The sequence below is a fragment of the Micromonospora sp. NPDC050795 genome (genome assembly GCF_044456785.1).
GTDB lineage: Bacteria > Actinomycetota > Actinomycetes > Mycobacteriales > Micromonosporaceae > Micromonospora.
Window position 1 is genome coordinate 115,344 of sequence record NZ_JBITGE010000015.1, and the last position, 43,368, is coordinate 158,711.

General features: G+C 72.3%; 40 protein-coding genes and 1 pseudogene (1 of these 41 cut by a window edge). 19 read left to right on the forward strand and 22 right to left on the reverse strand.

Features of this window, described 5'->3' with window-relative positions:
• A protein-coding gene (metF, locus tag ACIBEF_RS15815; protein ID WP_396794016.1) for a methylenetetrahydrofolate reductase [NAD(P)H] crosses the window boundary here: on the reverse strand, positions 1-61 show its beginning. 857 nt of this gene lie to the left of the window's left edge; 61 of the gene's 918 nt are visible here — the first part of the coding sequence; its start codon is at positions 59-61; the stop codon falls past the left edge of the window.
• A gap of 351 nt (positions 62-412) precedes the next feature.
• Here metF and ACIBEF_RS15820 point away from each other — a divergent pair, with 351 nt between their 5' ends.
• Positions 413-811: a helix-turn-helix domain-containing protein gene (locus ACIBEF_RS15820; RefSeq protein ID WP_396794017.1), complete on the forward strand. Its 399-nt coding sequence runs from the start codon at positions 413-415 to the stop codon at positions 809-811.
• Positions 812-820: 9 nt separating this feature from the next.
• A complete protein-coding gene (locus ACIBEF_RS15825; protein WP_396794018.1) occupies positions 821-1,903 on the forward strand; it encodes a polyprenyl synthetase family protein in 1,083 nt (360 codons plus the stop codon).
• A 202-nt stretch (positions 1,904-2,105) separates the two neighbouring features.
• On the opposite strand, the gene ACIBEF_RS15830 is transcribed toward ACIBEF_RS15825, so the two are convergent.
• Positions 2,106-2,495: an Rv2175c family DNA-binding protein gene (locus ACIBEF_RS15830; RefSeq protein ID WP_396794019.1), complete on the reverse strand. Its 390-nt coding sequence runs from the start codon at positions 2,493-2,495 to the stop codon at positions 2,106-2,108.
• A 188-nt stretch (positions 2,496-2,683) separates the two neighbouring features.
• On the opposite strand from ACIBEF_RS15830, the gene pknB reads away from it, so the two are divergent.
• On the forward strand, positions 2,684-4,672 hold the full coding sequence (pknB, locus tag ACIBEF_RS15835; RefSeq protein ID WP_396794020.1) for a Stk1 family PASTA domain-containing Ser/Thr kinase: 1,989 nt from the start codon (positions 2,684-2,686) through the stop codon (positions 4,670-4,672).
• 5 nt (positions 4,673-4,677) lie between these two features.
• A complete protein-coding gene (locus tag ACIBEF_RS15840; protein WP_396794050.1) occupies positions 4,678-5,541 on the forward strand; it encodes a deoxyribonuclease IV in 864 nt (287 codons plus the stop codon).
• A gap of 202 nt (positions 5,542-5,743) precedes the next feature.
• Here ACIBEF_RS15840 and ACIBEF_RS15845 read toward each other — a convergent pair whose 3' ends face one another.
• From ACIBEF_RS15845 to ACIBEF_RS15860, 4 genes are all read right to left on the reverse strand, one after another.
• Entirely contained in the window at positions 5,744-6,784 is a 1,041-nt protein-coding gene (locus tag ACIBEF_RS15845; protein WP_396794021.1) for a threonine aldolase family protein, read from the reverse strand.
• A gap of 88 nt (positions 6,785-6,872) precedes the next feature.
• Positions 6,873-8,279, reverse strand: coding sequence for a class II 3-deoxy-7-phosphoheptulonate synthase (locus ACIBEF_RS15850; RefSeq protein ID WP_091407607.1), 1,407 nt, complete (start codon positions 8,277-8,279; stop codon positions 6,873-6,875).
• A gap of 87 nt (positions 8,280-8,366) precedes the next feature.
• Entirely contained in the window at positions 8,367-8,879 is a 513-nt protein-coding gene (locus ACIBEF_RS15855; protein ID WP_396794022.1) for a hypothetical protein, read from the reverse strand.
• Between the two features lie 187 nt (positions 8,880-9,066).
• On the reverse strand, positions 9,067-10,692 hold the full coding sequence (locus tag ACIBEF_RS15860) for a glycosyl hydrolase family 18 protein (RefSeq protein WP_396794023.1): 1,626 nt from the start codon (positions 10,690-10,692) through the stop codon (positions 9,067-9,069).
• A 167-nt stretch (positions 10,693-10,859) separates the two neighbouring features.
• Between ACIBEF_RS15860 and ACIBEF_RS15865 the strand changes: the two genes are divergently transcribed.
• Positions 10,860-11,351 (forward strand): glutathione peroxidase, encoded by a 492-nt coding sequence (locus ACIBEF_RS15865; RefSeq protein ID WP_396794024.1) that lies wholly within the window; start codon positions 10,860-10,862, stop codon positions 11,349-11,351.
• A 227-nt stretch (positions 11,352-11,578) separates the two neighbouring features.
• On the forward strand, positions 11,579-12,253 hold the full coding sequence (locus ACIBEF_RS15870) for an NADPH-dependent F420 reductase (RefSeq protein ID WP_396794025.1): 675 nt from the start codon (positions 11,579-11,581) through the stop codon (positions 12,251-12,253).
• A 32-nt stretch (positions 12,254-12,285) separates the two neighbouring features.
• Here the strand turns inward: ACIBEF_RS15870 and ACIBEF_RS15875 are convergent, their stop codons facing one another.
• Positions 12,286-13,887: a glycosyltransferase 87 family protein gene (locus tag ACIBEF_RS15875; protein WP_396794026.1), complete on the reverse strand. Its 1,602-nt coding sequence runs from the start codon at positions 13,885-13,887 to the stop codon at positions 12,286-12,288.
• Positions 13,888-13,956: 69 nt separating this feature from the next.
• Positions 13,957-14,316, reverse strand: coding sequence for a hypothetical protein (locus ACIBEF_RS15880; protein WP_396794027.1), 360 nt, complete (start codon positions 14,314-14,316; stop codon positions 13,957-13,959).
• Positions 14,317-14,394: 78 nt separating this feature from the next.
• Here ACIBEF_RS15880 and ACIBEF_RS15885 point away from each other — a divergent pair.
• From ACIBEF_RS15885 to ACIBEF_RS15895, 3 genes and pseudogenes are all read left to right on the forward strand, one after another.
• Positions 14,395-14,904: pseudogene (locus ACIBEF_RS15885) on the forward strand (class I SAM-dependent methyltransferase); the annotation flags it as partial.
• Between the two features lie 130 nt (positions 14,905-15,034).
• Entirely contained in the window at positions 15,035-15,898 is an 864-nt protein-coding gene (locus tag ACIBEF_RS15890; RefSeq protein WP_396794028.1) for a DUF4397 domain-containing protein, read from the forward strand.
• Positions 15,895-16,572 carry a class F sortase gene (locus ACIBEF_RS15895; protein WP_396794029.1) on the forward strand — a complete coding sequence of 226 codons (678 nt, stop codon included), beginning with the start codon at positions 15,895-15,897 and terminating at the stop codon, positions 16,570-16,572. The genes ACIBEF_RS15890 and ACIBEF_RS15895 overlap by 4 nt, the downstream gene beginning before the upstream one ends.
• A gap of 111 nt (positions 16,573-16,683) precedes the next feature.
• Here the strand turns inward: ACIBEF_RS15895 and ACIBEF_RS15900 are convergent, their stop codons facing one another.
• The 5 genes from ACIBEF_RS15900 to ACIBEF_RS15920 all read right to left on the reverse strand — a co-directional run bounded on the left by ACIBEF_RS15900 (position 16,684) and on the right by ACIBEF_RS15920 (position 20,241).
• Positions 16,684-17,034 (reverse strand): DUF2203 domain-containing protein, encoded by a 351-nt coding sequence (locus tag ACIBEF_RS15900; RefSeq protein ID WP_238680104.1) that lies wholly within the window; start codon positions 17,032-17,034, stop codon positions 16,684-16,686.
• A 46-nt stretch (positions 17,035-17,080) separates the two neighbouring features.
• Positions 17,081-17,899, reverse strand: a complete 819-nt coding sequence (gene proC, locus ACIBEF_RS15905; protein ID WP_396794030.1) for a pyrroline-5-carboxylate reductase — start codon at positions 17,897-17,899, stop codon at positions 17,081-17,083.
• 71 nt (positions 17,900-17,970) lie between these two features.
• Positions 17,971-18,999 (reverse strand): 6-phosphofructokinase, encoded by a 1,029-nt coding sequence (locus ACIBEF_RS15910; RefSeq protein ID WP_091408060.1) that lies wholly within the window; start codon positions 18,997-18,999, stop codon positions 17,971-17,973.
• 162 nt (positions 19,000-19,161) lie between these two features.
• Complete coding sequence (locus ACIBEF_RS15915; protein ID WP_396794031.1) at positions 19,162-19,665, reverse strand: pyridoxamine 5'-phosphate oxidase family protein; 504 nt, start codon at positions 19,663-19,665, stop codon at positions 19,162-19,164.
• 78 nt (positions 19,666-19,743) lie between these two features.
• A complete protein-coding gene (locus ACIBEF_RS15920; protein ID WP_091407578.1) occupies positions 19,744-20,241 on the reverse strand; it encodes a polyadenylate-specific 3'-exoribonuclease AS in 498 nt (165 codons plus the stop codon).
• A 269-nt stretch (positions 20,242-20,510) separates the two neighbouring features.
• Here ACIBEF_RS15920 and ACIBEF_RS15925 point away from each other — a divergent pair, with 269 nt between their 5' ends.
• Complete coding sequence (locus tag ACIBEF_RS15925) at positions 20,511-21,203, forward strand: Crp/Fnr family transcriptional regulator (RefSeq protein WP_091407574.1); 693 nt, start codon at positions 20,511-20,513, stop codon at positions 21,201-21,203.
• Positions 21,204-21,339: 136 nt separating this feature from the next.
• Here the strand turns inward: ACIBEF_RS15925 and ACIBEF_RS15930 are convergent, their stop codons facing one another.
• A complete protein-coding gene (locus tag ACIBEF_RS15930) occupies positions 21,340-21,492 on the reverse strand; it encodes a hypothetical protein (protein ID WP_396794032.1) in 153 nt (50 codons plus the stop codon).
• Positions 21,493-21,703: 211 nt separating this feature from the next.
• On the opposite strand from ACIBEF_RS15930, the gene ACIBEF_RS15935 reads away from it, so the two are divergent.
• Positions 21,704-22,924 (forward strand): MFS transporter, encoded by a 1,221-nt coding sequence (locus ACIBEF_RS15935; RefSeq protein ID WP_396794033.1) that lies wholly within the window; start codon positions 21,704-21,706, stop codon positions 22,922-22,924.
• Positions 22,925-22,980: 56 nt separating this feature from the next.
• Here the strand turns inward: ACIBEF_RS15935 and ACIBEF_RS15940 are convergent, their stop codons facing one another.
• Positions 22,981-23,376 (reverse strand): hypothetical protein, encoded by a 396-nt coding sequence (locus ACIBEF_RS15940; RefSeq protein WP_396794034.1) that lies wholly within the window; start codon positions 23,374-23,376, stop codon positions 22,981-22,983.
• Here ACIBEF_RS15940 and ACIBEF_RS15945 point away from each other — a divergent pair.
• A complete protein-coding gene (locus tag ACIBEF_RS15945) occupies positions 23,375-26,866 on the forward strand; it encodes an adenylate/guanylate cyclase domain-containing protein (RefSeq protein ID WP_396794051.1) in 3,492 nt (1,163 codons plus the stop codon). The two genes, ACIBEF_RS15940 and ACIBEF_RS15945, sit on opposite strands and share 2 nt — an antisense overlap.
• 27 nt (positions 26,867-26,893) lie before the next feature.
• Here ACIBEF_RS15945 and ACIBEF_RS15950 read toward each other — a convergent pair whose 3' ends face one another.
• Positions 26,894-27,586, reverse strand: a complete 693-nt coding sequence (locus ACIBEF_RS15950) for a lysophospholipid acyltransferase family protein (RefSeq protein WP_396794035.1) — start codon at positions 27,584-27,586, stop codon at positions 26,894-26,896.
• 628 nt (positions 27,587-28,214) lie between these two features.
• On the opposite strand from ACIBEF_RS15950, the gene ACIBEF_RS15955 reads away from it, so the two are divergent.
• On the forward strand, positions 28,215-29,066 hold the full coding sequence (locus ACIBEF_RS15955; RefSeq protein ID WP_396794036.1) for a DUF308 domain-containing protein: 852 nt from the start codon (positions 28,215-28,217) through the stop codon (positions 29,064-29,066).
• A gap of 159 nt (positions 29,067-29,225) precedes the next feature.
• On the forward strand, positions 29,226-30,716 hold the full coding sequence (locus tag ACIBEF_RS15960; protein ID WP_396794037.1) for a trehalose-6-phosphate synthase: 1,491 nt from the start codon (positions 29,226-29,228) through the stop codon (positions 30,714-30,716).
• A 20-nt stretch (positions 30,717-30,736) separates the two neighbouring features.
• Here the strand turns inward: ACIBEF_RS15960 and ACIBEF_RS15965 are convergent, their stop codons facing one another.
• From ACIBEF_RS15965 to ACIBEF_RS15990, 6 genes are all read right to left on the reverse strand, one after another.
• Positions 30,737-31,531 (reverse strand): alpha/beta hydrolase, encoded by a 795-nt coding sequence (locus ACIBEF_RS15965; RefSeq protein WP_396794052.1) that lies wholly within the window; start codon positions 31,529-31,531, stop codon positions 30,737-30,739.
• A 79-nt stretch (positions 31,532-31,610) separates the two neighbouring features.
• On the reverse strand, positions 31,611-33,017 hold the full coding sequence (locus ACIBEF_RS15970) for a flavin-containing monooxygenase (protein ID WP_396794038.1): 1,407 nt from the start codon (positions 33,015-33,017) through the stop codon (positions 31,611-31,613).
• 117 nt (positions 33,018-33,134) lie between these two features.
• A complete protein-coding gene (locus ACIBEF_RS15975; protein WP_396794039.1) occupies positions 33,135-33,827 on the reverse strand; it encodes an endonuclease/exonuclease/phosphatase family protein in 693 nt (230 codons plus the stop codon).
• Between the two features lie 11 nt (positions 33,828-33,838).
• Positions 33,839-34,786, reverse strand: a complete 948-nt coding sequence (locus ACIBEF_RS15980; RefSeq protein WP_366608819.1) for an ROK family glucokinase — start codon at positions 34,784-34,786, stop codon at positions 33,839-33,841.
• Positions 34,787-34,862: 76 nt separating this feature from the next.
• Entirely contained in the window at positions 34,863-35,567 is a 705-nt protein-coding gene (locus ACIBEF_RS15985) for a hypothetical protein (RefSeq protein WP_396794040.1), read from the reverse strand.
• A gap of 31 nt (positions 35,568-35,598) precedes the next feature.
• Positions 35,599-36,054 (reverse strand): SRPBCC family protein, encoded by a 456-nt coding sequence (locus ACIBEF_RS15990; RefSeq protein ID WP_396794041.1) that lies wholly within the window; start codon positions 36,052-36,054, stop codon positions 35,599-35,601.
• A 118-nt stretch (positions 36,055-36,172) separates the two neighbouring features.
• On the opposite strand from ACIBEF_RS15990, the gene ACIBEF_RS15995 reads away from it, so the two are divergent.
• The 5 genes from ACIBEF_RS15995 (at position 36,173) to ACIBEF_RS16015 (ending at position 43,106) form a co-directional block, all read left to right on the forward strand.
• Positions 36,173-37,987 carry an AMP-dependent synthetase/ligase gene (locus tag ACIBEF_RS15995; RefSeq protein ID WP_396794042.1) on the forward strand — a complete coding sequence of 605 codons (1,815 nt, stop codon included), beginning with the start codon at positions 36,173-36,175 and terminating at the stop codon, positions 37,985-37,987.
• 14 nt (positions 37,988-38,001) lie between these two features.
• Positions 38,002-39,693, forward strand: a complete 1,692-nt coding sequence (locus ACIBEF_RS16000; protein ID WP_396794043.1) for a GAF domain-containing sensor histidine kinase — start codon at positions 38,002-38,004, stop codon at positions 39,691-39,693.
• Between the two features lie 7 nt (positions 39,694-39,700).
• The gene (locus ACIBEF_RS16005) at positions 39,701-40,369 is read left to right on the forward strand and encodes a response regulator transcription factor (protein ID WP_030337723.1); all 669 of its coding nucleotides are present in this window, start codon (positions 39,701-39,703) and stop codon (positions 40,367-40,369) included.
• Positions 40,370-40,558: 189 nt separating this feature from the next.
• Complete coding sequence (locus ACIBEF_RS16010) at positions 40,559-41,368, forward strand: SAM-dependent methyltransferase (protein ID WP_357229564.1); 810 nt, start codon at positions 40,559-40,561, stop codon at positions 41,366-41,368.
• A gap of 79 nt (positions 41,369-41,447) precedes the next feature.
• Positions 41,448-43,106, forward strand: coding sequence for a bifunctional diguanylate cyclase/phosphodiesterase (locus ACIBEF_RS16015; protein ID WP_357259781.1), 1,659 nt, complete (start codon positions 41,448-41,450; stop codon positions 43,104-43,106).
• Positions 43,107-43,368: the final 262 nt, after the last annotated feature.

Below are 43,368 nucleotides of genomic sequence, written 5' to 3' on the forward strand. Positions count from 1 at the left end.
GGATGAGCTCCCCGATCGCCGGCTGCGGATTGGGGAGTGTCGAGGGAAGACCGAGCGCCACGACCCGACTCTAGCGGTCGATGGCACCAGGACCCAGGCCCTTCCCACCCAGCGGCCCGTGCCACCCGGCCCGGTGGGTGGCGTCGCCCGGCCCGGTGGGCTGCGTCGTCCGGTCTGCCGGGGGTCTGTGCGCGGTGTCGCCGAGTCCGCCGTGAGCCGGTGGATGGTGTCGCACCGCGCGCCCCGACCTGATGGCGGAAAGGCGTCGTACCTGCGGGGTAGAAAGGGACGGTGCGGGAGGGGCGGCGGGGGTGGCCAGGTCTCGCGCGGGGGTCAGCAACCGAGTGGTGACGCCGGTCCGTCCGGTCAGACGGGTGGGTCGTCGCCGCACCGACGCCCGCCAGGAGGACCCATGATCCCGCTCGCATCGCCGCGTCCCGCGCAGCTCGGGCCGCTGCTGGCCCGGTGCCGACTGGCCCGTGGCTGGAGCCAGCAGCGAGCCGCCGCCGAGTTGTGTGCCGCCGCCGGGGTGCCGACATTGAGTCGGCACGAGGTTTCCCGATGGGAACGACAGCGGCGCGTGCCGGGCGGGTTCTGGCTCGGCTGGCTCGCCGTCGTCCTGGACGTGCCGCTGGTGGTGCTCGCGGAGGCCGCCGCGGCCACCCGTCGGGCCGGCTCGACGCGGGCCACCGGGCCGGGCCGCACCGCGGCGGCCGGCGCGCGTCCGGCCGAGCGGACGGGTCCCGGCCGCACCGGCCGCACCGGCGGGACCACGCGTGGCGGTGGAGCACGAGCATGGACGACCGGCTAGCGTCGGGGCGTGAACCACGCTGCTCCCGTGTCCCCCGTCGACCGCGCCGGCCTGCGGCAGCGGGTCGACAAGGCTCTCACCGAGTTCCTGGCCGGCCAACGGGTCCGGCTCGCCGCCGTGGACGAGGCGTTGGATCCGGTGGCCGAGGCGATCGAGGCGTTCGTGCTCGGCGGCGGCAAGCGACTGCGTCCCGCATTCGCCTACTGGGGGTTCCGGGGGGCCGGCGGGCTGGACGGCGACCAGGTGCTGACCGCCCTGGCCGCGCTGGAGTTCGTCCAGGCCAGCGCCCTGATCCACGACGACCTGATGGACCGCTCCGACACCCGACGCGGCGAGCCCGCGGTGCACCGACAGTTCGCCACCCGGCACCGGGAGGCCGGCTGGGGCGGTGACCCGGACGGTTTCGGCGACTCCGCGGCCATCCTGCTCGGTGACCTGTGTCTGGTCTGGTCCGACGAACTGCTGCACTCCGCCGGCCTGGACCTGTGGTCGTTGGCCCGGGCCCGGCCGGTCTTCGACGAGATGCGCACCGAGGTCACCGTCGGGCAGTACCTCGACGTGCTGACCCAGGTCACCGGGGACACCTCGGTGGAGCGGGCCAGCAAGGTCGCCCGGTACAAGTCCGCGAAGTACACCGTCGAGCGTCCGATGCTGCTCGGCGCCGCACTGGCCGACGCGCCGGAGGACCTGCGGACGGCCTATTCGGCGTACGGGCTGCCGCTGGGCGAGGCGTTCCAGCTCCGCGACGACGTGCTCGGGGTCTTTGGCGACCCGGCGTTGACCGGCAAGCCGGCCGGGGACGATCTGCGCGAGGGCAAGCGCACCTATCTGGTGGCGGCGGCGGTGGAGGCCACCGACGACGCGGGCCGCGAGCTGCTGCTCGGCCGGCTCGGCGACCCGGAGTTAGACGAGCACGGGGTGGCCCGGCTCCGCGAGGTGATCTCGGGGAGCGGCGCGCTGGCCCGTACCGAACAGCGGATCGCCACACTCACCGACGCCGCCCTGGCCGCCCTGACCGCCGTCGACCTCGACACCGAGGCCCGCCAGGCCCTGGTCGACCTGGCCATAGCCGCAACCCGCCGAGCCGACTGACCCCACCCGGCCTCCACCCCACCGGGCTGCCCCACCGGGCTGCCCCGCCCCGCCCACCGGGCCCCGCCCCGCCCCGCCCCGCCGGGTTGATCATGAGGTTGGCGACCTTCGCCTCGGCGTGTCGCGCCGCCAACCTCATGATCAACGCCGGAAAGCGCGAGGCGCACGGCGCGGAAAGGGGGTGGGGGGTGGGGGGTGGGGGTTAGAAGGCTTGGGCTTGGGCTCGGCGCTTCACCTCGCGGGCCTGGTCGCCGGAGAGGGCGGCGGCCGGGGTGGCGCCGGGGAGGGTGTCGTCCGGCTCGTAGAGCCAGCGCAGGACGGCCTCGTCGTCGTAGCCGTTGTCGGAGAGCAGATTGAGCACGCCGGGCAGGTGCTTGAGCACGGTCTGGTTGGCAACCAGGTCCGCTGGGATCCGGCGGACGCCGTCGCGGCGGACCGCCAACAGCTCCCGGTCACGGATCATCTGGTGCACCTTGCTGATCGACACGTCGAGGCGTTCGGCGACGTCGGGCAGGGTCAACCAGCCGGCCGGGTCGGTGGGGCCGGCGAGCTCCAGGCCGGGCGCGGCCTGGTCGGGTACGGGTTCGGTCACCCGACCACCCTGCCACGCCGCCGCCGCGACGAGCCACCGGCACCCCGGGCGGCCCCTCCGCGTCCTCTTGCCTGATCGCCGCTGACCAGCGAACAAGGGGCGGGGAACGCGGCGGGACGGACCGGTTCGGCGTACGGCTGTAGCATCCTGTTCATCCTTCACCCTCTGGACACATAGACTGCCTGCCGATGGACACTCAGGTCGCCGACACGTTGCTGGGCTCGCTGATCGACGGGCGCTACCGCATTCGCGGTCGCGTGGCCCGTGGTGGCATGGCGACCGTGTACACCGCCACCGACGAGCGCCTAGAGCGCACCGTCGCTGTCAAGATCATTCACCCGACCCAGGCGAGCGAGGCACGGGCCCGGATCGCCAACTTCGTGGCCCGGTTCACCGACGAGGCGAAGACCATCGCCCGGCTGACCCACCCGAACGTCGTGGCGGTCTACGACCAGGGCACGCACGCCGGCCTCCCGTACCTGGTGATGGAGTACGTCCGTGGCCGCACGCTGCGGGACGTGCTGGCCGAGCGACGCCGGCTCAACCCGGACGAGGCGCTGGCCATCGCCGAGCAGATGCTCGCCGCGATCGCCGCCGCGCACCGAGCCGGTCTCGTGCACCGCGACGTCAAGCCGGAGAACGTGCTGGTCGCGGAGGCGCCTACCGGTGGCGTCGCCAACCTGGTCGACAGCGTCGTGAAGGTGGCCGACTTCGGGCTGGCCCGGGCGGTCGAGGCGAGCGCCGACGAGGAGCAGGGCAACCAGCTGATGGCCACCGTGGCGTACGTCGCCCCGGAGCTCGTCACCGAGGGCCGCGCCGATCCGCGCACCGACGTCTACTCGGCCGGCATCGTGCTCTTCGAGATGCTCACCGGTCGGGTGCCGTACGACGGGGACCGCCCGGTGGACGTCGCCTGGCAGCACGTCGACCGGGACGTGCCGGCGCCCTCGACGTTGGTGCCGGGCCTGCCGTCGGTCCTCGACGACCTGGTGCAGCGGGCCACCCGCCGCGACCCGGGAGCACGGCCCGCGGACGCCGGCGCGTTGTTGACCGAGGTGCAGGTGGCCCGGGACCGTCTGGGCGACGCCAACAGCCACACCGCGGTACTCAGCCCGGTCAGTGACGCACCGTCGCTCTCCCAGCCGACCATGATGGTCGCGACGCTCCAGCCGCCCAACCGCCCGTCGTGGGCGCGCCTGCCCGAGGGCGCCAGCAGCCAGGGGCCGGGGCGGCGTCGGGCCGCACCGGAGCCGGCGGAGGGCCTGGGCGCCCGGCTCGCCGAGCTGCGCAGCACGCTGCTGAGCAACCCCCGTGGCCGGCTGGCCGTCGCGGCCGTGGTCGTGACGCTGGGCCTGGTGGCCGCGCTCGGGGGTTGGTGGTTCGGCGTCGGCCGCTACACGGACGCTCCGCAGCTGGTGAGCCTGAGCAAGGCCGATGCGCAGGCGCGGGCCGACCGCGCCGGGCTTCTTGTCACGTACGCTGAGCCGCGCTTCGACGAGAAGGCCCCGAAGGACAGCGTGCTGGAGCAGAGCCCGGCCTCCGCCGCCGAGATCCTCAAGGGTGGCACGATCACCCTGACCCTCTCCCTCGGTCCGGAGCGTTTCCCCGTACCGGACGTGATCGGCAAGGAGTTCGAGCTCGCCGAGGCGGACCTGGTCAACGTGAAGCTGGTGGTGGCCAAGGGCACCCCCCGCTACGACGACAGCCTGCCGGCCGGGGTCGTGGTGGACAGCTCCCCCAAGGTCGGCACCGAGGTCAAACCCGGTGCGAAGGTTACCCTCATTCTGAGCCGGGGCAGGGCGCCGGTGACGGTGCCGAACCTGGTCGGCAAGAGCCTGACCGACGCCCGGACGACCCTGGCCCAGCTCAACCTGGTGCTGAAGGAGACCTACAAGGAATCCGACAAGCCGAGGGACGAGATCCTCGGCCAGAGCCCGGCCGATGGCGCCGGCGTGGAGAAGGGCACCGAGGTCAAGCTGGACGTCAGCAAGGGGCCGCCGCTGCTCGCCATGCCCCGGGTGATCGACCTGCCGTGCCAGCAGGCCAAGCAGGCGTTGGAGGGCCAGGGCTTCCCGGTGACGATGGCGATCAACCCGAACGCCGTGGTCCGGATCCAGATCCCGGGCGAGAATTCGCAGGTGGCGCCCGGCACCCCGGTCACCCTGACGTGCTTCTGATGCCGATGATCTCCACGCGGCCGGTGGGCACGCACACTCCGACCTCGGGTGGGCTGGCGAAGGCTGCCCTGCCGTACGCCGAAGCGACCGGCGCGCAGGTGGTGCAGGTCTACGTCTCCAACTCGCGAGGCTGGGCACTGCCCGACGGCGACCCGGTGCAGGACACGCTGTTCCGCGACGGTTTCGCCGAGCGGGGCATTCCCGCGTTCATCCACGCCGCTCTGCTGGTCAACCTCGGCTCGCCCACCCCGGCCACTGTCGAGAAGTCGGGCCAGACGCTGGCGCACGCGCTTCGTCGGGGTGTGGCGATCGGTGCGCGCGGGGTGGTGTTCCACGCGGGCAGTTCGGTGGACGAGGGGCACGCCGAGGCGGCGATGGGACAGGTCCGCGAGGTGCTGCTGCCGCTGCTCGACTGGGCTGCCGACGCCGGCGGGCCGATGTTGCTGGTCGAGCCGAGCGCCGGCGGTGGCCGCTCACTGGCCTCCCGGGTGGAGCAGCTCGGGCCCTACCTGGACGCGGTGGACGGGCACCCCATGCTCGGGGTCTGCTTCGACACCTGCCACGCCTGGGCGGCCGGCCACGACCTGGCGGCCGAGGGCGGCATGACGGCGACCCTGGACACCCTGGTGGCCACTGTCGGCGCGGACCGGCTGCGGCTGATTCACGCCAACGACTCGAAGGATCTGTGCGGCTCCACCCGGGATCGGCACGAGAACATCGGCAAGGGCAGCATCGGCGAGCCAGCCTTCGCCGAGCTGATGGCGCACCCGGCGACCGCTGGCGTCCCGATCGTCGTGGAAACCCCCAGCGAGAAGCACGTCGGCCACGCCGCCGACATCGCCACCCTCACCCGCCTGTCCCACCCCTGACCCACCTGCCCCCACCCCACCCCCTCCCCACCCCTCCCCACCCCACCCCACCCCACCCCAGGGTGATCATGAAGTTATTGCCACGACACGCCGATCCAAGTGGCAACAACTTCATGATCACCGGGGTGGGCGGGGCCGGGTGAGAGGCCCGCGGGGCCGGGGGGGTGGGTGGGGTGGGGTGGGGTGGGGTGGGGTGGGGGTTTTAGGCTGCGGCGAGGATGCGGGGTAGGGCTGCCAGGGCGCGGTCGATGTCCGCGTCGCTGACGCCCAGGTGGGTGACCAGGCGGGCGGTACGGGGGCCGAGCACCGAGATCAGTACGCCCTCGGCCCGCGCCGCGGCGGCCAGGGCCCGGGCGTCCAGGGTGTGCTTGGTGAGGTCCAGCGCGACCAGGTTGGTACGGACAGTGGTGGCCAGCACACCGAACGGCGCGACCGCCTCGGCGAGCCGGGCCGCCTTCGCGTGGTCGTCGGCCAGCCGGTCGATGTGCTGCGCGAGCGCGTAGCGACCGGCGGCGGCGAGGATGCCGGCCTGGCGCATGCCCCCGCCCATCCGCTTACGGATCAGCCGGCCACGTTCGATCTTGTCCGCGCTGCCCACCAGCAGGGAACCGACCGGCGCGCCGAGGCCCTTGGACAGGCACACCGACAGCGTGTCGAAGAGCCGGCCGTACTCGATCAGCGGCACCCGGTCGGCGACGTGCGCGTGCCAGATCCGGGCGCCGTCACAGTGCAGCGCGACGCCCGCCTCGTCAGCCACCCCGCGCAGATCCCGCAGGGTCGCCAGCGGAATCACCCCGCCGCCGCCGCGATTGTGGGTCTGCTCGACGGCGATCGCCCGGGTGGGGACGGCGAAGTAACCGTCCGGCCGGATCATCCCGGCCACCACCTCCGGGTCGATGTCCGCGCCCACCGAGGGCCAGGTCCGCGAGGAGATCCCGCCGTACGCGGCCGCGGCGCCGATCTCGTACGTGACCACGTGCGCGTCGGCGTCACAGAGCAACTCGTCGCCGGGCGGGACCAGCAGTTGCAGGGCGATCTGGTTCGCCATCGAGCCACTCGGGGCGAACAGCGCCGCCTCGTGCCCGAACAACGCGGCGACCTCGGCCTCCAGCGCGTTGACGCTCGGGTCCTCGCCGTAGACGTCGTCACCGACCTCAGCGGCGGCCATCGCCTCCCGCATCCCGACGGTGGGTCGGGTCACCGTGTCGGACCGCAGGTCCACGAACAGATCAGGCACTGTCATCCCTTTCAACTGCCGACTGCCGGCCCGCAAGCTCACTGCTCGCGTCAGCCATGGTCATCCTCCGACTGCCGACGGCGGGCTCGCAAGCTCAGCCACGCAGCATTTCCGCCACGAGGAAGGCCAGCTCCAACGACTGCTGGGTGTTCAGTCGTGGGTCGCAGGCGGTCTCGTACCGGTCGGGCAGGTCGAGATCCTCGATCCCCTGGGCGCCGCCGAGGCACTCGGTGACGTCCTCGCCGGTCAACTCGACGTGCAGGCCGCCGGGGTGGGTGTCCAGCCCCCGGTGCACCTCGAAGTAGCCGAGCACCTCGTCGACGATGCGGTCGAAGTGGCGGGTCTTGTAGCCGTTGGACGACTCGTGCGTGTTGCCGTGCATCGGGTCGCACTGCCATACCACCTTGGCCCCGGCGGCGGTGACCTTGGCGACGATCGGCGGCAGCGCGTCGCGTACCCGGTGGTTGCCCATCCGACTGATCAGGGTGAGCCGACCGGGGATGTTGTCCGGGTTGAGCTTCTCGCACAACTCGATCGCCTCGTCCGGGGAGGTCGTCGGGCCGAGCTTGACCCCGATCGGGTTGGCGATCCGGGAGATGAAGTCGATGTGCGCCCCGCTGATCTGCCGGGTGCGCTCGCCGATCCACAGGAAGTGCCCGGAGAGCCCGTACGCCCGACGGTCGGAGACCCGGGTGAGCGCTCGGTCGTACTCCAGGGCCAGGGCCTCGTGGGAGCAGTAGAGCGTGACGGTGCGCAGCGCCTCGTCGTCGGTCATGCCGCAGGCCCGGATGAAGGCCAGCGCCCGGTCGATCTCCCGGGCGATCGCCTCGTAACGCTCCCCCGCCGGGGAGTTCTTCACGAAGCCCTTGTTCCAGTCGTGCACGGCGTGCAGGTCGGCGAGCCCGCCGGCGAGGTACGCCCGGAGCATGTTCATCGCCGCCGCCGAGTTCGCGTACGCGCGGATCATGCGCTGCGGGTCGGCGACCCGGGCGGCCGGGTCGGCCTCCAGCGAATTGATCATGTCGCCGCGGTACGCGGGCAGGCCGCGGGCGTCGGTCGGCAGCGACCGGGGCTTCGTGTACTGCCCGGCGACCCGGGCGACCTTGACCACCGGCAGCGACGCGCCGTAGGTGAGCACGATCGCCATCTGGAGCAGGGTGCGGGCGTTGGCCAGCAGGTGGCTCTCGGTGTTGTCCACGAACGTCTCGGCGCAGTCACCACCCTGCAGCAGGAACGCCTTGCCCTCGCAGACCAGGGCGAGCTTCTGCCGGAGCTGGTCCACCTCGTAGGGCGCGACGACCGACGGCACTGTGTCGAGGACCTTGCAGACGGCGGCCACGGCGGCCGGGTCGGACCACGGCGGGACCTGCTCGCGGGGCAGCTCCCGCCATCGGTCCAGACCGAGCGCGGCGTCCTCGGCGGAGTCGATCGTCGGTCGGCTGGTCTGCAGGCCCGGGCTGCCCACCGCGGGATGGCTCAGCTGATGCCACTCATGGCGCATGACAGAAAGCGTACGGCGACGCCCGGGGTGGCCGGGCGGCGAGGGGGACGGTTCCGGCAGATGGGAGATCAATCTGCCGGGCGCTGGTCAGGACGCGGGCGAGGGGACCACACCGGTCGGCGTCGGGCTGGCGACCGTGGTTTTGTCTGGTGCCTCACCGGCGATGCACCAGTCGCTGCCGTCGCGGGTGACGGTGAACACCAGCGGCCGGACGACTGTGCGCTTGCCGACCGCGACCGAGACCGAGACGCGGACCTCCTGCCCGAGCGGACCGGACCGGATGTCCGTGATGGCCGCCTCCGGCACCTGGAAGTGGTCGGCGAAGTCACCGTTGGGGCCGGTGGCACCACGGTCGAAGCCGTCGTGCAGCAGAGCGCAGAGCTGACTGCGGCCGGCGGCGACGTCCTTGGCCGCCATCGCGTCGAGGTACGCCTGCACGCGCTCGCGGGAGCGGGTGGCGGCCTCCTCGGCGGGGACCCGGGCAGCCTTGGGGGCCGCCTCGTCCTCGTCCTTGTCGCCGATCCCGCAGCCGACCAGGGCAACCGGCAGCAGCATCAGCCCGGCGGCGGTCGCCGCCAGCCTGCTATGCGTCGGTCGCATGATCACCTCCGTCGGCGGTGAGATCGAGACGTGCCGAGCCGCGAGTCTGCCACATCCGGCTGTACGAGCCCAACGGCGGCGGCCCGGTCGACGCGCTGGGCGTCGGCCGGGCCGCTGTGTCACGGGCGGGAAGGGACGGTGCGGGCCGGCCCCTTCCCGCCGTGTGGGTGGTGCGTCGGCCCTCGGCTCAGCCGAGACCGCCCTTGATGGCGCCGATGAGCTCGCCGTTGCTCGTGTCACCGGAGAGCTCCCAGAAGAACGCGCCACCGAGGCCCTGGTTGTTCGCGTACGTCATCTTGCCGTTGATGGTCGACGGGGTGTCGTAGCTCCACCAGTTGCTGCCGCACTTGGCGTACGCGGTGCCGGCGATCGTGCCGGTGGCCGGGCAGGTGTTCTTGAGGACCTTGTAGTCCTCGATGCCGGCCTCGTAGGTGCCCGGCGCCGCGCCGGTGGCGCTGCCACCCGGAGCGGCCTGGGTGACACCGGTCCAGCCCCGACCGTAGAAGCCGATGCCGAGCAGCAGCTTGTTGGCCGGGACGCCCTTGCTCTTGAGCTTCTGGATCGCCGCGTCGGAGTTGAAGCCCTGCTGCGGGATGCCGGTGTACGACGTCAGCGGCGAGTGCGGGGCGGTGGGGCCCTGGGCGTTGAAGGCGCCGAAGTAGTCGTAGGTCATCGGCATCAGCCAGTTAAGGTTGCCGATGGCGCCGGCGTAGTCGGTGGCGTCGATCTTGCCGCCGTTGCTGCCGTCCGCGGTGATGGCGGCGGTGACCAGGGCGCTGGACCCGAACTTCGACCGCAGCGCGCTGATCACGTTCTTGAACGCGTTCGGGCCGCTGCTGTCACAGCTCAGACCGCAGGCGTTGGGGTACTCCCAGTCGACGTCGATGCCGTCGAAGACGTCCGCCCAGCGCGGGTCCTCGACCAGGTTGTAGCAGCTCTCGGCGAACGCGGCCGGGTTCTGCGCGGCCTGGGTGAAGCCGCCGGACCAGGTCCAGCCACCGAACGACCAGATCACCTTGAGGTGCGGGTTGAGCTGCTTGAGCTTGCGCAGCTGGTTGAAGCTGCCGCGCAGCGGCTGGTCCCACGTGTCGGCGACGCCGTCCACGCTCTCCGCCGCGGTGTACGCCTTGTCGTAGTCGGCGTAGCTGTCACCGATGGTGCAGCGACCGCCCGTGGTGTTGCCGAAGGCGTACAGGATGTGGGTCAGCTTGGCGGCCGACCCGCTGGTCTGGATGTTCTTGACGTGGTAGTTGCGCCCGTAGACGCCCCACTCGGCGAAGTAGCCGACGACCTTCTTGCCGCCCGTGTTCGGCGGGGTGGTGGTCGGCGGCGTCGTGGTCGGCGGCGTCGTGGTGGGCGGCGTCGTCGTCGGTGGGGTGGTGGTCGGCGGCGTGGTGGTCGGCGGGGTCGTTCCGCCGCCGCACGCGGCACCGTTGATGGTGCAGTTCAGCGGTGCCTTGTAGGCGCCGCTGCCGTTGTAGCCCCAGCTGAACGAGGCCCCGGGGGCGATGCCGCCGGCCCAGCTCTTCTTGACCGCGACATAGTGGTTGCCGCTGCTGGTGACGTCGGCGTCCCACGCGCTGCTGATGGTCGTGCCCGAGGGCAGGTCGAACTCGATGCGCCAGGTGGTGACAGTGGCGCTGGAGCCGTTGGTGACCGTCACCTTCGTCTCGTGACCGGTCCCCCAGTCCTGCGCCTTGGTGAAGGTGGTGGTGACCGTGCCGGCGCCGAACGCGGTGGTCACCGGCACCGCTGCGACGGTCACGGCGACCACGGCACCGGCCCAGAGGGCCCGGCGGAGCGATCTTTTCATGCGGCGTCTCCCGAACTGTTAGGAAACTTTCCAAAAGAGATGGTGAGACAGTACTCACGCCGTCATCAGTTCGTCAAGATGCGTATACTTCGATTTCTCCTGGTGCACGGAGTGCGTACGCTGCGCCCACCCCGGGTCGACGCGCGGCCGACGCGTAACCTCGGCCCATGACCGTCTTCGACATCCCGATCGACGCCCTCAACGGCGGCCCCGCCGACCTGGCCCGCCACCGCGGCAAGGCGATGCTGGTCGTCAACGTGGCCTCCCGCTGCGGCCTCACCCCGCAGTACGCCGGCCTCCAGACGCTCGCCGACACCTATGCCGACCGGGGCCTCGTGGTACTCGGTGTGCCGTGCAACCAGTTCGCCGGGCAGGAGCCGGGCAGTGCCGCCGAGATCAGCGACTTCTGCCAGGTCAACTACGGGGTCACCTTCCCGTTGACCGAGAAGGTCGACGTCAACGGCCCGGACCGGCACCCGCTCTACGCCGCGCTCGTGAACACGCCGGACGCCGACGGGCACACCGGCGACGTGCGCTGGAACTTCGAGAAGTTCCTGGTGGCCCCGGACGGCTCGGTCGCCGCCCGCTTCGCCCCCACTGTCGCGCCCGACTCCGACGACCTGCGCGTAGCCATCGAGAAGACCGTCCCCACCCCCTGAGCAGGGCCCCCGACTCCGGGCCGCACCGGAGGGTGGCAGGTCTTCGGAGAGCCGGTTCGCGGTCGGCGTGAGCGGTACGTTGGGCCGGCGGGCCCGCAGCGCGACCAGGCATCCGCCGGGCCGGCGACGATCGCGAGCGGCCTGCGTAGCTACCGACAGCGGGTGACCATAATAACCCACCAGTCTGGTCGGGAATGCGTCGTGGGTGGACGGAGTTGGGAACGAGCATGACAACTGTGGGACTGATCGGCAGTGGCAACATCGGCGGCACCGTCGCACGGCTGGCCGTCGACGCCGGCTACGACGTGGTGCTGAGCAACTCGCGGGGCCCGGAGACCCTCACCGACCTGGTGGAGACCCTGGGCGAGCACGCCAGCGCCGGCACCGCGCAGGACGCCGCGCAGGTGGGCGACCTGGTGGTCGTCAGCGTCCCGTTGAAGGCGTACCGTGCCGTGCCCGTCGAACCGCTGGCCGGCAAGGTCGTCATCGACACCAACAACTACTACCCGCAGCGCGATGGCACCTTCCCGGAGCTGGACTCCGGCGAGACCACCAGCAGCGAGTTGCTCCAGCGACACCTGCCGGACTCGCGAGTGGTCAAGGTCTTCAACAACATCTACTTCAAGGGCCTGGCCGTGCTCGCCCGGCCGACCGGCGCTGGCGACCGCAGCGCCCTCGCGATCGCCGGTGACGACGCCGCCGCGAAGGCCGAAGTGACCGCCTTCCTGGACCAGATCGGCTACGACGCGGTGGACGTCGGCCCGCTGGCCGAGGGGTGGCGCTACCAGCCGGACACCCCGGCGTACGGCACGCTCTACTCCGCGAGCCCGACCGACTGGGACCACCCGGCCCCGGGCGACGCCGCGAAGGTACGCGCCGCCGTGGCCGCCGCCATCCGCTGAGCAGGGCCAGCCGCCGCCCTGCCCGCGAGCGCCTACCTGGGCGTCGTGCGGAGGGCGGCGGCCAGCTCGTCGTCGTAGCTGGCGATCGGCTGTCCATCCGCGGCGTACGCGACGAGGCGACCGTGGGCCATCGTCGCCGAGCGGAACGAGAAGGTACGCGGACCCGGGTACGCGGCGAGCAGCGGAATGGCCCGGGGCGCTCCACCCGGTGCTGAGTAGTATTCCAGGCGGGTCACCTGCGGGGAGACCACGCCGTTGACCCGCACCTTGGTCTTCTCGGCGCGGGTCCCGAAGGTGACCGGCACGTCGGTGGCGTAGGCGGCGCATTCGGCCGGACCACGGCAGACGAAGAAGTATCGCGGGTTGACGACGTCGTCGAGGTTGTACGCCTTGAAGGTGGGGTCGGCCCCGGCCGGCAGCGGCTGCACGGCGAAGAACGCGACCGCCGCGGCTGCCGTGACGCCCACCCTCAGCCAGGCACTGCCGGCGGCCGGTCGTCCGCTCGTGCGCTGGGCGGCGACGGCGACACCGCCGAAGCCGACGAGGCACAGGACGCACACCCCGAGGGCATGGGCGTTCTCGAAGAGGAACTGCACCCCCGGCCGCGTCGAGATCGGGCTGAGCACCGCGCCCAACGAGACGACCACGGCGGCGAGCAGCGCCGCGCCGGCGACCCGCTGGGTGACGCCGGACGCGCCGATCAGCAGCATCGCGGCGAGCACCGGCCACACCTGGTGGTGGGTCCAGGACACCGGGGACGCGGCCACTGTGGCGCAGCCGACGAGCACCGCGGCGTGCCCGGGGCAGCCCTGCCGCGTCAGCTGCCGGGCCCGCAGCAGCGCCGCCACGCAGATCAGTGCCACCATGCCGGCCCAGAGCAGAGGCAGCGCCGTCTCGTCGACGCCGACGCGCAGCAGCATTCCGTGCAGGGACTGATTGCCCAACGAGGACAGATTGCCGATGCGGGAGGTCTGTCGCACGGTCTCGGTCCAGTAGGACCAGCTCTCCCGGGGCAGCACGATCGCGGCGACCCCCGCGCAGGCCACGAACGCCACCACCGACCGGCCGGCGTCACGGTAGCGCCCGACGGCCAGGAAGTAGACCACGAACAGCAACGGGGTGAGCTTGATAGCCGCGGCCACCCCGACCAGCGTCCCGCGCAGTCGGGGTGGGACGACGCCCAGCCCGTCGAGCAGGGCCATCAACACGATGAAGATGCTGACCTGCCCGAAGCGGAGGTTGCTCTGCACCGGCGCGGAGAGCATCAGCACCGTGGCCGCCAGCGCCACGACGAGCGGGCGTCGGGAACGTCGGGTGGTCAGCGCGACCCCCACCGACCCGGCGATGGCGACGACCGCCGCACACGTCGCCACCAGCCAGATCCCCTGGAGTACGCCCTCGCTGAGGGCGGTGATCGGCCACAGCACGAGAGCGGCGAACGGCGGATAGGTGAACGGACCGCCGTTCTCCGCCACATACCCGTACAGCGGCTCGCCGGCCTGCAGGTCGGACAGCGCACCGTAGTAGATGTGCAGGTCGGAGAGGCGATCCGGACGGCCCAGAACGAGCACACAGGACACCAGCGCGACGACGACGAAGGCCGCCCACGCCAGCGCCACCCGGCGATCCCGCATCGCCCGAGAATAGGCGACCGCCGTGGTCCCGGTGGGCCCGGCAACGGCCGGCGCGGGGCTTGGGCGGAGTCAGGTCGTGGGGTCGGGCGACGGCTCTTTCGCAACGCCGGCCGCCCGGTGCGCCAGTTCGGTGCGCAACCGGTGGAGGTTCGGCGTGACGGCAACCACTGACAGGTGGACCTCCTGCGAGTTCCGCCCGCGCGCCCGGTTCCACACGCCCACCCGACCCCAGTCCCAGCGGTCCAGCACCGGCCGGGTCCGATCCCGATCAGCGATGTCGACGATCAGGGTCGGGCTGATCCGGCCGCGTACCTCGGCTCGGGTCAGGTCGGCCCAGTCGACCTGCACCGTCCCGCCGGCAGGCAGGGTCAGTTCGAGGAAGTCGCGGGTCAGCCGAAGTGGCAGCCCGCCCTGACGCCGTAGCCACACGGGAGCAGACGCAAACGCCCCACTTCTGCCTCCGGAAGAACGGGTTTCGCGGGTGGGCGCCGACTCGGCACCGGCGCGCACGCCCCGGTGCCGGCTGCTCTGGGCTGGAGACCGGTGGGCGTGGACCTGTCCGGCGGGCAGTTGCGGCACGCGCGAGGGCGACTGCCGGTGGTCCGGGGTGACGCGGGCGCCCTGCCGGTCGCCGACGCGTCGCTGCCGGCCGCGATGTGCGTGCTGGCCAGCACCGACCTGCCCGACTACCCGGCCGTGCTGCGCGAGGTCGCCCGGGTGCTGCGTCCCGGCGGACGCTTCGTCCACGTTGGTGTGCACCCGTGTTTCGTGGACGCGTTCGCCGACTGGAGTCACCATCCGCGTGTCGTCGTCGACGCGCGGTACGCCGACCCCTCACACAGCTTCGACAGTTGGAACGTCACCGGCGTGCGGGTACGGGTGGGAGCCTGGCACGTGCCCCTCGCCGATCTGGTGAACACGACAGTGGACGCCGGCCTTCGGCTGGTCCGGGTCGTCGAGGCGGGCCAGGGCGGAGTCCCCGACCTGTTCGGCCTCCTCGCCATCCGCGATCGGTAGCGACAGCGACAGCGACAGCGACAGCGACAGCGACAAAAAGATCGTGTGGCAACTTGCGTCACAGTCCTGTTCACGGGACCCTGTTCTCTGGGTTGCCGCCCGCTCACCGAACGTGCCCCCCGGAGGCGACATGCACACGCTCCGTACCGTGCCCCGCCGGCTGCTGGCCGGCTCCGGCGCGCTCCTGCTCGGCACCGCCCTCGCGACCGCCGCCATTCCGGTTCCGGCCAGCGCCGGCGCGGACACCGTCGGATACGTCCGGCTCGCGCACCTGTCCCCGGACACCCCGGCGGTGGACGTCTACCTTGCCGCGCCGGACGCGGCGAAGCCGCAGGTCTTCCCCGGGGTCGGTTACGGCGTGGTCTCCGACTACCTCGAACTCGCGCCGGGCCGGTACGCGGTGGCCATGCGCGAGGCCGGCGCGCCCGCCAGCGACCCCCCGGTGCTCACCACCGAGGTCGCGGTGACCAGCGGGGATGCCTTCACCGTGGCTGGTGTCGGGCGGCACGCCGACCTCGGCCTGCGGGTGCTCAACGACGATCTCAGCGCCCCCACCGACGGCCGCGCCAAGGTGCGGGTCGTACAGGCCTCGGTGCGGACCCCGGTGCTCGACGTGGCCGCCGCCAACGGTCCGATGATCGCCGACGGGGTGCAGTTCGCCACCACGACCGACTACCAGCAGGTCGAGCCGGGCAGTTGGCGGCTGAAGCTGACGGGCGCCGGCGGGCCGAGCACCGACGCCGAGGTGCGGCTCACCGGCGGCGCTGTCTACTCGCTGCTGGTGCTCGACGCGAAACAGGGCGGGCTCACCGCCGAGCTGCGCCGCGACGCCGAGGGCGGCACCGTCGTCCCGGCCGGCGGGGTGGACACCGGCGCCGGTGGCACCGCCGGGGCCGGGCTCGACGCGTACCCCCTGGTGGCCGGCGGTCTGGCCGCGGCGGCCGGCGCGGTGGCCCTGCTGCTCTGGCGTCGGCGGCGGCGCACCACCTGGTGAGCGCCGGGCCGGACCCGTCGATCCGGCGGCACCGTGAGCGCCGGACACCGCTGGCCGCGCTGGTCGCGGCCGGCGCGGCGGTCTGCCTGGCCGCCGGCACCGGGGTCGGGCTGGCCACCACCGGCCCGCCACCACCGGCGGCGAGCTGGCACCCCGGCTGCGGCGACGACTGCCCGTCGGTGGCCGCCGCGCCCACGCCACACGGTCCACCCACGCGGGTACGCGTACCGCGCATCGACGTCGACTCACCGCTCACCGTGCTCGGTCTGGACCGCGCCGGCGTGCTGATTCCGCCGACCGACTTCCACACCGCTGGCTGGTACGGCGGCGGCCCGGCCCCGGGCGACACCGGTCCGGCCGTCCTCGCCGGGCACCTGGACTCCCGACGCGGCCCGGCGGTCTTCGCCCGGCTCGGCGAGCTACGACCCGGCGACCTGGTGGAGGTGTGGCGCGGCGGGCAGCGGTTGGCGTTCCGGGTGACCGGGTCGCTGCGTACCCGCAAGGACCAGTTTCCGACAGCGGTTGTCTACGGCCCGACGCCCGGGGCGGAGCTGCGCCTGGTCACCTGTGGGGGCGACTTCGACCGGCGGAGGGGCCACTACGTCGACAACGTCGTGGTGTTCGCCGTGACCGATGCCCCCGACCCGGCCCTGCCGACGTCTGCCGCAGGCTGAGTCGCGCACCCGCTTGATCCACTCGCGTTCACGGAAGTCGGGGCGTCCGCCGCGCTCGAATACCGCGATTCCCATGAACCCGAGTGGATCAAGCGGGTGCGGCGCGAGGAGTCAGAGGGGGCGGCGGCCGGCGAAGCCGCACTCGGCCCGGTGGTACCAGCGCACGTCGGAGTCGCCCTCCAGCCAGCACCAGAGCACGGCGCGGCCGGCCCGCTCGCCGGGGAAGTCGAGCAGCACCGGGGCGATGCCCTTGACCTGGATGTCGTGCTGGTGCAGCTCGTCGACGACGGCGTGCAACCGAGCTTCCAGTGCCTTGACCTCGGCCAGACCGCCGAGCGCGCTCATGCCGTGGTCGGCCAGGTCGGCGCGCAACTCGGCCAGGTCGGCCCGGACCCGGATCAACTCGTCGACGCGCGGCTGCAGGGTGGCCACCAGGTGCCGGGCCTGGGCAAGTGTGAACACCGGGCCAGTATGCGGCACGAACAGCCTCGTCACGCGCCCCGATCGCTCAGTCGGCCTGTGCCGCCAGCTCGCGGGCGCGGTCCCGGGCGGCCTCCAGCGCGGCGAGCAGCGCCGCGCGTACGCCGTGCTTCTCCAGCTCACGGATCGCGGAGATGGTGGTGCCGGCCGGCGAGGTGACCGCCTCGCGCAGCTTGACCGGGTGCTCGCCGGAGTCGCGCAGCATCACCGCCGACCCGATCGCGGTCTGCACGATCAACTCGTGCGCCACCTGACGGGGCAGCCCGAGCAGGATCCCCGCGTCGATCATGGCTTCGACCAGCAGGTAGAAGTAGGCCGGGCCGGAGCCGGAGAGCGCGGTGACGGCGTCCTGCTGCGATTCGGGCACCCGGATCGTCTGGCCGAGCGGCTTGAACATCTCCTCGGCCAGCGTGAGGTGCGCCCCGGTGGCGTGCTCGCCGGCCGAGATCGCGGTCATCGCCTCGTCCACCAGCGCCGGGGTGTTGGTCATCACCCGCACCACCGGGGTGCCGTCGGGCAACCGGCGGCTGAAGAAGCTGGTGGGCAGACCGGCGCAGAGCGAGATGACGAGCTTGTCGGCCGGCACCTTGGGGCCGATCTCGTCGAGGAGCGCGGCGGCGTCCTGCGGCTTGACCGAGACCGCGAGCACAGCGGCCTCGTCCACCGCGGTCAGGTTGTCGACCACCCGTACGCCGTACCGGGCGGTCAGCTCCTCCGCGCGAGCGGGTCGGCGGGCGGTGGCCAGCAGCCGGTCCACAGGCCATCCCGAGCGCAGCAGCCCGGAGAGCATCAGCTCACCGATCTTGCCCGCGCCGATCACCGCGACCGTGTGCACTCCGGCTGACATGTCGGCCCGTACCCCTCGCATTGGGTCGCGGCGCGGCGGACCCGCAGGCCCGCCGCGCCGCCGACGATCGATCAGCTGCCGAAGAAGACCTCGGCCTCGGCGTACCGCTCCAGCGGCACGGTCTTCAGCTCGCGGGTGGCCTCGGCGAGGGGCACCCGGACGATGTCGGTGCTCTGCATCGCGACCATCTTGCCCCAGTCGCCGTCGTTGACGGCGTCGATGGCCTGCAGGCCCAGGCGGGTGGCGAGCACCCGGTCGAAGGCCGTCGGGGTGCCACCGCGCTGGATGTGGCCCAGCACCACGGTGCGGGCCTCCTTGCCGGTCTTGGCCTCCAGCTGCTCGGCGAGCCACTGGCCGATGCCGCCGAGGCGGACGTGGCCGAACGAGTCGAGCTCCTGGTTGGCGAGCACCATCTGGCCGTCGAGCGGCTGGGCGCCCTCGGCGACCACGACGATCGGGGCGTACTGGTGCTGGAAGCGCTTCTCCACGTAGCCGGCCACCTGGTCGACGTCGAACTGACGCTCGGGCAGCAGGATCACGTTGGCGCCACCGGCCAGGCCGGCGTGCAGGGCGATCCAGCCGGCGTGCCGGCCCATCACCTCGACGACCAGGGTGCGGTGGTGGCTCTCCGCCGTGGTGTGCAGCCGGTCGATGGCCTCCATCGCGATGTTGACCGCGGTGTCGAAGCCGAAGGTGTAGTCGGTGGCGCCGAGGTCGTTGTCGATCGTCTTCGGCACGCCGACGACGTGCACGCCCAGCTCGTAGAGCTTGGTGGCCACACCGAGGGTGTCCTCGCCGCCGATCGCGATCAGCGCGTCCACGCCCTGGGCGGCGAGGTTGTCCTTGATCCGCTCGACGCCGTTCTCGATCTTGAACGGGTTGGTCCGGGACGAGCCGAGGATGGTGCCGCCGCGGGGCAGAATGCCGCGAACGTCGGCGATGTCCAAGGGGCGGGACAGACCCTCGAGCGGGCCCTTCCAGCCGTCCCGGAAGCCCACGAACTCGTGACCGTAAGTGGCGACGCCCTTGCGGACCACCGCCCGGATGACCGCGTTGAGACCGGGGCAGTCGCCGCCGCCGGTGAGCACGCCGATACGCATGATCCGCTCATCCTCCTGGAGCATCAGGTAAAGCCCGATATGCCCCAGGGTATGTGTCAGGTCAGACCATCGGCGCCGTTGCCGGCCCGGGGCGGGCCGTCACTGCGAACTGTAGTCGGCCCGCCGGTACGACGACAGCGCGCCCCGGGCACCCGCCCCCGGTCAGTAGGTCACCTCATGGTTCTCGCCGGCCTTCGGCGGCCGGCCGGTGACCGCGGCCCTGGCGTAGTCGAGCAGGTTCACCACGGTGCTGTTCGGCGAGTCCCAGTACTCGGCGGAGCTGGCGTGCACCTTGATCAGCGTGAGACCAGAGGTGTCCAGCCCGTCGGGGAACCACGCCTTGAGCAGCGGGTTCCACAGCCGCTCGGCCCGGGCCCGGTCGAACCCCTCGGTGGCGGTGCCGGAGATCGACACCCACGCGTTGTGCTTCTGGTCGGAAAAGGCGACGTTGACCTCCGGGTTCACCCGGAGCTGGCGGACCTTGGCCGAGTCGGCGTAGGCGAAGAACCACAGCTCGCCGTCGAACTCGACCTCCTGGAGCCCCATCGGACGACTCACCTGCCGCCCGTCCAGAGCAGTCGTGGTGAGCATGCAGATCCGCGCGGCCCGGGCCAGGGCGGTGACACGGGCGCGTGCCTCCGCGGCGCTGCTCGGCTGGTGGCTCATGGCAATCTCCCTCGGCTCGGCTGGTCGAACCGTTGCCCGGGACAGAACCGGTCAAACCTACGGCGGCGCGGCCACCACTCAACGGGCGGTCATCGCCCGCCAGCGGGCCAGATTGTGCCGGGCATCGACCAGAGCGTCGTGCCGGGCCGCGTCCGCGTCCGGCAGGGGCGGCCGACCCCGGTCGTCCCAGAGCTGCCGCAGCTCCTTGGTGTAGCGGGGGATCTCCCGGGGCAGCGCCGGCATCGCGCCCCAGAGCTGAGCGAGCACGACGTGGTCGTACGCGGCGAACCAGGCCCACAGCTCCAGCTGCTCCCCCGGCCGGTCCCGGATCGGCTCCATCAGGAAGTCGTACAGGTCGTCGCGGATGCGCTCACGCGAGCGCCAGGCCCGGTCCGCCGGGGAGGGCAGCTTGTCGAGCACGTTGCGTCGCACCCAGGGCACGGCGCGAGAGTCGTCGAACTCGGTGGAGACCGCGTAGAACTCGCGGCCGTACTCGTCGACGACACCGATCGAGACGAGGTCGACGGTCGTGCCGTCCTCGATGAACTCGCAGTCGTAGAAGTAGCGGTAGACCATTCCGGGCATCCTCGCCCACCGCCGCCCGGCCGCGTCCGGCGGGGGCCGTCCGACGGTGGAGCGCACCGCCGCGACACCTCGCGTACGGCGCGTCGCGGACCGTGACGGTCACGGAAGTGCTTCGAGGGGTGTACAGCAAGCGACCGGACCGTCATGATCTGATGTGTACCGCTACCGGACGCCGAATCGGTGTCAGTTCACCTTGTCGGGGCCCATCAGGTTCGCCCGGTGAGCGAATTGTGGTCCATGACCGGGGGAGGGGTTGGGCCGTGGAGGTTCGCCTGCCGGAGCCGGGTGACGCGCTCACGGGTGTCGAGATGTTCGCTGGGCTGGAGCCCGAGGTGCGCCAGCGCGTGATCGCTGCCGCCGTCCCGCGCACCTACCGCAAGGGCCAACTGCTCTTCGTGGAGAACGATCCCGGCGAGTCCCTGATCGTGCTGCGCCGCGGCGCGGTGGCGGTCTTTCGCACCGCACCCACCGGCGAACGGGCCGTGCTGTCGGTTATCCGTCCACCGGACGTGCTCGGTGAGGTCTCCCTGCTCGACGCGTCCACCCGGTCCGCCTCGGCGGAGGCCATCGAGGACTGCGCGGCGCTCGCGCTCTCCCGGGGCGCGTTCATGGAGCTGGTGCACTCCAACCCCCGCATCCTGGACGCGGTGATGCGCTCACTGGGCGGGCTGATCCGCCGGCTCACCGAGCAGAACGCCGACCACGTCTTCCTCGACCTGCCCGGTCGGGTGGCGAAGACGCTGGTGCGGCTGGCGGGCGAGAGCCAGGCACCGATGATCACGATCGAGCTCAACCAGAGCCAACTGGCCGAGATGGCCGGTGGTTCCCGGCAGAGCGTCAACCAGGCGATCGGCTCGTTCGCCAGCCGTGGCTGGCTGCGCACCGAGGGCCGCCGGATCGTGGTGACCGACGTGGCCGCGCTGCGCCGCCGCGCCGGCATGGCCGACCGCTGACCGACCGGCACGTCGCTCGGGCATCCGATCTGGACGGGCCCCATCCGTCGCCGCCCGCTCTCCTACCCGTACGCACGGCTGCGCCGGCTGCCAGTGGCAGCCGGCGTCACCGTGCTCGCGGTTCAGCGGGTGGGGTTCAGCGGGTCGGGCCGATCCAGGTGGTCGCGACCGGCTGGTAGCCGGGGCCCGCCCAGAAGCCCGGCCCGGCCCAGAAGCCCGGTCCGACCCAGAAGCCCGGTCCGGCCCAGCCGCTCGCGGTGGTGGTCGTGGTCGTCGTCGTGGTCGCCATGTCGTCCTCCTGGTCGGTGTTGGTGCTTGTTGCGCTTGTCTTGCCGAGGACGCTACGGCGTGGAGCGGTGGGACAAAATAGGACAAATCGACATCAATCACTGGCTGAAGAGCGGTTGTTGGCCCCCACACCGCGCTGACAAGGTTGCCGCGCCCGCCCCCTGTTCCAGGGCCCGTGCCGACATACCCGCAGCAGTGAGGAGCCACCGGTCATGTCATTACTCCGCGGCAATGTCGCATTTCGTCGGTACTGGTCGGCACGCCTGGTGTCGTACACCGGTGACCAGCTCGCCCGGACGGCGCTGCTGATCGCCGTCTACGACCGGCACGGCGGCGGCGCGGTCGCCCTGCTGCTGCTGGCCTCGACGGTGCCCCGGCTGCTCGGACCGTTGCTCGGCGCCCTGGCCGACCGCTTCGACCAACGCCGGCTGATGATCGGTTGCGACACCGCCCAGGCGTTGACGTACGTCGCCGTCGCGCTGCTCGCGCCACCCCTGCCCGTCCTGTTGGCGCTGATCACCGCGGCCACCACGGCCGCCACCGCGTTCACTCCCGCCGGGCGCAGCCTGCTCCCCCGCCTGGTCGAACGCGAGCAGCTACCGGCGGCGAACGCGCAACTCGCGACGGGCGTCAACATCGGGCTCGCCGCCGGGCCAGCCGTTGGCGGCCTCCTGCTGGCGACCGTCGGGCTGACCGCCACGCTGCTCGTGGACGCGGCGACATTCGTCCTCTCCGCGTTGCTGATCGGCGGAGTCCGGGCGCTCTCGACGACCGGCGCGACCCGCCGGCCCGAGCCGTTGCAGACGGTGCTGCGCGAAGGGCTGCGGGTGGTCCGGGGGCACCGCGTCGTCCGCGCGGTATCGGTCGGGTTCCTGGTGATGGTGATGTTCGCCGCGCTGGACAACCTCGCCATCGTCCCCCTCGGACGCGCCGAACTGGGCGCCACCGAGGTCACGATCGGTCTGCTGGGCACCGCCTACGGCGTCGGCATGGTGCTCGGTCCGATGTGCCTGGCGAGAACCGGCGTACGCATCCGGATGGACCTGGTCCTCTACGGTGCGCTGCTCGCGCTCGGCGCCGGAACGCTCGTCACCGGCCTCAGCCCGGTGATCGCGCTCGCCATCGCCGGTCAGGCGGTGGCCGGCGTCGGCGCGGGCTGGCACAACGTCGCCGCCGACACCCTCATCCAGCAGAACGTGCCGGCCGAGCGGCTCGGCGTGGTGTTCGGGACCGTCTACATGTTCCCGTACGCGGCGGAGGCACTGGCCTACGCCGTCGGCGCACCGCTGTTGGCGATGGTCGGGCCACGATGGGTGCTGGTCATCTCGGGGTTGGGTGTGCTGGCCACCCTGGCGCTGATCGCTCCCCTGCTCACCCGGGCCCTCGGGCTACGCCTGCCGACACCGGGCAGGTTCGCAGCGGCCAACGGGTGAGATCGCCCGAGGGGTGCGGCCGGTGGACCAAAGGCCCGCCGACCGCACCCGGGCGATCAGTTCTCGGTGCTGTCGGCCGGCGGCGCGCCCGGCCCCGGCCCGATCTTCTTCGGATCGGTCGGCTTACCAGCCGTGGACGTGCTCGACGAGGTGGTCGTGGTCTCCCCCGACCCGCCCGACTGACCCTCAGGCTCTTCCACCATGCCCTGCTCCTCCAGTTCGGCGAGAGTGACCGCATCGACGTCGATCGTGTCGCCCGGCGCCCAAAGCGTGCCACCCGGATCGGTCCACGAGGCGGACAGTCGTACCTGCACGGGACTCTCCCTGACATGAAACTTCCTGGTACGGAACACTAACCCCGACCGATCGATGCCGTTGCCCGTCCGCACGTCGGGTACCCGACTGGCCGCCCGGCCGCGATACTGACCTCTTTCGCCCACGGAGCTGAACATCGACCTCAAGTGTGGACACTGCGCACGCGCGGCCGGGCCGGACGACCGCTTCTGCGGCGGGTGCGGCCAGCCGCTGGGGGTCACCTGTGCGCACTGCGGGCACGCCAACAGCACCGAGGTCAACTTCTGCACCAGTTGTGGTCAACCGCTGCGCGACCATGCCGTCGCGGTGCAGGAGGACCGGCGTCAGGTCAGCGTGCTCTTCGTCGACATCGTGGACTTCACCAGCTACGCGGAGCGGGCCGACCCGGAGCAGGCCCGCGGTCTGCAGCAGACCTACTTCGCCACGGTGCGCCGGATCGTGCACCAGTACGGCGGGGTGGTCGAGAAGTACATCGGCGACGCCGCGATGGCGTTGTTCGGCGCGCCGGTGGCCACCGACAACGACGCGTTGCGGTGCGTCCGCGCCGGCCTGGAGCTGCAACGGAACCTGGCCCGCCAGCCCGCCGGTCCGCAGCCCCCGCTGAGCTTCCGGGTCGGCATCGCGACCGGTGAGGCCCTGGTCGACCTCTCCGCCACCCGCGACGGTGGGCAGGCCTTCGTGACCGGAGACGTGGTCAACACGGCCTCCCGCCTGCAGGGGTTCGCCCCGCCGGGCGGTGTCGTGGTCGACGAGAGCACCTGGTCGGCCACCCGACACGAGATGGAGTACGCGGACCAACCACCGGTCACCCTGCGCGGCCGGTCCGCGGTGAGCCGGATCTGGCTGGCCGTCCAGGTGCGACCACACCGTGACCCGCGCGGCGCCGAGCTGACCCCGATGGTGGACCGGGAGCACGAGCGCGGCCTGCTGGTCAACGCGCTGCACCGGATGGTGACCGAGCGGACGTCCCAGTTGGTGACGGTGTTCGGCCCGGCGGGAGTGGGCAAGAGCCGGCTGTTGCGCGAGCTGGCCCGGCACGCCGGCAGCCTGCCCGGCCCGCCGATCACCTGGCTCGTCGGGCAGTGCCCGCCGTTCGGCGAGAACGTCACCTGGGCCGCCCTGTCGGACATCGTGAAGACCTGGGTGGGCGTGCCGGAGGTCGACGGCCCGACCGCGCTGCGCGAACGGCTACGGTCCCGGCTGGGACAGCTCGCCGACCCGCACGCGACCCGGCTGGCCGAGGCGCTCGGCCCGCTGATCGGCGTACCCGGTGAACGGCTCACCCCCGGTGAGACCGAGGCCGCCTGGCGGCGGTTCCTGATCACCCTGGCGACGACCGGCCCGACCGTGCTGGTCTTCGAGGACATGCACTGGGCGGACCAGCAGATGCTCGCCTTCGTCGAGCAGTTGGGCGCGTCAGCCCGCGGCGTACCGCTGCTGGTCGTGGCGACCGCCCGCCCGGAGCTGCGGGAACGGCACCCGGCCTGGACCGGCACGATCAGTGGCGCGATGTCCATCTCGGTGCCGCCGATGCACGACACAGACATCGACACGCTCTACTCGCTGCTCCTCGGGCAGGCGACGCTGCCGTCCAGCTCGCGTACCCCGCTGATCGAGTTCGCCGACGGCAACCCGCTCTACGCCCAGGAGTATGCCCGGATGCTGCTGGACGGCGGCTTGCTCGACGCGGTCGGTGCGACCGCCCACCCCGACCTCGACGGCGGCGCGGAGATGCCCCGCACCGTGCAGGCGGTCATCGCCAACCGGCTCGACCTGCTGGACCCGGCCGACCGGGCGGTGCTCCAGGCCGCCGCCGTGGTCGGCGTGGTGTTCTGGGCCGCGCCGGTGGCCATGGCGTTGGGACGGCCGGTGGAGTGGGTGGAGCGCGCGCTGGACCGCCTGCAACGTCGCGACCTGGTGTACGAGCAGAGCACGTCGACGATGCCCGGAAAGTCCGAGTACCGGTTCCGGCACATCCTGGTCCGCGACGTCTGCTACCAGCGACTGCCCAGGGCCGAACGGGTGCTGCGCCACCAACGCACCGCCGACTGGATGGCACAGCTCACCGACGGCCGGCAGTACGACCTGGCCGAGGTGCTGGCCAACCATCGCTGGGCGGCCCACGAGATCGCCCGGACGGTCGGGCTGGACACCGCTCCCTACGCCCCGTCGGCGCGGGCCGCGCTGCATCGGGCGGCCCGCCGCGCGTACGAGCTGCACGCGCTGGACACCGCCGCCGCGCTGGTCGGCCGGGCGCTGGCCCTGGACGTCGGGCCGGACCCGGCGCTGGAGCTGTTCGACGCCCAGCTGGCGTTCTATCGGGACGGGGACGCCTTCCTGGTGGCGGGAGGCACGGACGTCCTCTCCCGGCTGGCCGCGCGGCTCACCACGAGCGGCGACCGGACGGGGGCGGCGCGCGCCTGGACGCTGCTCGCCACCGCCGCCTGGAGTCGGGCCGACCGGTCGGCGACCCTGCACTGCCTGGACCAGGCGATCGGCATCTACAGCGACCTGCCGGACAGTCAGGAGAAGGCGGGCGCGCTGCTGGAGCTGGCCCGGGTGCACATGCTCAACGCGGAGACCGAGCCGGCGTGCACCGCGGCGCGGGCGGCGGCGTCCCTCGCCGAGCGGCTCCAGCTGCGCGAGGTCCAGGCCAACGCGCGGATCACCCTGGCCGTGGCGCGCTACCTGGCCGGCTCCGCCGAGGCGTTCCCGGAGCTGGCGGAGGTGACCGAGCACTGCCGGGTGGAGCGGCTGACCAGTCGCCGCCGGGCGGTGCAGAACCTGGCCTGGGCGTTGCAGGAGGAGGGCGACCTGGCCGGCTCGGCCCGGCTCGTCGACGAGCAGCTCACCCTCGACCTGGGCGGCGAGCACAGCCTGGCCACGAGTTTTGCCGACCAGTGGGCGCGGTCGTACTACGCGGGTGACTGGACGGCGGCGCTGGCGATGGCGGCGGAGTCGACCCGGCGACCGACAGCGGAGTGGGATCTGCACATCGTGGCGGTGTCGGGTTGGATGCGCGGTCTGGCCGGAGCCGAGTTGGTCGTACCCGACGGGCCTGACGACACCGCGGGGTCGGACGCACCGGGTGGGGATCTGGTCGAGCAGGCGCTGGTCGCGGCGCGGCGTACCGGATTCCACCGGGTGCTGCGCTCCACCCTGGCGCACGCCGCCCTCTGCCGGGCGACGCAGGGCCGCCGTGACGAGGCGATGGCGCTGCTCACGGAGCTGGACGAGGACTGGCAACGGACCCGGATGATTCCCTTCGCGGAGTGGGTGCCGGCCGTCGGGCACGTCGCCGGGGTGCTCGGCGCGGACGCCGCCCGGCTGGTCCGGCAGTTGCTCGACCGGGCGCCCCGGACGACCCCGTGGGCCCACGCGGCCGGTCAGGTCGCCGACGCCACGTTGGCGCGGCACGCCGGGGACTCATCGACGGCGGTGAACCTGCTGCGCTCGGCGGCGGCGAGCTACGCCCGGATGAGCGACGTGACCGACGAGATCATCACGCTGGCGCTGGCCATCGGCCCGCTTGCCGAGACCGACCCACCCGCCGCCGAGGCGACCCGGGCCCGCCTGCACGACTTCGCCAGGCGCCACCACGCCCCCGCCCTGCTCCACCTGCCCTGACCGACGACCGGGGCCGGCGCCGGTGGCTCAGGCGGCCAGCGGCGTCGGGACGGGCTGCTTGAGCTTCTGGGCGTAGACGTCCACGTACTCCCGGCCGGAGAGTTCCATCAACTCGTACATGATCTCGTCGGTGACCGCGCGCTCGACGAACCGGTCGCCGGCCAGCCCGGCGTAGCGGGAGAAGTCCAGCGGCGCCCCGAACCGGATCCGCACCCGATCGATCTTGGGGATGAGCTTGCCCGGGGGCTGGATCTCGTCGGCGTTGAGCATCGCCACCGGCACCACCACCGCGCCGCTCTCCAGGGCGAGCCGGGCCACACCGGTCTTGCCCCGGTAGAGCCGTCCGTCCGGGGAGCGGGTGCCCTCGGGGTAGATGCCGGCCACTCCCCCGGCCCGCAGCACCTGCAACTGGGTGTCCAGGGCGGCGCGCGCGGCCCGGCCGCCGGAGCGGTCCACCGGAATCGTGCCGGTGCCCACGAAGAACATCTTGGTCAGCCAGCCCTTGATCCCCTTGCCGGCGAAGTACTCGGCCTTGGCGACGAAGGTGACCTTCCGGGCGGTGATCAACGGCGTGAAGATCGAGTCGGAGAAGGACAGGTGGTTGCTCGCCAGGATCACCGGACCGGTCGCCGGGACGTTGCGCAGGCCCTCCACCTGCGGGCGGAAAATCAGCTTGAGCAGCGGACCGAGAATGACGTACTTCAGCAGCCAGTAGAGCACCGGCGTCCCTTCCCATGGTGTGCTCGCGACAGCGCCAGCCGTCGTCGCCGACGAGCCTACGAAGCGAGCGCTCTCACCACAACGGACGGACGAGCCCCCCGGACCCGCCCCGCCGATCATGGAGTTGTGGGGGCGACAGCCCCACGTGCGCCCCTTTTGTGAGTCACCACAACTCCATGATCGGCCCGGCCCAGGCCGGACGCTCCCGGCGATCTTGCAGATTCAGTTGCCGGGATGGGTGTATATGTTTTTTATGTCGCCGCAGGAAGTGCAAGATCGCGGGACTCAGGGGTTCGTTCGGGCCGTCGAACCGCCACGCTGAGGGTGGAACCTCGCCGGTACGCCCACCTGTCCTCGGAGAAACCCCGGAGAACACAGCAGGGGCGTGCGGCGGTCGACGAGAAGGTGAGCGGCGTCATCCGCTGAGGTCTCCTGTTGACAAGGATCAGCAAGAACGGACATAGGCGCCCCGCCGCGACCTGCGGGTGCAGCCGTGACTTTGCAAGACGCGACACAACGCACTCCCGGAACCGGGTCCTGACGTGTCACGATTCAGAGCACGGCGTGCGGACTGGCGCCGAAGGGCAGCGGTGGCCGCGCCGGAAGGCGCGTTAAGGGGGATGTCCGGGTGTCAGCGGGTGGGGCCCGCCGGGGACGGCGGGACAACGGGCTCGACGCGAACGAGTACGCCGTCGTCGGCGACGTCGATCCGCGCGTCGGTGAGCACCTGCTCGACGTGCTGGCCGCCGGTGGGATCGCCGCCTACCTCCAGCCCTCCGCCGACCTCAATCCGGTCACCCGCACCACCACGGTGCCGGCCCGGCCGGTCGACCGGCTCTACGTCGACCGCTCGCACCTGACCACCGCCCGGGACTACCTGACCCAGCTCGCTGACGAGACCGCTCCGGAGCAGCCACCGGCTCGCGACGAACCGGACATCGACGCCGAGTGGGCGCGGATCGTGGCGGGCTTCCACACCACCTCCACGCCCGGTGACAACCCGTGGCCAGCCTCAGAGGACGTGGACGAGCGGGACAACCGGGACGAGTCGACCTCCGGGCCGCTGACCCGCTCCGGCACCGACGAACCGGGTCCGACCGCCACCGACGTTCGTCGGCTGCCGTCCGCGACGGACATCTCCGGAATCTCGGTGGGGCGGGGCACCCGACCGGACGAGCCGTCGCTGCTGGACGGGTTGGACACCTTCGGCGCCGACCTGCCCGACGACGAGGACGACGAGGGCTACCACCCGCCGCCACCGCCGCCGCTGCCGCGGGTCAGCAAGTACGCGGTGATCGGCGTGCTCGGGGTGGTCGTCGGGTTCGTGCTGTTCCTCTTCCCGTGGCTGCTCCCGATCGACCGCTCGGCGGTCACACTGTTCGGGTTCACCGGCATCCTGGCCGGTTTCGTCACGCTGATCTGGCGGCTGCGCCCCGGCGACGAGGACGAGGACGACCCGGACAACGGCGCCGTCGTCTGACGGTCGGCCCGCATCCCGAGACAGCAGCGCCCCGCCGGGGGCGTAACAGTGGTGTAACTTACTGTCAGTAGGAATACCGCTGTACGTCACTTCCCCCGCTGACTGACCGGTTTTTCCTTGCTCGCGGCGGTCAGTCCTCTGCTGATCGGAATGCCCGAGATGCGACAGAGTTCTCTCGTGGTGGTGGCCAACCGCCTCCCCATCGACGACAACCAGGCCCCCGACGGGGCCTGCGAGTGGCGGCGCAGCCCGGGTGGGTTGGTCAGCGCGCTACTTCCGCTCCTGCGACACACACCGGCCACCTGGGTCGGCTGGGCCGGTGGCACCGGGCCGGCCCCCGCCCTGCCGGACGTGGACGGCGTGCGCATGCACACGGTCGCGCTCAGCCCGGAAGACCTGCGCGACCACTACGAGGGGTTCGCCAACGCCACCCTCTGGCCGCTCTACCACGACTCGGTGGAGCAGCCGCAACACCACCGCCGGTGGTGGGAGGCGTACCAGCGGGTCAACCAGCGCTTCGCGGAGGCGACCGCGGAGGTGGCCGAGCCGGGCGGGGTGGTCTGGGTGCAGGACTACCACCTGCAACTGGTCCCCGGTCTGCTGCGCGCGCTCCGGCCGGACCTGCGCATCGGGTTTTTCCTGCACGTCCCGTTCCCGCCGCCGGAGTTGTTCATGCAACTGCCCCGCCGGGCGGAGCTGCTGCGCGGCATGCTCGGTGCCGACCTGGTCGGCTTCCAGCGGGGGCAGGCGGCGCACAACTTCGCCCAGTTGGTGACCCGGGTGCTGGAGCTGCCAGCCACCGACCGGCGGATCGGCATCGACGACCGGGTCGTCCGCATCGGCGCTTTCCCGGTCTCCATCGACACCGCCGAGATGGCCGCGCTCGCCGACCGCCCGGACGTCGCCGCCCGGGCCCACCGGCTCCGTCGGGACCTCGGCGATCCCCGGCAGGTCGTCCTCAGCGTGGACCGGATGGACTACACCAAGGGCATCGAGCAGCGCCTCAAGGCGTACAGCGAGTTGCTCGCCAGCGGCGACGTCAAGGTCCGCGACACGGTGCTGGTGCAGGTCGCCATGCCGAGCCGGGAACGCGTCGGCCAGTACCAGATCCTGCGCGAACGCATCGAACGCGAAGTAGGCCGGATCAACGGCGAGTTCGGCCGGGTCGGTGAGCCGGCGATCCACTACCTCACCCAGCCCTTCGACCGGGCCGAGCTGGCCGCGCTCTACCGGGTCGCCGACGTGATGGCGGTGACCCCGCTACGCGACGGGATGAACCTGGTCGCCAAGGAGTACGTGGCCGCGCGGGTCGACGACACCGGCGCACTGCTGCTCAGCGAGTTCGCCGGCACCGCCGCCGAGCTGTCCCAGGCGTACCTGGTCAACCCGCACGACCTGGAAGGGCTCAAACAGGCCCTGCGCGCGGCGCTGCGGGCCGACCCGGCCGACAGCATGCAGCGGATGCGGGCCATGCGCGCCCACCTGCACCAGCACGACATCCGGGCCTGGGCCCGCTCCTACCTGCGTGCCCTGGACGAGGGCGGCGCCCTGATCAGTCGCCTGACCGGCACCGACACCGATGGCGTCGCTCGGGTGCCCCGACCGGCCACCCCGACGGGCAGCCCGGCCAGCCATCAGGCCGGCGGCTGACCGCCGGGCGGCCCGGCGGCTCAGTGCGCCGCCGGCTCCTTCTCCAGCCAGTCCAGGATCGCGTCGATCGGCTCCGCCCACCGCGCGTCCAGCATCAGGTCGTGGCCCATCCCGGGGAAGAGCAGCGGGGCCGACCCGTAGCGGCGGGCCACCCGGGTCAACGTCGACGCCGGCACCACCCGGTCGTCCGGGCTGCCCAGCACCAACACCGGGGGCGTGCCCACGGCCGGCTCGGCCTCCGGCTCGCCCAGCAGCGCCCACTGGGCCCGCCGGCCCGCCCGACCGAGGCGTCCCACATACCGCCGGGCCTCCTCGTCGGGCAACTCGCGGCTGAACAACTGCCCCCGGTTGAGCCGCAACGGCCCGCCGAACACCGCCGGCAACGTACCCGCCGGGTTGCGGCGCAACGCCGCGCCCAGCACTCCCCAGCCGCCGAAGACCGGCGCCACCAACACCGCGCCCCGCGCCGGGTAGCGCGCCAACGCGTGTGCCACCACCAGCGCCCCGGCGCCGTGCCCCACCAGCACCGCCTGCCGCGGCAGGCTCGCCGCCACCTGGACCACGTCGTGGGCGTACGCCCGCAGCGTCGCCTCCGGCGCCGGCTCGCTGCCACCGTGCCCGCGCAGGCTCACCGCGTACGCCGGGAACCCCCGCGACGCCACGTGACCCAACCAGTGCTCGGCGAACGCCCACGCCCCGTGCCCGAACCCGGGTACGAACAGCAGCGGCGGCCGCCCCTGCTCCAGTTCGGGGACCGCGCTGAGCACCTCCCGCCGGGCCGGCCGGACCGGCCGGGACCACTCCCGACCTCGCATGATCCGCAGCTCGCTACTCGCGCTCACCGTGCCAGCCTTTCGTTCGCGACTGCGGGGCTCGCAAGCTCACTCCTCGCGCTCACTTGCCCTCCAGCTCGACCAGGGCGCGTTGGATGGCGCGCAGATAGTCGGCGTGCCCGACCTCGAACCAGTGCCGGCTGCTGTCCTTGACCGGCCCGGAGTACCGCTCCCCCGCCCGGTCCCGCACCCGGGCCGCGAACGCCGTGGCCCGCTCCGGCCGGTCCCGGCGGGCCTGGAGCAGCCGGGCGAAGAGCACCGTCTGCCAGTGCGACAGGGTGAACAACCCGGAGTCCGGTTGCAGCAGGCCGGCGACGGCCAGGGTCGGGTGCCCCGGCGTGAACGCGTTGAGCCACAGCGTGGGCCGGCCCGCGCCCGCGCTGTCACCGAACACCGACGCGTCGAGGAACTCGAAGCGGGGCAGGTAACCGGTGGCGAAGACGACCACCTCGGGGTCGATCTCGCGGCCGTCGGCCAGCTCCACCGCGTACGGGTGGAACCGGGCGATGTCCGGCACGGGGCCGATCCCGCCGTGGCCCACGTAGTACACGAGCTGGCTGTTCGCGATCGGGTGCGTCTCGTACACCCGGTGGTCGGGCTTGGGCAGGCCGAAGCGGGTCAGGTCGCCGACGGTCAGCCGCAGCGTCCAGTGGTAGAGCCACTGCCGCACCCGCAGCGGCACCCGCAGCGCCAACAGGGTGTCGTTCACCTGGTCGGCGGGGCGACCGAGCACGTACTTCGGCGCGTACCAGTAGCCCCGGCGGGTGGAGTGCCAGCAGCGCGACGCCTGCTGGGCGGCCTCGACGGCGATGTCGCAGCCGGTGTTGCCGGCGCCGACCACCAGCACCCGCTTACCGCGCAGCTGCGCCGGGTCCTTGTAGGACGAGGCGTGCATGATCTCGCCGCGGAACTCCTCCAGGCCCTCGTAGCGGGGCAGCTTCGGCGACCAGTTGTGGCCGTTGGCGATCACCACGGCGGCGTACCGGGCGGTGCGCTCCGGGCCGTACCCGCCGGTGGAGCGGGTGGTCACGTCCCACCGGTCCCCCTCGACGGGCTCGACCCGGATCACCTCGGTGCCGAACCAGATGTGCGAACGCAGGTCGAAGTGGTCGGCGTACCGCTCGAAGTAGGACAGCAGCTGACCGTGGTGCGGGTAGTCCGGCCAGGAGTCCGGCATCGGGAAGTCGGGGAACTGGGTGAACGGCTTCGACGAGATCAGGTGGGTGCTGGCGTACACGGGGCTGCGGTCGTGCCGCCAGTTCCAGGCGCCGCCGACGCCCGTCTCCCGCTCGTAGCAGTCCACGCCGAACCCGTGCTCACGCAGGTTCTTGATGGCGGTCAGCCCGCTGGCCCCGGCCCCGATGACGCAGACCGTGTCGCCCCGGTCGGAGACCGGGCGCCCGTCGCTGTTCGCCGTGGGCGAGGTCGCCTCCGGGTCGGGCCGGCCGTGGTCGGTGGAGGTGGACACCGGGGACATCTCCTTTTGGTACGGCAGGCGTGCCGGTCGCCGCGAAATCCTCTCCACAACGGGGCCGGATGTCCAGTCCTGAACCGGAGGCACCGACGGTCGAGCCGGGGTCGGGGGTCAGCCGCTGGTGGGCAGCAGCAGGTCGACCAGGACCGGGAAGTGGTCACTGGCCCGGCGGGTCTGCGGGGTGTCCACCACGTCGTAGTCGACCACTGTGATCCTCGGGTCGACGAAGAGCGCGTCGATACGTCGGCGCGGGTCGGCGCAGGAGTAGGTGAGCCGCTCGGCCCGGTCGGCCGCCACCGCCGCGTCGGTCAACCCGCGCGCCACGGTGGCCCAGGCCGGCCCGTCCGGACCCTCGTTGAGGTCCGCCCCGGCCAGCACCGGGCTGGTCGCCGCGTCCAGACCGCGCTTGAACTCGGTGGCCTGCGAGGGCCGTTCGGCCGGGTCGGTGGACAGGTGCGAGCCGGCGAGGGTGAACCGGGCGTCACCGACGCGGCAGTCGGCGTACGCGGCGCCGCGCAGGTGCCGGCCCGGGGTCAGCGGAAAGCGCTGGCAGCGGGTGCCCAGCACCTGGACCCGCAGGCTGGTCAGGAGCAGGTTGCCCAGCGCGGGCAGCCCACCGGCGGCCACCACCAGACCGAACGACTCGGCCAACGTGGCGGACTTCTGCCGCCACCGGAACCGGCGCGGCCCCTCCTGCACGATCACCACGTCCGGCGTCGCGGCCCGGACCACGGCCGCCAGCGCGGCGGTGTCGTCGCGCTGGCTGTGGACGTTGTACGACACCACGCGCAGCGGCACACCCATCCCGGACCGCCTCAGATCCGGCGGGCCAGGTCGGCGGCGCCGATCACCCCGGCGCTGTTGCCCAGCTCCGCCGGGAGCACCTCGGCCACCGGCAGGCGACCGCGCTGGGCGAGCGCGTCGAGGTACGAGCGGCGGGTGGGGCCGAGCAGCAGGTCACCGGCGTCGATCACGCCGCCGCCGACCACCAGGGTCTGCGGGTCGAGGATCTGCGCCATGTCGGCGAGGCTGGTGCCCAGCCACCGGCCGATCTGGGCGAACGCCTCGGCGGAGACCGGGTCGCCGCCCTGCGCCGCGGCGGTCACCATCGGGCCGGTGATCGCCTCGGCCTCACCGCCGGCCAGCTTCAGCAGTGCGGTGGCCCGGTTGGGTTCCTGCCGGGCGCCGGCCCGGGCGAAGCGGACCAGGGCGCTGCCGCTGGCGTACTGCTCGATGCAGCCCAGCCGGCCGCAGCCACACTGGTGCCCGTCCGGCACGGCCAGCATGTGGCCCAGTTCCGCGGCGATGCCGTGCGCGCCGCGCATCAGGTCGCCACCGAGGACGATGCCGCCGCCCACACCGGTGCCGATGGTGAACATGATCATCGAGTCGTCGGCGTCGCGGGCAGCGCCGTAGCGGAACTCGGCCCACGCGGCGACGTTCCCGTCGTTCTCCACGATCACGGGCAGCCCGATGGCCTCGCTGACGTACTCGCGCAGCGGTTCGTCACGCCAGGCCAGGTTGGGCGCGAAGAGCACGGTCGAACGGCTGGCGTCGATCCAACCGGCCGCGCCGATGCCGACGGCCTCGATGGTCCGCCCGGCAGCCAGTTCGCCGACCAACTCGATGATGACGTCGCGGGTCTTGGCCACGTCATCGGCGGGAGTGTCCCGTCGGGTCTGCACGAGGACCGTGCCGGTGTCGTCCACGACACCGCCGGCCACCTTCGTGCCACCGACGTCGACTCCGATGGTCAGCGTCACCGCTACCGCCCCCCTCTGCTGTGCTGTCCGGCCCGGTTCCCGGCCCAGTGCCGGTCCGGGTCGGAAGGTCCCGCGCTCAGGCGCCGTCGCCCGATGCTTCCGCGTCGGCGTCGTCGGGCACCCGCGATGCGGGCACCACGGGACGGGTGGTCGGCGCCGGTACGGTCGCCGTCCCGGCCTCGTCGACGGGTGGTACGGCGGCCGGGGCGAGTGGGTCCGCCGTCCGGGTGGCGACCGACCAGACATCCCGCTCCGGCGCCGGCTGAGAATCATGCCCGGTGCGGGTGGCATCGCGCCACACGTGCTCGTCGACGGTCGCGGTGGGCGGGCCGCTCGGGGGTGGCTCGGGGAGTACGTCGTCGGTGCTCGCGGCGGGTGCCGGTGAGGACGGGGTGGCCGGCTCGGCGGCCGGCTCGGCGGTCCCCGGCGCGGACGGTTCCGCCGGGGAGAACGCGCGGAGCAGGCTGGCGACACCCGCGGCGAGGTCACCGGCGCCGGTCGCGAGCCGTTCGGCGAATTCCGGACTCGGGTCCCGCAACGCGGCGATGCCCCGACAGACCGGGCAGACGCAGCATTCGGCCGAACCGGTGGCGAAAGCACCACCTGCGCCGGAGCGGGCGTCCGGACCTGCGCTGTGACCGAGGACACCGGACAGCATCCCGCCCAACGAGCCGAACGCGCCGCCCGCCGAGCCGGCGGAGGCCAGTCGCGCCCCTGCCAGCAGGGTGGCGACCAGCCGCTCCGCCTCTTCCCGGGCCGAACCCGGATCCGTTCCGCCCACCGTCGGCTCCTCTACCGTGCCACCGGACACGTCACTGCGCCGCACCGGTTGCTTCTACCCGGCGCTTGAGCTGCTTCAACGCGGTGTCCATGATCATCTTCTCGGCCTTGCGCCGAAACATCCCGAGCATGCCGACCGACAGGTCGACCTCCAGCGTGTAGGTCACCGTCGTGCCGCCGTCCGGGTTACCCACCAGGTCGTACGAACCACGCTGGGCCTTCTGCATCTTCGAGGGGGCGACCAGGTGCCACTCGATCCGGGAGAGGTCCTCGGCGTACTCGTAGGCGAGCACGTACTCGTCGGCCATCACCCCGGCGTCGATGGTGAAACGCACCTGACTGGCGTAACCGTCCTCGTACTCCTCGACGACCTCGGCGCGACGCACCGCGTCGGTCCACTCCGGGTAGCGCGCGAAGTCGCAGATGACCGCCGTCACCCGATCCGGTGCGGCGCCGATGATGATCGACTGGGTGGAGGAGTCCGCCATGGGGGGAGGCTACCCGCCTCCTGGGTGTCTCACCCCGACCGCCCGCCGGGTAGGTTTCGACACATGCCGACGCCACGGCGGCGGCCGGCCCAACCAGTGCGAGCACGAAGGAGTGCAGGTGCGCGAGTTTTCCGTCCCGCCGATCGTCACCGTTGGCGACGCGGCCAACCTCACCGATCCGGTCTGGGACAACGCCGAAGTCGCGCCTGACACCGTCCAGTTCGCCCGCCCCACCCCGCGCGCCGACGGCACCGTCACCGAATGGACCGAGGTGACTTGCCTCCAGTTCCGCGACGAGGTGGCCGCCGTGGCCCGCGGGCTGATCGCCGCCGGCATCGAGCCCGGTGCCCGGGTCGGGCTGATGAGCCGCACCCGCTACGAGTGGACGCTGCTGGACTACGCCATCTGGGCCGTCGGCGCGGTGACAGTGCCGATCTACGAGACCTCCAGCAGCGAGCAGGCCGCCTGGATCCTCGAGGACTCCAACGCGGTGGCCGTCGTGGTGGAGAGCGAGGCGCACGCCGCCCTGATCGCCGGTGTCCGGCACCGGCTGCCCGAGCTGGGCCAGGTCTGGCAGATCGACAGCGGCGGGGTCGACGAGCTGGTCACCACCGGTGCCACCGTCGAGCTGGCCGAGGTCGAGCGGCGGCGCAAGGCCGTCCGTGCCGGCGACCTGGCCACGATCATCTACACCAGCGGCACCACCGGCCGGCCCAAGGGCTGCGTGCTCACCCACCGCAACATGTACGCCGACATCGCCAACGCCGTGCCGGTGCTGCCGAACCTGTTCAACGCCGGCGCGAGCACCCTGCTCTTCCTCCCGCTGGCGCACGCCTTCGCCCGGCTCATCCAGATCGGCGTCGTGCAGGCGCGAGCCACCATGGCGCACTGCGCCGACACCAAGAACCTGGTCGCCGAGCTGCAGGCGTTCCGGCCGACCTTCGTGCTCTCCGTACCCCGGGTCTTCGAGAAGGTCTACAACGCCGCCAAGCAGAAGGCCGAGGCGGACGGCAAGGGCGGCATCTTCGCCCGCGCCGAGCAGGTCGCCATCGCGTACAGCGAGGCGTTGGAGACCCCCGGCGGGCCCGGCCTGACGCTGCGCGCCCAGCACGTGGTCTTCGACCGGCTGGTCTACCGCAAGCTGCGCGCCGCGCTCGGCGGGCGGTGCCGGGACGCGATCTCCGGCGGCGCGCCACTCGGCGCCCGGCTCGGCCACTTCTTCCGGGGCATCGGCGTGACGGTGCTGGAGGGCTACGGCCTCACCGAGACCTCGCCCGCCGCCGCCGCGAACCTGCCCAGCGGCACCCGGATGGGCACCGTCGGCCGTCCGCTGCCCGGCGTGACGGTGCGGATCGAGGACGACGGCGAGATCCTGATCTCCGGCGAGCTGGTCTTCCAGGGTTACTGGCGCAACGAGGCCGCGACGACCGAGACGATCAGCACCGACGGCTGGTTCCGCACCGGCGACCTGGGCCAGCTCGACTCCGACGGCTACCTGAGCATCACCGGCCGCAAGAAGGAGCTGATCGTCACCGCCGGCGGCAAGAACGTCGCCCCGGCGGTGCTGGAGGACCTGGTCCGGGCGCACCCGTTGATCAGCCAGTGCGTCGTGGTCGGTGACGCCAAGCCGTTCATCGCGGCGCTGGTCACCGTCGACGAGGAGGCGCTGCCGACCTGGTTGGAGAACGCCGGATTGCCCCTCGACACCACCGTCGAGCAGCTGCGCGAACACGAGGGCCTCCGCAAGGAGCTCCAGGCCGCGGTCGACGCCGCGAACCAGGCCGTGTCGAAGGCCGAGGCGATCAAGGTGTTCCGGGTCCTGCCCCACGACTTCACCGAGGCGACCGGCGAGCTGACCCCGTCGCTCAAGGTCAAGCGCCAGGTTGTCCACAAGACGTACGCGGCGGAGATCGCCGATATCTACCGAGGCTGACTACCATCCGTCACGTGCCCGCATCCACAGCCACCGCCCCGCACCCGCATCCCCTCGCCGCGGCCGCCCGCGCGGTGATGCTGGCGCTGGTCGCCATCCTGACCCTGTTCGCCACCCGCGACGTCACCCAGCTGTGGTGGATCGCGCTGCTGGCGGTGGCCGGGCTGCCGTCGCTGCTGGCACCGCAGCACCGGTTGGTCGGCCCGCTGAGCCGGGTGGCCGAGGTGGTGGTGCTGGGGCTGGCCGCGAGCCACGTCGCCGCGGTGGCGTCCATCGGTGGCACCGTCGACGGCCTGGGTGCCTCGGCGGTGCTGCCGTACCTGGCGGTCCCGGTGACCGTCACCGCGCTGCGCCGCCGCTTCCCGGAGGGTGCCGCGCTGCTCGTGGTCACCGCCGCCACCCTGCTGCTCAGCGGCGCGCTGACCCGGGTCGACGGTGGTCTTCAGCTCGGCCAGCCGGGTTACCTCGCGGTCTGCGCGCAGTGGCTGATCCTGGCGGCGTTGGGGCTCTACGCCGCCGGCACGCTGCACCGGGTGATGGCGGTCCGCGGTGAGGGCAAACCCCAGCCGTACGCCGAGGCGACCCGGCTGCTGACCCAACTGCGGACGGTGGCCCGGCAACTGCCCGGAGCGACCCTTGACCCCGGCGGCATCTCCGAGCACCTGCTGGAGGAGCTGCGGACGGTGGCCCGCGCGGATCGGGGCGCGGTGTTGTCGGCCAGCGGCGGCGGTCGCCTCGTGGTGCTCGCCCAGGCCGGCGTCGACCGGGTGGACTGGGAGACGACGCTGGACGCGGACTCGGCGATCGCCGACGCCTGGGCCACCCAGCAGGCCACCACGGCCGCCCGGTCGCAGTCCCGCTCGCACCGCGGCGGCGACGTGTCCGCGCTGATCGTTCCGCTGGTCGCCGGGGTGCGCACGGTGGGGCTCGTGGTGCTGGAGGCCGACACCACGCAGGCGTACCCACCGCCGGTGGTGTCCCGGGTGACCGCGCTGACCCGCCCGGCCGCGCTGCGGCTGGAGGCGGCGCTGCTCTTCGACGAGGTGCGCTCGCTGGCCACCAACGAGGAGCGGCAGCGGCTGGCCCGGGAGATCCACGACGGGGTGGCCCAGGAACTAGTGATGGTCGGCTACGGCATCGACAACGCCCTGGCCACCGTCTTCGACGACGCCGACGAGACCGCCGAGGCCCTGCGTACGCTGCGCGGCGAGGTCACCCGGGTGATCCAGGAGCTGCGGCTGAGCCTCTTCGAGCTGCGCAGCGAGGTGGACCGGCAGGGCGGGTTGGCCGCGGCGATCGCCGAGTACGCGCGCACCGTGGGCGCTTCCGGCGGGCTGCGGGTGCACCTCTCGCTGGACGAGTCCACCGCCCGGCTGCCGGCCGCCACCGAGGCCGAGTTGCTGCGCATCGCGCAGGAGGCGGTGACCAACGCGCGCAAGCACGCCGGGGCGTCGAATTTGTGGGTCACGTGCGAGATCGACCCCCCGTACGCGCAAATAGAAGTGTCGGATGACGGTCAGGGGATGGCTGACCAGCGCCCGGACGGACGGTACGGTCTTGCGATCATGGCCGAGAGGGCGGAACGTATCCGGGGCCGGTTGGAGATCAGGCCGCGGCAACCCAGCGGCACGACCGTGGCGGTGGTTCTCGGCACCTCGGCCCGGCGCGATAACGTGCGCGGCAGCGCAGCACCAGAAGGGGAGTAACCCGAGGATGACCACAAGTCCGATACCGGCCACCCGTACCAAGGTCCTCCTTGTCGACGATCATGACCTGATTCGCAAGGGTTTGCGGCACGCCTTCGAGCGCGACCGCCAGTTCGAGGTCGTCGGTGAGGCGGCCACGGCGGCGGAGGGAGTACGCCAGGCCGGCGCCTTGCAGCCGGACGTGGTGATCATGGATCTGCGGCTGCCCGACGGCAGCGGCCTGGAGGCCACCCGCGCACTGCGTAAGTCCAGCGCGTCGATGGGCATCGTGGTCCTGACCATGTACGCCGGCGACGACCAGCTCTTCGGCGCCCTGGAGGCCGGCGCGAGCGCCTTCGTGCCGAAGACCGCCCCGGCCGACGAGGTGGTGGCTGCCGCACGGCACGCCGCCTCCTCCCCCAGCGCGTTCACCGCCGCCGACCTGGCCGAGGCGATGAAGCGCCGGCTCGCCCCGTCCGGCCCGCAGTTGTCTCCCCGGGAGGGGCAGGTGCTGCGGCTGCTCGCGGACGGCATGAGCGTGGCGGGCATCGCCAAGCAGCTGTTCGTCAGCGAGTCCACGGCGAAGACGCACATCTCGAAGCTCTACGAGAAGCTCGGCGCGGCCAACCGGGCTCAGGCCCTGATGACCGCGCTGCGGCTGGGCCTGCTCGAGGCACCGGACGCGCCGAAGTTCTGACCTGCCTCCCGCTCGTCGAGCGGGACGACGCGACCGACGGTCCGCGCCAGCTTCTGCCGGCGCGGACCGTCGCGCATCGACCGACGTCGGCGGGCAACCTTCGGCGCGCTATGGTCTGGCGTGCGTGGCGGGTGCACAATACCCGCGCGGGCGATGATGCTCGCGTCGCGGATTCGAGGGGTGAAACGCATGCAGCGGCCGGACTGGGCACCCGACACCATCGACATCGAGCGCCCGAGCGTCGCGCGGATGTACGACTACTACCTCGGCGGCTCGCACAACTTCGCCGCCGACCGGGCCGCCGCGCAGGCCATGGTCGCCGCGGTGCCCGAGGCACCGTTGATGGCCCAGGCCAACCGGGCGTTCCTGCGCCGCGCCGTGCACCACCTCGCCGACGCCGGCATCCGGCAGTTCCTGGACATCGGTTCGGGCATCCCGACGGTCGGCAACGTGCACGAGATCGCCCAGCAGCTCGACCCGCGGTCGCGAGTGGTCTATGTGGACGTCGACCCGGTGGCGGTGGCGCACAGCCGCGAGATCCTCGCCGGCAACGAGCAGGCCGCGGTCGTGCAGGAGGACCTGCGCAACCCGGAGGCGATCCTGGCCCATCCGGATGTCCACAAGCTGCTCGACCTGAGCCAACCGGTGGCCGTGATGATCGTGGCCGTCCTGCACTTCGTCCCCGACGACGACCGGCCGGCGGAGCTGCTGCGGACGCTGCGCGACGCGTTGGCGCCCGGCAGCTACCTGGTGCTGTCGCAGGCCAGCGACGACGGGCGCAGCGAGGACGAACGCGCCGAGGCGGAGCGGGTCTACCGGCGCACCGACAACCCGTTGTCGGTGCGCAGCCGCGCCGAGCTGACCGCGCTCTTCGACGGCTTCGAGCTGCTCGACCCCGGCGTGGTCTGGGTGCCCCAGTGGCGACCGGACACCCCGGAGAGCGCGGAGGACGCCGAGCGCGCGGTCTTCATGGGCGGCGTCGGGCGCCTCGGTGACTGAGTCGCCCGGGGCGGGCCCCTACCCGGGGACCTTCGCCCGGGCCTGGGCGAAGGCGGTCTCCGGCACCAGCTACCTGCCGATGACCCAGGCCCAGTTGGAGTCTCTTTTGGACCGGCTCACCGGGCAACTGGCCGGGGCGTTGCTCACCGAGCCGTTCGACCTGCGTGCCGGGCACCGGGTCGGTGCCGAGTTGGTCGCCGCGCACATCGCGTCCGCCGAGGGGCTGGGTCGTACCGTCGAGGTCATCCAGCTGCGCCTGGTGCGCGACCTGGGCCTGGTGGCCGAGGACGTCGAGGACCGGATGGCCCGGCTGCTGGCGGCCGTGGCGACCGGCTACGCCCGCGCGCTGCGCGACCGGACGCTCGACGAGCAGGAGTCGATCCGCCGCGCCGCCATGCGGGCTCGCACCCAGGCCGAGCGGGCGCTGCGGGCCAGCGAGGCCCGTTTCCGGCATCAGGCCACCCACGACCCGCTGACCGGCCTGCCCAACCGCACGCTGTTCACCGAACGGCTCGCCGCCGCGCTGAACGAACCGGGCCGGGGCGCGCAGCGGGTCGGGGTGTGCTTCCTGGATCTGGACCGCTTCAAGGTGGTCAACGACACGCTGGGGCACCAGATCGGTGACCTGCTGCTGGCCACGGTGGCCGAGCGGCTGCGCAAGGCCATGGGTGAGCACCTGGTGGCCCGGCTCGGCGGCGACGAGTTCGTCATCCTGGTGGAACGCACCGCCGGCACCGACGACATGGTGGCGGTGGCCGAGACCGCGCTCGCCGCGGTCGGCACACCGGCCCTGGTCGACGGGCACGAGTTGCAGATCTCCGCGAGCATCGGCATCGTCGAGCGCCAGGTCGCCGGGGCCAACCCCACGGACCTGATGCGGGCCGCCGGCAGCACCCTGCACTGGGCGAAGTCCGCCGGTGGGGCACGCTGGGCGCTCTACGACGCCGAGCGCAACCAACGTGAACTGGCCCGCTACGCGCTCTCCGCGGCGATCCCGGCGGCGTTGGAGCGGGGCGAGTTCTACCTCGACTACCAGCCGCTGACCTCACTGCGCGACGGCAGCCTGGTCGGCGTGGAGGCGCTGGTCCGCTGGCGGCACCCCGAGTTGGGGGTGCTGCGCCCGGACAGCTTCATCGGGTTGGCCGAGGAGACCGGCCTGATCGTCCAGCTGGGCGGTTGGGTGTTGGCCGAGGCGTGCCGCGAGGCCGAGGCGTGGTCGGCCGGGGGTGCCGCCGCGCCCTTCGTCAGCGTCAACCTGGCGGTACGGCAGGTGCACCGGCCCGGGTTGGTGCAGGAGGTCCGGGCGCTGCTGCGGCAGACCGGCCTGCCACCGGAGCGGCTCCAACTGGAGATCACCGAGAGCACGATGATGAGCACCGCCGAGGAGCCGGTCCGCGCCCTGCGGGTCCTTGCCGACCTCGGGGTGCGCATCGCCATCGACGACTTCGGCACCGGCTACAGCAACCTGGCCTACCTGCGGGACCTGCCGGTGACCGAGCTGAAGGTGGCCGGGGAGTTCGTGGCCGGCCTGCGGTCGCCCTCGGTCGGCCGCACCGACGAGCGGATCCTCGCCTCCCTGGTCTCGCTGGCGCACGCGCTGGACCTGACCGTCACCGCCGAGGGGGTGGAGACCGCCGGGCAGGCCGAGCGGCTACGCGCGATCGGCTGCGACGCGGCCCAGGGCTGGCACTTCGGCCGCCCGGCCCCCGCCGATCGCATCCTGGCCCGCATCCGCTGACCCTCGGGCCCGCCCACGCCTCACCCGTTCCCGCCCACTTCCCACACCGCGGCTCACCCAGCACCCATCACCCGCAGCTCGCCGGGCTCACCAGTTGGGCGCTTCACGAAACCCGCAGGGGAGCAGCCGTGGCCGGGGGGTCGAGCGGACGACGCGAGCGGACAGCGGGTCACGTCCGCGCTGGTGGTGTAAGAGACGGCCATCGCGGGATCCGTTTGATGTTAAGCGGCGATCGGGCTGGGATCGGTGTGGTCGGTGTTGT

Coding starts and splice junctions, on each gene's coding strand:
- ACIBEF_RS15820 (WP_396794017.1), top strand. CDS start 413: ATGATCCCGCTCGCATCGCCGCGTCCCGCGCAGCTCGGGCCGCTGCTG.
- pknB (WP_396794020.1), top strand. CDS start 2,684: ATGGACACTCAGGTCGCCGACACGTTGCTGGGCTCGCTGATCGACGGG.
- ACIBEF_RS15840 (WP_396794050.1), top strand. CDS start 4,678: ATGATCTCCACGCGGCCGGTGGGCACGCACACTCCGACCTCGGGTGGG.
- ACIBEF_RS15845 (WP_396794021.1), bottom strand. CDS start 6,784: ATGACAGTGCCTGATCTGTTCGTGGACCTGCGGTCCGACACGGTGACC.
- ACIBEF_RS15850 (WP_091407607.1), bottom strand. CDS start 8,279: ATGCGCCATGAGTGGCATCAGCTGAGCCATCCCGCGGTGGGCAGCCCG.
- ACIBEF_RS15855 (WP_396794022.1), bottom strand. CDS start 8,879: ATGCGACCGACGCATAGCAGGCTGGCGGCGACCGCCGCCGGGCTGATG.
- ACIBEF_RS15860 (WP_396794023.1), bottom strand. CDS start 10,692: ATGAAAAGATCGCTCCGCCGGGCCCTCTGGGCCGGTGCCGTGGTCGCC.
- ACIBEF_RS15865 (WP_396794024.1), top strand. CDS start 10,860: ATGACCGTCTTCGACATCCCGATCGACGCCCTCAACGGCGGCCCCGCC.
- ACIBEF_RS15870 (WP_396794025.1), top strand. CDS start 11,579: ATGACAACTGTGGGACTGATCGGCAGTGGCAACATCGGCGGCACCGTC.
- ACIBEF_RS15875 (WP_396794026.1), bottom strand. CDS start 13,887: ATGCGGGATCGCCGGGTGGCGCTGGCGTGGGCGGCCTTCGTCGTCGTC.
- ACIBEF_RS15890 (WP_396794028.1), top strand. CDS start 15,035: ATGCACACGCTCCGTACCGTGCCCCGCCGGCTGCTGGCCGGCTCCGGC.
- proC (WP_396794030.1), bottom strand. CDS start 17,899: ATGTCAGCCGGAGTGCACACGGTCGCGGTGATCGGCGCGGGCAAGATC.
- ACIBEF_RS15910 (WP_091408060.1), bottom strand. CDS start 18,999: ATGCGTATCGGCGTGCTCACCGGCGGCGGCGACTGCCCCGGTCTCAAC.
- ACIBEF_RS15915 (WP_396794031.1), bottom strand. CDS start 19,665: ATGAGCCACCAGCCGAGCAGCGCCGCGGAGGCACGCGCCCGTGTCACC.
- ACIBEF_RS15920 (WP_091407578.1), bottom strand. CDS start 20,241: ATGGTCTACCGCTACTTCTACGACTGCGAGTTCATCGAGGACGGCACG.
- ACIBEF_RS15930 (WP_396794032.1), bottom strand. CDS start 21,492: ATGGCGACCACGACGACGACCACGACCACCACCGCGAGCGGCTGGGCC.
- ACIBEF_RS15935 (WP_396794033.1), top strand. CDS start 21,704: ATGTCATTACTCCGCGGCAATGTCGCATTTCGTCGGTACTGGTCGGCA.
- ACIBEF_RS15940 (WP_396794034.1), bottom strand. CDS start 23,376: ATGTTCAGCTCCGTGGGCGAAAGAGGTCAGTATCGCGGCCGGGCGGCC.
- ACIBEF_RS15960 (WP_396794037.1), top strand. CDS start 29,226: ATGCGACAGAGTTCTCTCGTGGTGGTGGCCAACCGCCTCCCCATCGAC.
- ACIBEF_RS15965 (WP_396794052.1), bottom strand. CDS start 31,531: ATGCGAGGTCGGGAGTGGTCCCGGCCGGTCCGGCCGGCCCGGCGGGAG.
- ACIBEF_RS15975 (WP_396794039.1), bottom strand. CDS start 33,827: ATGGGTGTGCCGCTGCGCGTGGTGTCGTACAACGTCCACAGCCAGCGC.
- ACIBEF_RS15990 (WP_396794041.1), bottom strand. CDS start 36,054: ATGGCGGACTCCTCCACCCAGTCGATCATCATCGGCGCCGCACCGGAT.
- ACIBEF_RS16005 (WP_030337723.1), top strand. CDS start 39,701: ATGACCACAAGTCCGATACCGGCCACCCGTACCAAGGTCCTCCTTGTC.
- ACIBEF_RS16010 (WP_357229564.1), top strand. CDS start 40,559: ATGCAGCGGCCGGACTGGGCACCCGACACCATCGACATCGAGCGCCCG.
- ACIBEF_RS16015 (WP_357259781.1), top strand. CDS start 41,448: ATGACCCAGGCCCAGTTGGAGTCTCTTTTGGACCGGCTCACCGGGCAA.